The 57671-nt window shown below is 35.5% G+C and carries 47 protein-coding genes (1 of these 47 only partly in view); 27 read left to right on the forward strand and 20 right to left on the reverse strand.

Annotation, left to right across the window (positions count from 1 at the left end; all coding sequences use genetic code 11):
• The 3 genes in view from lipA to ACICPZ_RS05330 are tightly spaced (at most 53 nt apart) and all read left to right on the forward strand, a layout consistent with a single transcriptional unit that may run on beyond the window.
• Positions 1 to 362: the final stretch of a lipoyl synthase gene (gene lipA, locus ACICPZ_RS05320; protein WP_010082514.1), read on the forward strand. It extends 502 nt beyond the left edge of the window; 362 of the gene's 864 nt are visible here — the last part of the coding sequence; its start codon lies off the left edge, out of view; it ends in the stop codon at positions 360 to 362.
• A 53-nt stretch (positions 363 to 415) separates the two neighbouring features.
• Positions 416 to 1132 carry a bifunctional demethylmenaquinone methyltransferase/2-methoxy-6-polyprenyl-1,4-benzoquinol methylase UbiE gene (gene ubiE / locus ACICPZ_RS05325; RefSeq protein ID WP_264373795.1) on the forward strand — a complete coding sequence of 239 codons (717 nt, stop codon included), beginning with the start codon at positions 416 to 418 and terminating at the stop codon, positions 1130 to 1132.
• Positions 1129 to 2244 (forward strand): FtsW/RodA/SpoVE family cell cycle protein, encoded by a 1116-nt coding sequence (locus ACICPZ_RS05330; RefSeq protein WP_264373796.1) that lies wholly within the window; start codon positions 1129 to 1131, stop codon positions 2242 to 2244. The genes ubiE and ACICPZ_RS05330 overlap by 4 nt, the downstream gene beginning before the upstream one ends.
• Before the next feature lie 370 nt (positions 2245 to 2614).
• Here the strand turns inward: ACICPZ_RS05330 and ACICPZ_RS05340 are convergent, their stop codons facing one another.
• Complete coding sequence (locus ACICPZ_RS05340; RefSeq protein WP_264373797.1) at positions 2615 to 3478, reverse strand: Rpn family recombination-promoting nuclease/putative transposase; 864 nt, start codon at positions 3476 to 3478, stop codon at positions 2615 to 2617.
• Positions 3479 to 4478: 1000 nt separating this feature from the next.
• Between ACICPZ_RS05340 and ACICPZ_RS05345 the strand changes: the two genes are divergently transcribed.
• From ACICPZ_RS05345 to ACICPZ_RS05365, 5 genes are all read left to right on the forward strand, one after another.
• On the forward strand, positions 4479 to 6185 hold the full coding sequence (locus tag ACICPZ_RS05345; protein WP_264373798.1) for an ABC transporter ATP-binding protein: 1707 nt from the start codon (positions 4479 to 4481) through the stop codon (positions 6183 to 6185).
• Between the two features lie 195 nt (positions 6186 to 6380).
• Positions 6381 to 6599: a hypothetical protein gene (locus ACICPZ_RS05350; protein WP_010962563.1), complete on the forward strand. Its 219-nt coding sequence runs from the start codon at positions 6381 to 6383 to the stop codon at positions 6597 to 6599.
• A gap of 93 nt (positions 6600 to 6692) precedes the next feature.
• On the forward strand, positions 6693 to 8399 hold the full coding sequence (gene argS / locus ACICPZ_RS05355; protein WP_010962564.1) for an arginine--tRNA ligase: 1707 nt from the start codon (positions 6693 to 6695) through the stop codon (positions 8397 to 8399).
• A gap of 94 nt (positions 8400 to 8493) precedes the next feature.
• Complete coding sequence (locus ACICPZ_RS05360; RefSeq protein WP_010962565.1) at positions 8494 to 8718, forward strand: hypothetical protein; 225 nt, start codon at positions 8494 to 8496, stop codon at positions 8716 to 8718.
• Positions 8699 to 8998, forward strand: coding sequence for a type II toxin-antitoxin system RelE family toxin (locus ACICPZ_RS05365; protein ID WP_010962566.1), 300 nt, complete (start codon positions 8699 to 8701; stop codon positions 8996 to 8998). The genes ACICPZ_RS05360 and ACICPZ_RS05365 overlap by 20 nt, the downstream gene beginning before the upstream one ends.
• 62 nt (positions 8999 to 9060) lie before the next feature.
• On the opposite strand, the gene ACICPZ_RS05370 is transcribed toward ACICPZ_RS05365, so the two are convergent.
• Positions 9061 to 9824 (reverse strand): IS5 family transposase gene (locus tag ACICPZ_RS05370; protein ID WP_156518237.1). Its coding sequence is split into 2 segments (ribosomal slippage): positions 9061 to 9470 and positions 9470 to 9824, totalling 765 coding nucleotides; the frame shifts between segments, so codons are not numbered across the junction.
• Between the two features lie 351 nt (positions 9825 to 10175).
• Between ACICPZ_RS05370 and ACICPZ_RS05375 the strand changes: the two genes are divergently transcribed.
• The gene (locus tag ACICPZ_RS05375; RefSeq protein ID WP_167513690.1) at positions 10176 to 10331 is read left to right on the forward strand and encodes a hypothetical protein; all 156 of its coding nucleotides are present in this window, start codon (positions 10176 to 10178) and stop codon (positions 10329 to 10331) included.
• A gap of 519 nt (positions 10332 to 10850) precedes the next feature.
• On the opposite strand, the gene ACICPZ_RS05380 is transcribed toward ACICPZ_RS05375, so the two are convergent.
• The gene (locus tag ACICPZ_RS05380) at positions 10851 to 12146 is read right to left on the reverse strand and encodes a Na+/H+ antiporter NhaC family protein (protein ID WP_006280467.1); all 1296 of its coding nucleotides are present in this window, start codon (positions 12144 to 12146) and stop codon (positions 10851 to 10853) included.
• A 203-nt stretch (positions 12147 to 12349) separates the two neighbouring features.
• Here ACICPZ_RS05380 and ACICPZ_RS05385 point away from each other — a divergent pair, with 203 nt between their 5' ends.
• Positions 12350 to 12517, forward strand: a complete 168-nt coding sequence (locus tag ACICPZ_RS05385; protein ID WP_155975180.1) for a hypothetical protein — start codon at positions 12350 to 12352, stop codon at positions 12515 to 12517.
• A 751-nt stretch (positions 12518 to 13268) separates the two neighbouring features.
• Here ACICPZ_RS05385 and ccmA read toward each other — a convergent pair.
• Together ccmA and ACICPZ_RS05395 are read right to left on the reverse strand one after the other, a co-directional pair.
• A complete protein-coding gene (gene ccmA, locus ACICPZ_RS05390) occupies positions 13269 to 13892 on the reverse strand; it encodes a heme ABC exporter ATP-binding protein CcmA (protein WP_007548816.1) in 624 nt (207 codons plus the stop codon).
• A gap of 3 nt (positions 13893 to 13895) precedes the next feature.
• Entirely contained in the window at positions 13896 to 14327 is a 432-nt protein-coding gene (locus ACICPZ_RS05395; RefSeq protein ID WP_174515653.1) for a hypothetical protein, read from the reverse strand.
• Positions 14328 to 14523: 196 nt separating this feature from the next.
• On the opposite strand from ACICPZ_RS05395, the gene aspS reads away from it, so the two are divergent.
• Positions 14524 to 16326: an aspartate--tRNA ligase gene (aspS, locus tag ACICPZ_RS05400; protein ID WP_007548818.1), complete on the forward strand. Its 1803-nt coding sequence runs from the start codon at positions 14524 to 14526 to the stop codon at positions 16324 to 16326.
• 61 nt (positions 16327 to 16387) lie between these two features.
• Positions 16388 to 17650 (forward strand): MFS transporter, encoded by a 1263-nt coding sequence (locus tag ACICPZ_RS05405; protein ID WP_006280528.1) that lies wholly within the window; start codon positions 16388 to 16390, stop codon positions 17648 to 17650.
• A 7-nt stretch (positions 17651 to 17657) separates the two neighbouring features.
• Here the strand turns inward: ACICPZ_RS05405 and ACICPZ_RS05410 are convergent, their stop codons facing one another.
• Together ACICPZ_RS05410 and pdhA are read right to left on the reverse strand one after the other, a co-directional pair.
• Positions 17658 to 18581, reverse strand: coding sequence for an RluA family pseudouridine synthase (locus tag ACICPZ_RS05410; protein ID WP_006279888.1), 924 nt, complete (start codon positions 18579 to 18581; stop codon positions 17658 to 17660).
• 408 nt (positions 18582 to 18989) lie between these two features.
• Complete coding sequence (gene pdhA / locus ACICPZ_RS05415) at positions 18990 to 19970, reverse strand: pyruvate dehydrogenase (acetyl-transferring) E1 component subunit alpha (protein WP_006279887.1); 981 nt, start codon at positions 19968 to 19970, stop codon at positions 18990 to 18992.
• A 55-nt stretch (positions 19971 to 20025) separates the two neighbouring features.
• On the opposite strand from pdhA, the gene hemJ reads away from it, so the two are divergent.
• The 3 genes from hemJ (at position 20026) to miaB (ending at position 22719) form a co-directional block, all read left to right on the forward strand.
• A complete protein-coding gene (gene hemJ, locus ACICPZ_RS05420; protein WP_010082641.1) occupies positions 20026 to 20454 on the forward strand; it encodes a protoporphyrinogen oxidase HemJ in 429 nt (142 codons plus the stop codon).
• A gap of 53 nt (positions 20455 to 20507) precedes the next feature.
• Positions 20508 to 20786: a hypothetical protein gene (locus ACICPZ_RS05425; RefSeq protein ID WP_138265071.1), complete on the forward strand. Its 279-nt coding sequence runs from the start codon at positions 20508 to 20510 to the stop codon at positions 20784 to 20786.
• A 613-nt stretch (positions 20787 to 21399) separates the two neighbouring features.
• Positions 21400 to 22719: a tRNA (N6-isopentenyl adenosine(37)-C2)-methylthiotransferase MiaB gene (gene miaB / locus ACICPZ_RS05435; protein WP_010962578.1), complete on the forward strand. Its 1320-nt coding sequence runs from the start codon at positions 21400 to 21402 to the stop codon at positions 22717 to 22719.
• 139 nt (positions 22720 to 22858) lie between these two features.
• Here the strand turns inward: miaB and ACICPZ_RS05440 are convergent, their stop codons facing one another.
• Entirely contained in the window at positions 22859 to 24325 is a 1467-nt protein-coding gene (locus tag ACICPZ_RS05440) for a peptide MFS transporter (RefSeq protein ID WP_007548626.1), read from the reverse strand.
• 176 nt (positions 24326 to 24501) lie between these two features.
• On the opposite strand from ACICPZ_RS05440, the gene ACICPZ_RS05445 reads away from it, so the two are divergent.
• Entirely contained in the window at positions 24502 to 27882 is a 3381-nt protein-coding gene (locus ACICPZ_RS05445) for a class I tRNA ligase family protein (RefSeq protein WP_209472907.1), read from the forward strand.
• A gap of 58 nt (positions 27883 to 27940) precedes the next feature.
• On the forward strand, positions 27941 to 30688 hold the full coding sequence (locus tag ACICPZ_RS05450; protein WP_264373802.1) for a hypothetical protein: 2748 nt from the start codon (positions 27941 to 27943) through the stop codon (positions 30686 to 30688).
• Here the strand turns inward: ACICPZ_RS05450 and pheT are convergent.
• Together pheT and ACICPZ_RS05460 are read right to left on the reverse strand one after the other, a co-directional pair.
• Positions 30679 to 33018: a phenylalanine--tRNA ligase subunit beta gene (gene pheT, locus ACICPZ_RS05455; RefSeq protein WP_209472911.1), complete on the reverse strand. Its 2340-nt coding sequence runs from the start codon at positions 33016 to 33018 to the stop codon at positions 30679 to 30681. The two genes, ACICPZ_RS05450 and pheT, sit on opposite strands and share 10 nt — an antisense overlap.
• Positions 33019 to 33130: 112 nt before the next feature.
• A complete protein-coding gene (locus tag ACICPZ_RS05460; RefSeq protein WP_010962582.1) occupies positions 33131 to 33394 on the reverse strand; it encodes a hypothetical protein in 264 nt (87 codons plus the stop codon).
• A gap of 229 nt (positions 33395 to 33623) precedes the next feature.
• Between ACICPZ_RS05460 and ACICPZ_RS05465 the strand changes: the two genes are divergently transcribed.
• The 6 genes from ACICPZ_RS05465 to ACICPZ_RS05490 are packed head-to-tail and all read left to right on the forward strand — an operon-like array spanning position 33624 to position 38449.
• On the forward strand, positions 33624 to 34349 hold the full coding sequence (locus ACICPZ_RS05465) for a F0F1 ATP synthase subunit A (RefSeq protein ID WP_155968396.1): 726 nt from the start codon (positions 33624 to 33626) through the stop codon (positions 34347 to 34349).
• A gap of 59 nt (positions 34350 to 34408) precedes the next feature.
• The gene (locus tag ACICPZ_RS05470) at positions 34409 to 34636 is read left to right on the forward strand and encodes a F0F1 ATP synthase subunit C (RefSeq protein ID WP_006014985.1); all 228 of its coding nucleotides are present in this window, start codon (positions 34409 to 34411) and stop codon (positions 34634 to 34636) included.
• A gap of 3 nt (positions 34637 to 34639) precedes the next feature.
• The gene (locus ACICPZ_RS05475) at positions 34640 to 35119 is read left to right on the forward strand and encodes an ATP synthase F0 subunit B (protein ID WP_010962584.1); all 480 of its coding nucleotides are present in this window, start codon (positions 34640 to 34642) and stop codon (positions 35117 to 35119) included.
• Positions 35120 to 35127: 8 nt separating this feature from the next.
• Positions 35128 to 35604: a hypothetical protein gene (locus ACICPZ_RS05480; RefSeq protein ID WP_065094793.1), complete on the forward strand. Its 477-nt coding sequence runs from the start codon at positions 35128 to 35130 to the stop codon at positions 35602 to 35604.
• A 14-nt stretch (positions 35605 to 35618) separates the two neighbouring features.
• Entirely contained in the window at positions 35619 to 37217 is a 1599-nt protein-coding gene (locus ACICPZ_RS05485; protein WP_319606398.1) for a glycosyltransferase family 2 protein, read from the forward strand.
• Positions 37175 to 38449: a COX15/CtaA family protein gene (locus tag ACICPZ_RS05490; protein ID WP_264373804.1), complete on the forward strand. Its 1275-nt coding sequence runs from the start codon at positions 37175 to 37177 to the stop codon at positions 38447 to 38449. Before ACICPZ_RS05485 ends, ACICPZ_RS05490 begins: the two co-directional genes overlap by 43 nt.
• Here the strand turns inward: ACICPZ_RS05490 and ACICPZ_RS05495 are convergent.
• Complete coding sequence (locus ACICPZ_RS05495) at positions 38398 to 40473, reverse strand: acetyl-CoA carboxylase biotin carboxylase subunit (RefSeq protein ID WP_264373805.1); 2076 nt, start codon at positions 40471 to 40473, stop codon at positions 38398 to 38400. The two genes, ACICPZ_RS05490 and ACICPZ_RS05495, sit on opposite strands and share 52 nt — an antisense overlap.
• A 70-nt stretch (positions 40474 to 40543) precedes the next feature.
• Positions 40544 to 41263, reverse strand: coding sequence for a hypothetical protein (locus ACICPZ_RS05500; RefSeq protein WP_264373806.1), 720 nt, complete (start codon positions 41261 to 41263; stop codon positions 40544 to 40546).
• A gap of 150 nt (positions 41264 to 41413) precedes the next feature.
• On the opposite strand from ACICPZ_RS05500, the gene gltX reads away from it, so the two are divergent.
• Entirely contained in the window at positions 41414 to 42844 is a 1431-nt protein-coding gene (gene gltX, locus ACICPZ_RS05505; protein WP_264373807.1) for a glutamate--tRNA ligase, read from the forward strand.
• Between the two features lie 763 nt (positions 42845 to 43607).
• Positions 43608 to 45413: a succinate dehydrogenase flavoprotein subunit gene (gene sdhA, locus ACICPZ_RS05510; RefSeq protein ID WP_213862922.1), complete on the forward strand. Its 1806-nt coding sequence runs from the start codon at positions 43608 to 43610 to the stop codon at positions 45411 to 45413.
• Here sdhA and ACICPZ_RS05515 read toward each other — a convergent pair whose 3' ends face one another.
• The 6 genes from ACICPZ_RS05515 to ychF form a co-directional block, all read right to left on the reverse strand.
• A complete protein-coding gene (locus tag ACICPZ_RS05515; protein ID WP_395462157.1) occupies positions 45414 to 47675 on the reverse strand; it encodes an ankyrin repeat domain-containing protein in 2262 nt (753 codons plus the stop codon).
• Between the two features lie 294 nt (positions 47676 to 47969).
• On the reverse strand, positions 47970 to 48575 hold the full coding sequence (gene gmk, locus ACICPZ_RS05520; protein ID WP_015588988.1) for a guanylate kinase: 606 nt from the start codon (positions 48573 to 48575) through the stop codon (positions 47970 to 47972).
• On the reverse strand, positions 48559 to 50364 hold the full coding sequence (locus ACICPZ_RS05525) for a pentapeptide repeat-containing protein (protein ID WP_070356815.1): 1806 nt from the start codon (positions 50362 to 50364) through the stop codon (positions 48559 to 48561). The genes gmk and ACICPZ_RS05525 overlap by 17 nt, the downstream gene beginning before the upstream one ends.
• Entirely contained in the window at positions 50357 to 51550 is a 1194-nt protein-coding gene (locus ACICPZ_RS05530) for an ankyrin repeat domain-containing protein (RefSeq protein WP_070356816.1), read from the reverse strand. The genes ACICPZ_RS05525 and ACICPZ_RS05530 overlap by 8 nt, the downstream gene beginning before the upstream one ends.
• Positions 51551 to 51696: 146 nt before the next feature.
• Positions 51697 to 51825, reverse strand: coding sequence for a hypothetical protein (locus ACICPZ_RS06545; RefSeq protein ID WP_410529689.1), 129 nt, complete (start codon positions 51823 to 51825; stop codon positions 51697 to 51699).
• On the reverse strand, positions 51818 to 52912 hold the full coding sequence (gene ychF / locus ACICPZ_RS05535; RefSeq protein WP_264373810.1) for a redox-regulated ATPase YchF: 1095 nt from the start codon (positions 52910 to 52912) through the stop codon (positions 51818 to 51820). The genes ACICPZ_RS06545 and ychF overlap by 8 nt, the downstream gene beginning before the upstream one ends.
• A gap of 117 nt (positions 52913 to 53029) precedes the next feature.
• Here ychF and ACICPZ_RS05540 point away from each other — a divergent pair, with 117 nt between their 5' ends.
• Positions 53030 to 53965: a hypothetical protein gene (locus tag ACICPZ_RS05540; protein WP_264373811.1), complete on the forward strand. Its 936-nt coding sequence runs from the start codon at positions 53030 to 53032 to the stop codon at positions 53963 to 53965.
• Between the two features lie 87 nt (positions 53966 to 54052).
• The gene (locus ACICPZ_RS05545; RefSeq protein WP_264329701.1) at positions 54053 to 55228 is read left to right on the forward strand and encodes a CCA tRNA nucleotidyltransferase; all 1176 of its coding nucleotides are present in this window, start codon (positions 54053 to 54055) and stop codon (positions 55226 to 55228) included.
• On the opposite strand, the gene ACICPZ_RS05550 is transcribed toward ACICPZ_RS05545, so the two are convergent.
• The gene (locus tag ACICPZ_RS05550; protein ID WP_264373812.1) at positions 55212 to 56987 is read right to left on the reverse strand and encodes a hypothetical protein; all 1776 of its coding nucleotides are present in this window, start codon (positions 56985 to 56987) and stop codon (positions 55212 to 55214) included. The two genes, ACICPZ_RS05545 and ACICPZ_RS05550, sit on opposite strands and share 17 nt — an antisense overlap.
• Before the next feature lie 135 nt (positions 56988 to 57122).
• Complete coding sequence (locus ACICPZ_RS05555) at positions 57123 to 57656, reverse strand: HK97 family phage prohead protease (protein WP_264329698.1); 534 nt, start codon at positions 57654 to 57656, stop codon at positions 57123 to 57125.
• Positions 57657 to 57671 lie beyond the last annotated feature (15 nt).

Here is a 57671-nt window from a genome sequence, read left to right on the forward strand (position 1 = left end):
CAAAAATAAGACCACGAGCTCGCTATTTTCATTCACTATATTTACTGAAGATGGTAAAGCAGATTAATCCTAAAGTTTTCACAAAGTCAGGGCTTATGGTTGGTCTTGGAGAAACAAAAGAGGAAATACTGCAGGTTATGGACGATTTGCGCAGTGCTGAGGTTGATTTTATTACAATTGGTCAATATCTACAACCAACTCCAAAACATGCAAAACTTGATAGGTATGTTACCCCAGAAGAGTTTGAGCATTATAAATACATTGCTTACTCCAAAGGTTTCTTAGTGGTTGCATCAAGCCCACTAACTCGGTCATCATACCACGCTGAAGAAGATTTTAACAGGCTCAAGGCCTGTCGTTGACATTTGTGTTAATTCAAATTAATTTTTACTAATTATAAAGGAGTTTTTACGTAATGTCTACTATAAAAATCGAGAAGAAATCACAATTAGTTAAAGAGGTATTCGATTCCGTGGCAAGTCGCTACGACACCATGAATGATATAATGAGCCTCGGAATGCACAGATTATGGAAAGATAAGATGGTAAATAGTGTGCATTTTACAAAAAACTCTAAGGTTTTAGATGTTGCTGGAGGAACTGGAGATATAGCAATAAGAATAGTAAGAAAAGAGCCAAGTGCTAAGGTTACAGTATGCGATATAAATCAAAATATGCTAAGCAGAGGACGTGATAAAGCTATAAATTCAAACCAAATTAATTTTGATTGGGTATGTGCAAGTGCAGAAAGTTTACCATTTGAAGACTCCGAATTTGATTATTGCACAATAGCTTTTGGCATTCGAAATGTTTCTGACCGCAAGAAGGCTTTAAATGAGGCGCACAGGGTATTAAAACCACATGGAAAATTTATCTGCTTAGAATTTGCCCCTATGCACTATCAAAATGAGATATTTACCAAACTTTATGACTTATATTCATTTAAAGTAATTCCTAAAATTGGCAGCATAGTTGCTAAAGACAAGAGTTCTTATGAATATTTAGTGAAGAGCATCAGAGAATTTCCAACTCAGGCTGATTTTAAAATGGAAATTGAAGAGGTAGGCTTTAAGAATGTTGAGTTTCATAATATGAGCTATGGAATAGTGGCATTACACATTGGAACAAAATGAATATTAAACTCTGGTATAGAACGCTGGATTATTATCTCATCCTTCCAGTGTTTTTTTTGCTCACTATAAGCTTCATTCTTGTTTATTCAGCAAGCCCTGTAATTGCGCAGCGTCTTTCTTTACCACAAGATTATTTTATACGGCGTCACACAATTTATATAGTCCTGTCACTAATTACCTTGGTGACATTTTCTTTTCTCAACACAAGAACTATACTTAACCTCTCATTCGCAGGTTTCGCTTTATTTACTATTCTAGTAGCAACTGCGATAATACTTGGTATAGAGGTAAAAGGTGCGAAACGATGGTTACATATTGTCAAAATTTCAGTTCAACCATCTGAGTTCGTAAGGCCATTTTTTTCTGTTGTTATAGCTAGTATCTTGGCCAGCGAAATGAAGTTTAAAATACACATATCAATCATAATATTTCTGTTAGTTTTTGTGTTGTTACTTTTGCAACCTGATTTCAGTATGTCTATGCTTTTAACATATTCTTTTATTGGTCAAATGTTTATTGCATGTATACCACTTTTATACTTTCTATGCATAATAGGAATGGCCACAACTGGAACTACAATAGCTTACTTATGCCTCCCACATATAAAGCAAAGGATTTACAATTTTGTCTTTTTTACGCAACGCGATAACTTTCAAGTCACAAAATCATTAGAAGCATTCAAAAGAGGTCAATTAACTGGAGTTGGACCTGGTGAAGGTAGCGTAAAAGCCTCTCTTCCTGATTGTCATACAGATTTTGTGTTTTCTGTTTTAGCAGAAGAATTTGGTTTGATTACGTGCTTAGCCACATTGATGTTATTTGGTATCATTTCCGCCCGCTTGCTTTACGTTGCATATAGGGAAAATGAATTATTTAATCTGTTAGTGATTCTCGGTATCTCAATGCAATTCATCACACAATTCATAATAAACATAGGGGTAACATTGAGTGTTTTTCCAACCACCGGCATAACCTTGCCGTTACTTAGCTATGGTGGTTCTTCTCTTTTATCTTCGAGCATCGCACTTGGCATAATGCTGTCTTTCAGTAGAAACCAAGCTATCGCATTAAAGTTTCGTGAGCGTGTTATGCTTGGAAGGTATATGGACTAAACTTGTACCGCTCACAACTATTATTGGTATCCCTCCAAAATGGGTATCTGTTCAGATGAGTGGCAAAATAAGGTAGACGAGAAAAGCAACTATAGGAACAAATGGGTGTCATGCAAGTAGCTGACACTGGTATCCAGTCCTTTTGCACAGTTCCATCAAAAACGTTGTAAAGCGCTTTCGTGTTTACCAACTTAGTGCCCAATCTGGATCCCAGACTGGGATGACAAAAAAAGGAGCACTGGAATTTTTGTTTCAGCATTAGCCATGCATCTGAACAGATACCAGAAAATATTCCACTGACATGCTGAACAACAAATACATCACTATGTCGTTTATCGCAAAAACTTATATTTTTCGTAACCATTCACACTTAATTCTGCAATTCTTTGATCTCACTCATGGAAAGGCCAGTACACTTGACAATAGTGTTGACATCAACATTATTAGCCAGCATTTCTTTTGCAACTTCAATTTCCCTTTCTTTTCTACCTTCCTCTTTAGCAAGATCAAGTCTGTATTCAAGAATGGCTTCTTCTTTGCGCAGATCCATTATTCTTTCTTCATAAGCTATTAGATCTTTTTCATTCCAGTGAAACTTATCTAATTCATCATATGCTAGCTTTATTATTGGTGATTTTTCCGCAATTTTTCTGAGATCTTCGTCCGTTGTTTCATCTGCATATTTGAAAAAAAATAGCCAACGGTCTACTACACTTTCTAGTTGTTCTTCTCTACTCTTAGGAAATTTTGGCAGCTCTATGAAGATAAATTGAAAATCTTTTAAGTCATGCTCATTGGTTTTTTCATCTCTTATGGTATGGCTAGATATATAGTCAAGCTTATCAGGGAATAAGGTACAATTTGAAATCGCGATAAAGAAAATCTTCTTTAAATCAACGTATTTACCAGATTTATCAGCTTGTCTTGAGTAAGCCTTAGCAGCATAAAGTTGTGCGCGTTTTTCAAAGCCTTTATCACGAGCGAGCTGCATCTCAATTATATACCTGTTCCCACTAGAATCTCTGCAAAGAACATCAACAATGCTTTGTTTATCAGAAGCAATTTCAGGGTCCATAATGGTGCTTAAGAATTCTACTTCTTGTATAGTGTTGACTTCAGTACATCCTAAAATATCGTTTAAAAAATGGATAAGAATATTCTTATTTTTTTCAGTGCCAAAGATTTTCTTAAATGTTAAATCTAACTTTGGATCGAGAAATTTAGAAAGAGCCATAGTAAAAATACTGAGAAAAGATTAATAATTATACACTATTATTAACAACTATTCAACCATATTTTTAAGTATAGCTATACCGCCGCGGCGCTAACACGTAGCGGGATGACGAGGTTATCGTCATTCCACCACGAACCGTCATACCGCCGCGGCGCTAACAAGAGATCCCGCTAACACGTAGCGGGATGACGAGCTTATCGTCACGCCGCCACGAACCGTCACACCGCCGTGGTATCTTTAGATCCCGCTAACACGTAGTGGGATGACGAGCTTATCGTCACGCCGCCACGAACCGTCATACCGCCGCGGTATCTCTTAACATAGATCCCTTACTTAACCGTCATACCTTAACATAGATCCCGCTAACACGTAGCGGGATGACGGTTGTCGTTTAGCCATAAATATTAAGAAATTTACCAAACGAAAAAAAAGGCAAAAGAAGCCCTGGGGTTATTATCTGCTTTAAAATATTGGCGTTTTTTATGTTTTAAACGCTTGACAAGCAAGATTTAGCTGCTTTTAATTGCAACTAACCTACGCTGCAAATGTTTAAGAAATTTACTAAGCAGAAAAAAAGACAAAGAATCCCCGAGTTAGCTAGTCTTTTACTATCTCTGTCGAGTATTGGCATTTTTTGATGTCTTGTAACGCTTTATAAGCGCGTTCAGCTTATTTAGATAAAAATCTAGATGTAGATGAAGTTTTGTAAAGACATACAGTATCTATATACTGCAAAAAATTGAACATAAGACGCCGATACATTAAGTAATCCTTACCTTTTAATCTGCAGATTGGCGAAAGCAAATACAATAGCTTCAGTTTCATGATAAGGGGGCTGGCGGAGTTTGTCAAGCAAGTTTTTCGTTTCTGCGGGCTACTACCCTTTCTTGGTGGACTAAAATCACAACAGCTGCAGAACCTAAATTGCTTCATACTACACCTTTCCCCTTTCCCCTGAAACTAAAATCTATATACTTAACTTTAGAAACTTTAAAATAAGATGCGATCTAATATTAGGCAGTTATTTTACTATATAAAGCCTAATCTATCCTATTTTGTCATAGCTTTTATTGCAGTTTTATTTTCAGCCTTAACGATCCTCCTCTTTGGCAGAGGCTTAAGCAATATAATTGATTCTGGCACAGAGCACGATTTTACTACCAAACTATTAGTTGCAATACTTATAGTTTTAGCCATTTCTCTCACTGCATTTACTCGGTTATATTTCATTGGCATTGGCAGCGAGAAAGTTATCGCAAGGATCAGATATGACTTATATAGCAGTATCACTAACTTGCAACCAAGTTTCTTTGAGAACACAGGCGTACAAGATGTTATCTCAGCGTTAATTACTGATACCTCTGTGCTGCAATCAATAATAAACAGCAGCTTACTAACCATATTACGAAATTTTGTGATTCTGATTGGCAGTGTTGCTATGTTATTATATACAAATATACAACTAACTGCGTATGCAGCCGCAATAATACCTATACTACTCATTATCATGACCTCACTTGGAAAAAAAGTGCGTAGCTATGCACGCTTTGCTCAGGATAAATTAAGTGAGCTTGCGTCATTTAGTGAGGAAAATTTTAGATCTATAGTGACTATCAAATCGTTTGTACTCGAGGAAAACGAAAAAATCCGTTTTAAGGAACATTTAAACTCAGTATCAAAATCATACGTAAAATTAGTACTCTTGCGTGCTATTTTAGTAACTCTAGTTATCACGTGTGTGATAGGTTCACTAGTTGTTTTGCTCTTTTTTGGTATTAAAGAAGTCTTAAGCAATAATATAACTATTGGAAAACTCTCCTCATTTGTGTTTTATTCAGCGCTCGCAGCAGGAGCTATAAATAATTTGAGCGATAATATCAGTGATTTACAACGAGGTCTTGGAATAGTAGAGCGTTTATTTGAATTTAAAAATATGAAAAGCTCTATAGCAGATCCCGATGATCCTATAAAAATTTGTAGTGTTCAAAAGGGAATTTCGTTTAATGGTGTAACATTTTTTTATGCTGATAAGCCAGCATTAGATAACGTATCATTTTCTATAGAGGCAGGTCAAGCAGTATCAATTGTTGGACCATCTGGCAGTGGTAAAAGCACCATTTTAAAGCTTCTGCTCCGTTTTCATGATCCAAACAAAGGTAGCATTACTATCGATGGGCACAATATTAAGTCAATTGCGCTAAATGACCTCAGATCGTTGTTTGGCTTAGTGCCACAAGATCACATGATATTTTCTTGCTCAATAATGGAAAATATACTATATGGCAAACCAGGTGCCGAATATGAGGAAGTGAAGCAAGCAGCCATCAGCGCTTATGCGATGGAATTTATTGATAAGCTGCCTGATAATTTTGATACATTTGTAGGAAAAAGAGGATTAAAACTTTCTGAAGGACAAAAACAACGTATTGTAATAGCAAGGGCCATACTCAACAATCCTCAGGTTTTAATACTGGATGAAGCAACCTCTGCCCTTGATTACAAAAGTGAGAACCTCGTGCAAAAAGCATTGAGCAAGTTAATGCAAAACAGAACAACAATCGTAATTACACACAGGCTATCAACCGCACTCAAGACTGACAAGATTATAGTAATTAATCATGGAAAAGTAGAAGAAGTAGGCACTCATGACTCTCTAATAAGTAAAGACGGGCTATATGCAAAACTGGCGAAGATACAGTGGAATTGAAAGAAAATTTAAATCATACCGTTAGTTGATATGCTAGATTTATAATTAAAATTATTAAATTTTTAATTTTATTATTTTATAATGGTTCCATAGTTATCCGGAAATTTCGTGATCTGTAGTTTCTTTCATTCACGTTATATTCATAGCTTGTTCTATCTTAATGTAATTCCAATTTTGACTGTATAGGAGGTCTCTATGTTAAAACATAACTATAGTGATAAAATCAATAATCGCTATTCATATACTAACAAATTTTCTTATAGTGATGAGGGTGTAGACGAGACGATCAAGGATAAAATCACAACTGAAGATCAGGTAGTAACTGATGATGTTGAAGAGCCTGATGCTGGTAATGATGGTTACAGCGAAGGTATGGCTTTCTCTTACCATGGTTACGGCAACGACTTAATATAAACTCTGATCCAGGAAGATAAAATAGTTAAGATAAACCTTCAACTAGTCCCACTTATTCACTATACTGCTATAGATTTTATAGCAATATAGTGAATGAACATTTTTAAGCAGATTTCTTCTCTAATCTTTAGTAAATTGAATGAGTTGAAACAAAGGGGTGTTATAAGCACAAGTGCAGCAAACTTTATCATAGAGCCTCCAAGCAATAGAGTCCATGGAGACATTTACACAAATGTTGCTATGGTGCTTGCAAAGCATGAAAAGAAGAATCCCATTGAAATTGCAGAGGTTTTAGCCAAAGAATTTGAACTTTTTGATGAAGTTGCAAAAGTGGAAATAGCAGGCTCTGGTTTCATCAACATGCACTTAAAAATAGAAGTGTGGCATGGAATTTTAAAACAAATAAATGAGCTAAAAACAGAGTTTGGCACCCTAGATATAGGGAACAATCAGGCCATTAATGTTGAATTTGTATCTGCAAATCCAACTGGTCCACTGCATATTGGTCATGCAAGAGGGGCAGTATTTGGTGACGTTCTGGCAAATTTATTGAAAAAAGTTGGTTATAAAGTTACTAAGGAATACTATATTAATGATGCTGGAGCGCAGATAGATACGCTAATTCGGTCAGTATATTTGCGGTATAAGGAAGCTCTGGGAGAAAAAATCAGCATCGAAAAAGGTTTATACCCAGGTGAATATTTAAAACCAATAGGGACTGGGCTGGCCAAAAAATATGGCGCAGAGCTTCTAGAAAAGCAAGATAATCAAGTGATTAGAGACTATACTTTAAGTTCTATCTTAGAAATCATAAAGGAAGACATGAACTTACTTGGAGTAAATCATGATGTTTTTACTTCAGAGTATGAGCTACAAAAAAGTGGCAAAATTGAAGAGAGTATAAAGATATTGTCTGACAAGGGTCTAGTGTATGAAGGGTACCTGGAGAAACCAAAAGGCAAAGAAAGCGAAAATTGGACTTCCAGAAAAGAGATGCTATTTCGCTCTACAAAATTTGGTGATGACGTTGACCGTGCATTGAAGAAAGAGGACGGCAGTTGGACTTATTTTGCCTCGGATATCGCTTACCATTTTGATAAGATATCGCGTGGTTTTAACAATATGATCGTAGAGCTTGGTAGTGACCACGGCGGTTATGTCAAAAGACTCAAAGCAGTCGTCTCTGCGCTCAGTGATGATCAAGCAAAAATAGAGGTAAAACTGCATAATATTGTGAATTTTTTCGAGAACGGCAAACCTGTTAAGATGTCCAAAAGATCAGGAAACTTCCTAACAGCAAGAGATGTAGTGGAAGAAGTTGGCAGGGACATAACTCGTTTTATAATGCTAACACGCAAGAATGATATGGTCTTGGACTTTGATTTTGCTAAAGTTAAAGAACAGTCAAAAGACAACCCTATTTTTTACGTGCAATATGCGCATGCTCGTGCTCATTCGTTAATGCGTAATGCTCCAAAAGAGCTCCCAACAGCAGATCCTTCACTTTTAAGGACAGGTGGAGAGCTCTTCCTCATAAAAACCTTAGCAAAGTGGCCAGATGTGGTAGAAATTGCAGCAAGGCTTTGTGAGCCACACAGAATTACTTTCTACTTACTTGAAGTTGCAGAAGCGTTTCACGTTTTATGGGGGTATGGCAAGAGTGATTTAAACATGCGTTTCATACTGGAAGACAACTTAAACCTCACCGCTGCAAGAATGTTTCTCGTGCAGGCCTTAGCACACGTCATCGCTTCTGGACTTTCTATCTTCAATATAGAGCCTTTGGAAGAGATGAGTTGATTTTTTTATGCAAGATTGTTTTTTCAACGAATAGAGAAGTTGACAAAATTAAGTAAAAATGTTATAGTTTATAGTAGTATTTTCTGGTTAATATATGGCTCACAGTCAAAAAAAGCTCAATGTTAATGTAAGTTTTGACAGTAAATTGGCTCAGTATCTTACAGAAATGGCAGAGACTCAAAATAAAACTATTCCTGAAGTTTTAGTAGATTTAGTGGAAGAAGAGTTCGAAGAAGATGTAGAGCTATCCAAAATAGCTGACGATCGCCTCTCTGAAGGTGAAGAAGAAGTAGAGGATGATGAAAACATCTGGAAATAAAACTTACACTATAAAATTCTTAAAAAATGTTATTGAAAAAGAAATTCCAGCTCTTCCGGCAAAGATTAAATTAATGGTTCAGGAGGCCATAAAGAAACGCCTTACAGTTGATCCTTTTAATCTAGGAAAGCCTTTATGTCATAGCTTTAGAGGGCAATATAGGATAAGGGTTAGCAACTACCGTATAATTTACATCATAAATCATTCAGAACGTAAAGTACTTATTACTGCAGTGGGGTATAGAAAAAACATTTACAAACACAGAAGATTACACAATTAAAAATATAAGAAAGATCTCACCGCTGCAACTTGTCCAAGCCTTAGAACCTGTCTTGAAAGGAGTTAAGCAGCTAATTTAGTAAGCATAGAAGTAATCATATTAAATAAGATATTGTTTTTTGAAGTAAGAGGAGAATGCTCGTAATCCTTGCTCATGCGTCTAAAATTGGAAAGCCAAGCAAAGGTTCGTTCTACAATCCAACGTTTAGGAATAACCTGAAATCCTGTATCAACCAATTTCTTGGTAATCGTTAGCAAACATCCAGTTTCCAACAAACATCGATTTTGTAATTTACCTTTGTATCCTTGATCAGCAAAAAACTTACGTAATGTTGGAGCTTTGCATTTAGCTTGAATAAAAAGATTGGTAGCACCATCACGATCCTGAATGCTTGCGCTGTGTACCTCTGCAGTAATTACAAGACCTAGTGTATCTACAATAATATGGCGTTTTCTACCCTTTATTTTTTTACCGGCATCATATCCTCTTGATCCCCTTTTTGAGTCGTTTTCACTGATTGACTGTCAATTATACCTACTGAAGGTGTTTCATTTTTACCAACCATTTTTCTTACCTCTTTTACTAGCATGTCATGTATTTTTTTCAATTTTCCATTATTACGCCACCTGATAAAATAGTCATACACCGTTTTCCATGGGGGAAAATCCTTTGGTAGCATTCTCCACTGGCAACCACCCCTCATTATATACCTTATTGCATTAATAATTGTTCTGATGTTATGTTTTCTTGGTCGTCCTATCGCTCCTTGTGCAACATAGGGCTCTAAAATTTCCCATTCCTTGTCACTTATATCACTTGGATACAATTTACCCTCCTATTTTTTGCTTACCTCATCATACTCTTTTCTTTATTCCCTTTCAAGACAGGTTCTTAGCACACGTCATTGCTTCTGGACTTTCTATCTTTAATATAGAGCCGTTAGAAGAAATGAGTTGATTTTTTTTTGTTACAATATGTAATGATCAAAATATTATTCAAAGTAGGGTAAAGTTATGACGATCAGTTTTAGGGAGTATTCAACTGTATTCACTGAAGTTGCGGAACAGACAGATTTAAATGGAAATAACATAATTGAAAGAATAAAAGGGCATTAGCATAGATCCCGCTAACAAGCAGCGGGATGACGGTTGTCAGGGTGTCAGGCTAGTACCTTCTCTTGTCATCCCAGTGCCCAGACACTGGGATCCAGAAAAGTTTGCTTGTGAACAAGCAAACTAGCATGGAAAGTGGTTACAACATTTTCGATGAGATTATATGGAAAACTGTATTCCAGTGTCAAGCACTGGAATACATCACAGGGGCACTGGAATGACACCCTTTACGGGCTCTTAAATTGCAACTATAAATGTTTAAGAAATTTACCAAATGAAAAAAAAGGCAAAAGAAGCCCCATGGTGGTTGGCTATTTACTATGTACTAAAATATCGGCGTTTTTTTTATTCTAAAACGCTTGATTAAGAGCGATTTAGCTGCTTTTAACTTGCAACTAACCTACACCGCAAGTGTTTAAGAAATTTACTAAGCAGGAAAAAAGGCAAAGAAACCCCGTAGTAGCTAGCATTCAAATTCTCCCTTGTCAATTTGACGTTTTTTGCTGTCTTAAACGCTTTGTAAGCGCGTTTCGGCTTATATAGGTAAAAACCCAGAAATTTTTAAAGACATGCGATGCACGTAGTGCGAAAAATTAAACATGAGACGCCAAATACCCTAAGTTTTTTGTCATTAACCTGCACAGATTGCGAAGATAAATAAATAGCTTCAGTTTCATGATAAGGGGGTTGGCGAAGGGTGTCAAGTAATTCCGTTCCTTATGGGTAAAAAAAGAGAAACTCTAAGTTGCAGCCGCACAATGTTTCTCTTTTCTGCTGTTGATGATTATTTCGCCTATTGTAACTGCCGCTAGAATAAAGCAATAATATACCTGTGTTAATAAAGAAATAGGTGATACAGAGGCGATGCTACCTGCTAGCAATAGTTGGGAACCATAAGGTAAGATACCTTTTGTAGCACAAGCAAAAACATCTAATAAGTATGCGCTGCGATGTGGCGCAATACTGTGTTTTTGTGCAAGCCTTTTTGCAATGCCACCACTTAGTAAAATAGCAATGGTATTATTGGCAACTAAGGTAGTAAACATAGACGCAATTCCTGCTATCACAAATTCAGCTTTAGTTTTTGTGATATTGCTTTCATCGATGAGTTTATGCAACGCTTTTTGACCTTGCTTGTACATTATATGGCTCAATCCACCGATAAATAGAGCAAATATCACTATTTCGTTTACTTTTTTGAAACCGTCATACACGTCATGAGGAAATTGAATGATAGCATAGTCAAAAAAAGTTATTCCTAGCACACCAGCAATAATTATGTTTATAGTTATTGTTACTAAAGTGGCGACTTCAAGCAGCCCCATGATTATTAAAGAAATGTAAGGAATAATTTTTATTATAGAATAATAATCTAAATTTGATATAGAAATAATTTTTGTACTATTTGAGGCAACTGCTAGGTAGATGAGTGTTATAATGCTGGCAATAAGTGCAACTTTAGAGTTCATTTTAAGTTTATCTTTTGCTGAAGCTTCCTGTGAAGAAACAGATGCAATGGTGGTATCAGATATCATCGAAAGGTTATCGCCAAACACGGCACCACCTACTACAGTTGCAGTTCCTATTTCGAGACCAAAAGCTCCACTTTTTGCCAGATTAACAGCTATAGGTACCATCAGCGCAACAACTCCCATAGATGTGCCAATTGCAGTTGAAATAAAAGCAGAAGCCAAAAATACTCCAGGCAGCAGTAATCTTGCTGGAAGGAAATTAAGAATTAAATTAGCAACAGTGTCTGCGCTACCGATTGATTGAGTCACCGCAGAAAATGCTCCAGAAAATAAAAAAATTAAACACATAGTAAGGGTGTTTTTGTCACCCATGCCCTTGATAACAGTATCGATGTTATGCTGAATTTTATTTGTACCACGTGAGACAGCAAAAAATAGTGCTGGTAATAAGCAGATTACTGGTGAAACCTGATGAAGTGGATTATCAGTTCCGATAAAAGAAAAATAAGCACCACTTCCAAGATACAAGATTAAAAAAATAATCAAGGGGACAAAAGCTGTCATTTTACTGTACCTAAACTTATAACTATAACTAATTAAGTGGTTTTAAGCAAGTTTGGTTTTCACTAGTTCTACAGGAAGTCAATAGCAGAGTTTTAAACTTCATATTTAATCTACTAAATAAATAGCACATGTAGCTTATTGCTTGACAATAGGATCTAATTGTTGTCTAGATTCCAGCATCACGCGCACAACTGTACGAACATTTGTTTGCGAAGAAATGTTATAGCTGGTTTTGCCTCAAACACAAAGATGTCATCCGAGTAGCTGACTACTTGGATCCAGAAAATTTTGCTGCGAGTAAGCAAATTTGTTTGGTGAGCATAGAAAGTGGAATGTGTAAGCGCAGCCTCAACAGGTTGTCATCCAAGTAGCTGACTACTTGGATCCAGATTGGATACTGAGTTGGTGAGTATAAAAGTATAGCTAACGCGAGCTCTACGTCATACCGCCGCAGAATAATTAACCGTCATACCGCGATTCATTCGCAGTATCCCTTCGCGGTATCCCTTAGCCGCTAACAAGCAGCGGGATGACGAGCTTATCGTCATGCCACCGCGAACCGTCATACCGCGATTCATTCGCGGTATCTCTAGATCCCGCTAACAAGCAGCGGGATGACGGTTGTCGTTTAGCCATAAACATTAAGGAATTTACCAAATGAAAAAAAAGGCAAAAGAAGCCCCGTGGTGGTTGGCTATTTACTATGTACTAAAATATCGGCGTTTTTTTTATTCTAAAACGCTTGATTAAGAGCGATTTAGCTGCTTTTAACTTGCAACTAACCTACACCGCAAGTGTTTAAGAAATTTACTAAGCAGGAAAAAAGGCAAAGAAACCCCGTAGTAGCTAGCATTCAAATTCTCCCTTGTCAATTTGACGTTTTTTGCTGTCTTAAACGCTTTGTAAGCGCGTTTCGGCTTATATAGGTAAAAACCTAAAAATTTTTAAAGACATGCGATGCACGTAGTGCGAAAAATTAAACATGAGACGCCAAATACCCTAAGTTTTTTGTCATTAACCTGCACAGATTGCGAAGATAAATAAATAGCTTCAGTTTTATGATAAGGGAGCTGGCGAAACTTGTCAAGGAAGTTTTTCGTTTCTAACGGTTGTTGCCAAAAACTATACAAGAAGTCTATTGAAATTACGTATATCAATCGTTGTAAAATCACACAATTGCTCTGTAGAGCTATGCCCTGTAATAATTACTATACCATTTTGCTCAGAGCGTATTGAGATTAGGTTCAGCACTAATTCACACGTTGCACTATCAAGATTACAAAATGGTTCATCTATCAGCCAAACGTTTGCATTAGAAATCAAGAGGCGAGCAAGCGCAACTCTCCTTTTCCAGCCTGCAGAAAGTTCGCCATATCTAATATTAAGTACAGGTTGCAACTGCAAGCAACAAATAGCTGCCACAATCAATTCTCTAGTATTTCGTATTCCTGCCCAGAATTCTACGTTTTGAGCAACAGTTAAGCTATCTTTACAGGCATTCTTATGGCCTATATAGACCATAGAAGATATATAGGATTTTGGATCATCATATATATCTTTTCCGCAGTGCCTTATATTGCCTGATACCGGCGGTAAAAGTCCAGATAAACTTCTAATTAAGCTGGTTTTACCACTACCATTTGGACCAGTGATTAGAATCTTTGATTTTAGCTCAGCTTTAAAACTGAGATTCTTAAATAGTACCTTATTATTACGAGTGCAGGATAAATTTTCACATTCAAGCATGGATTATCTGCCCTTTCCCTTATGTTTACCTTGAGTTGAAGCCTGAGCTTTTACAAACAGCTCCCAAAATCCTTTCTGTCCGCCTTCTCTATGTATCAATTGTGCAAAACGCTGCATTAAACCATTACCCATCATAACCATCTTTGTCCATTTACCTACCGGTTTTGCTATGTCAACTATTTCTGGATCTTCTTTATAAACTTGCACATCTTTTTGTTTCTCGCGTAGCGTTTCTTGTTGTTTCATCAACTCTTTTTGCTTATTTTTTTGATATAATTCATTGAATTTTCTGTCTTCTTCCCACTCTTCTTTAAAAACTTTTCTAGGAAATATGATTTTTCTAATGCGATTTTTGTATATTTTTCTCAAAAAGAGAAATACTGCAGCTACAGCAAGTAATGTTACGCTATATAATATGATCTGTGTAAGTGGCATTTCCTGTATCTAATTCATTAAAAATACCCTTACTATTATACCATAATTATAGAAATTGTGCAATTTTTTTGCGGGTAAAGACAATATAAAAGCAGTACTGCTCTATTTCGAAAATTGCGCAAATATCTGACGAACGGGCTTGTATGTAATAAGGTTTATTTCTATACTTCTTAAAGAATTTAGAAGTAAAACAAATATGAACTGCTATAAAACTCATACGTGCAATGAACTGAGGAAGAACGACGTAGAAAAGGAAGTTACCCTTTCTGGATGGTTATATCGTAAGCGCGACCATGGTAACCTAATTTTTGTTGATTTAAGAGACTTCTACGGAATCACTCAGCTAGTATTTAATAATGACAAAGACTTTTTTGATGAGATATCAAATTTAAAATTGGAGAGTGTAATTACTGTTACAGGAATAGTTGAAGCTAGAACTGAAGATACGGTAAACAGCTCTATTTCTACCGGAGAAATCGAGGTGATAGTCAACAATTTGCGCGTTGAGTCGGAAGTTGAGTTCCACTTTGATGAAGAAATAGCAAAAGAAGAAAGAAGTATATTGGCAAGCATTACCGGCGAGCAAGAATACCCAGAAAACATGAGATTTAAATATCGATTTCTTGACTTAAGACGTGAAAAAGTCCGCAACAATATTATTTTGCGCTCACAAATTATTGCAGAGCTCCGCAAGCTCATGATAGAGCGAGGATTTTTAGAGATTCAAACTCCAATACTCACTGCTTCCTCTCCTGAAGGAGCACGCGACTACCTAGTGCCAAGCAGGCTAAATCCTGGCAAGTTCTATGCATTGCCACAAGCTCCGCAGATTTTCAAACAGTTGCTCATGGTTTCAGGGTTTGATAAATATTTCCAAATTGCACCGTGTTTTCGTGATGAAGACGCAAGGGCTGACCGTTCTCCGGGAGAGTTTTATCAGCTAGATCTTGAAATGTCTTTTGTAACTCAAGAAGACATCTTTCAGATTATTGAGTCTACCTTATATAGAGTGTTTGCTAAATTTTCTCGTAAGTCTGTTGATAAAGATTTTCCACGTATTACATATAAAGAAGCAATGCTTAAATATGGTTCTGATAAGCCAGATCTGCGCAATCCACTATTAATCAGCGATGTTACAGAAATTTTTCGTGATTCAGGGTTCAATATTTTCAAAAGCAATATTGAGCGTGGTATGGTAGTGAGAGCCATCCCTGCACCTAAAACAGCAGAGGAACCACGCAGCTTCTTTGATAAAAAGATAGAACATGCGCAAAAAGAATTCGGTGCTAAGGGTCTCGGATATATAACGTTTGATAAAGATGGAACTGCGAAAGGCCCAATTGCTAAATTTCTTGATGAAAATAGGCTAAACCACATAAGAGAAGCAACAAACATAGAGCCAGGAGATAGTGTATTTTTTGCTTCTGACAAAGAGAATGAGGCGGCAAACATTGCAGGAAAAGTACGCACTCTTTTAGGGTCAGAACTCAGTCTTATAGATGATAATATCTTCAAGTTTTGTTGGATCATTGATTTTCCATATTTTGTATATGATGATAAAAGTAAAAAAATCGATTTCTTTCATAACCCATTCTCCATGCCACACGGTGGTCTGAAAGATTTAGAGGACAAAAATCCACTGGATATCCTTGCTTACCAATATGATCTTGTTTGCAATGGAATAGAACTGTCAAGTGGGGCGATTCGTAATAACAAACTGGATATCATGTATAAAGCTTTTGCCATTGCAGGTTATAGCCGGGGAGAAGTTGATACAAGATTCGGTGCACTTGTACGTGCATTCAGATTTGGTGTTCCTCCTCATGGTGGAATAGCACCAGGAGTTGATAGAATAGTTATGCTGCTTGCTGATGAGCCAAATATTCGTGAAGTAATCTGTTTTCCTATGAACCAGCAAGGTGAAGATGTTCTAATGGGTGCTCCTTCCAAGGTGGAGGATAAGCATTTACGTGAATTATCCTTGAAGGTTATTGAATGAAAAATTTTATAGCAAGGAGCACCGGTTAATGATATATTAGGTTATGTTAAATTGAAAGACCATGAATAATATCCAAAAAGCAATACTATCGGGCATGATCTGTAACATGATTGTGTGGTATGAACTCACTCTTTTTGGAGTATTAACAGATACAATCATCAACGTTTTTTTCCCATCAGAAGATCATTATTTGAGTACACTCAAATTCCTTGGTGTTTTTGCAATTGGTTTTGCGTTTAGACCAATTGGTGCAGTAATTTTTGGTTATATGGGAGATAAGTATGGCAGAAGAAAGACTTTACTTACTTCAGTAATATTAATTTCAATATCATCCACAATTATGGGAATTATACCTGGGTATAAAGAAATAGGGTTGCTTTCACCTGTATTGCTTGTGTTTTGTAGAATAGTGCAAGGAATAACTGCAGGAGGTGAAACAAGCATTAATACAGCATTTACGATAGAGCATTCAAAAGATAAAAAAAATCTAGGTTTCTTAGGAAGTATGAAGCCCTTTAGCGGAGCCCTTGGAACGCTCTTATGCATAACAATGATATTTATCTGCAAAAGAGTTACAGGTGAGAACTATGAAATATGGGGATGGAAGTTGCTTTTTTATTTTTGCTTTTTTTTGGGGACAATAGGTTTTTTAACTAGGTACATATTAAAAGAAAGCTTAGCATATAAAACTAATAAGTACGCTAATAATTTAGCACATTCACCATTGTTAGAACTAGTAAGAAACTATAAAAGACCGCTTATTATTTCAATCAATCTGGGAATTGCTCAGAATGCAATTGTCTACGCAGCAATAATGTTTTATAATATATCAATAAAAGAGCTAGTTATTTTATCTATTAGTGTTAAAGATTTAATGAGGATAGTAATACAGGTTGTATTTGCAGCATCTGCGGTACTTTTTGCAATTTTATCTGATAAAGTTGGAAGAAAACGCGTAATGATTCCTGTACTGATTATGCTATCTCTGATTGGTACATGTGTATTACCATTATTATCTTCCGTTAACCACTATGTCGTAATAATAACTTACTTATTGATTACTATACCAGTAGGTGCATCTTTTGGAATATATGGTTCTGTTATTTGTGAACTGTTTCCAACAAAAGTAAGATGCACTGGCGTAAGCTTAGCAAATAATATATCTGCAGGAATTTTTGGTGGCCTTTCTCCATACATATGCATGTGGCTTATAGAAAAAACCGAAACAAAACTTGCAGCAGGCATTTATCTTACTGCCTGCGCATTAATTAGCCTAATATCTGTGCTTCAAATTAAAGCCAAAGACAGAAAAGTTGATTGGTGAAATCGTTTCAGTCGAAAAATAGCGCTTCAATGGATTTTTCGATGTGTTTAGTGATAGGAGCGGTGATAGTGATTTCTTTATTGTTTGGCAGTTTTAAAGATAAAGAATGCGAATGAAGGTGAATTTTATTTGCTATCCCATCAATAAAAGCTTTTTTACCACCATATTTACCGTCACCAAGAATAGGGCAATTTATATGAGCTAAATGTGCACGTAACTGATGGGTTCTGCCGGTAATTGGTTGTAATTTTAAATAAGCAACATTGTGTTTGGATTTTGCTATAATTGAAAAATGCGTAGTGGCATTCTGAGGTGAATTTTCATCAACGACCACTTTTTCTTGACCTGAAACATATTTTTTCACCAATGGATAGTCTATTGTTCCACTATCCTTGCTCGGTATGCCAGAAGTTAATGCTAAATAAGTTTTTTTTACTCTTCGTCCTTTAAATTCTTCCATAAGGTATCTGGCAACATTAGCGTTGCGTGCGAATATTATCACTCCACTCGTATCTCTATCTAGCCTATGGACAATTTTAAATGTTTCTCCCTCTCTTATTTGGTCAAGCAAATCACTCATGCTAATCTTTACTTTTACGCCACCTTGAACGATGACCCCTGCGGGTTTGTTTATAGCTAGTATATATTCGTCTTCATATAATATGTTCTCTCTTAGTAGATTCACTAACTTTTCATTATATTTGCGATCAGAATTAGCGTTTTCAATATAATTCAAGTGCTTCAGCGTTATAGTTTGCCCAGAATTTACTCTATCACTGGACTTTGCTTTGCAATCATCAACTTTGATTAATCCTTTCCTTAAAGATTTTTCAATTACAGATTGCTTTAGATCAGGAAAGATTCTTCTGATGTACCTATCCAGCCTAACGTTATCGTCTTCTATTAATATGGTTTTTATACTTTGTAGCATTCCATTATTTATAATGAATATCTAGTGAAATGTCAATTATTGGTGTCATTCCAGTGTCAAGCACTGGAATGACACCGAAGGGGCTACTGCCGTCATAAAGGAACCAGTGTCAGCTACTCGGATGACAGGAGAAGGAGACTACTGAGATGACAGCTAGCCTGACAACCGTCATCCCGCTGCTTGTTAGCGGGATCTAGAGATACCGCGAATGAATCGCGGTATGACGGTTCGCGGCGGCATGACGTAGAGCTTGCGTTAGCTATACTTTTATACTCACCAACTCAGCTGGATCCAAGTAGTCAGAGCACTGGGATGACAAAAAAAGGAGGGCACTTGGATGACGGGAGAAGGAGCTATTTGGATGACATCGTTTACTATACAATGTTTGTACAGTTCTGGATAAAAAAATTAGCTAACAAATTTATAAACATCAGTATACAGCTCATCAACGCTTGGTTCTTTACTATTTTTGGCAAAATCTTCCGACTTTTTTACTAAATCACGTATTTCCTTATCAATTACTTTGCACTCTTCTTCTGAAGCCATTTTATTATCTGTCATGTATTTCTTTAAAGTGCTTATAGGGTCATGATTTTGCTTCATATCTTCAACTTCTTCTTTTAAGCGATAAGTAGCAGGATCTGACATTGAGTGACCGCGATATCGATATGTCTTCATTTCAAGCAGGATAGGCCCTTTTCCGCTGCGTGTGTGTTCCGCTGCTTCGCTTGTAGCCTCATAAACAGAGAAAAAATCCATTCCATCAACTTGTTTTCCAGGAATACCAAAACTTTCTCCTCTTTTATATAACTCTGTTACTAAAGTTGACCTTTGCACGGAGGTTCCCATTGCGTATTCATTATTTTCTATGATGTAAACCACAGGCAACTCCCACAAAGATGCCATATTAAACGATTCATATACTTGTCCTTGATTTGCAGCACCGTCGCCAAAATATGTAAATACCACATTATCTTTTTTCTTATATTTATTAGCAAATGCTATTCCTGTGCCAATTGGAACTTGTGCTCCCACTATTCCATGCCCGCCGAAGAATTTTTTTTCAACGTCAAATACGTGCATCGAACCACCTTTACCTTTCGAGCATCCTGTTTCTTTGCCGGTAAGCTCTGCCATTACAACATTTGGATCAGAATCACATGCGAGCATTAAGCCATGGTCTCTATAACTTGTGATAAAAGCGTCACCTAATTTTGATGCAGCTTGAGTTCCAACTGCAACTGCTTCTTGTCCTATTGATAGGTGACAGAACCCGCCTATTAATCCCATCCCATATAATTGTCCTGCTTTTTCCTCAAATCTGCGTATGAGTAGCATTTTCCTGTAGAATCCAATTATCTGTTCTTTAGTGAAATTTTCTGCTTTCATATCGATTTCTTTTTCATTAAACTAACACAATACCAGGAATTTTAAATTTTTGCTAATGAACTATTACCACTGGCTTGAGGCTTTTCACGTTATCTCTGTTATCATGTGGATGGCAGGTATGCTTTATTTACCCAGGCTTTATGTCTACCATGCAACTGTAAAACCGGGATCGGAAAATGATAGCTTGCTTCAAACAATGGAAAAGAGGCTACTTAGATATATCATAAACCCTGCAATGCTTTTCTCACTTGGTCTTGGAATTACACTAATGGTTATTAGGGAAGCATATCGTGAAGGATGGTTTCATGTAAAAGCATTTGCAATACTTTTGATGTTAATTATTCATATGCTACTTGCAAAATATAGGAAAAATTTTGCAATGGGTTCGAATAAGAAGTCACATATTTATTTTCGCGTTTTAAATGAAGCAGTTACAGTATTGATAATAGTTATAGTTATTATGGTTGTTGTAAAACCTTTTTGACTGACCTTACCCAAAAAAAGCAGAAAGCTCGTATCTGTTCAGATGCATGGCTAATGTACAATACTGAAATAAAAATTCCAGTGCTCCCTTTCTTGTCATCCCAGTGCTTGACACTGGGATCCAGCTTTCTTTACAAATTCACCAAAAGTGCTTCATTCTATAACGCAAAACCCATACTCACCAAACTCAATGCATTACTTGCAATTAAGTCTCCTGGATGCCAGTGTCAAGCTACTCGGATGACACCATTCTTTTTCCTGGATCCCAGTGTTAGCTACTTGCATGACACCATTCTTTTTCCTGGATCCCAGTGGGCTTTGTTGCATCGCTAGCTATGATGGATAAAGATAAAAAAGGTAGAGAATATCAGTAGCTTATTATTCTGGTATTTATAACAAGAACGGTCAGTGAATACCTAAATTTGAGTAAAAGAAATTTCACTACCACTCACTAATCCGGCTAAAATTCAAGAATTTCAATGCTTTAGCTATTTTCAATAGAATTAAATTTATTAATATAAATAATAAATTACTATTCTTAAATTTGATCAGATTGATTGCAAAAAAACAAGATTTTCAATAGGTTGCTTATAATCCTAACTATAGTTAGCCTTTCATAAGTAGCGATGCAACAAAGCCATCCCAGTGTCAAGCACTGGGATGACAAGAAGAGGGCACTGCCCTCTTGGATGGAAGCCAGTGTTAGCTACTTTCATGACACCCTGACAACCGTCATCCCGCTACTTGTTAGCGGGATCTAGAGATACCGTGATGGTATGACGTAGGGGTTGCCGAGAACTTGTCATCCCAGTGCTTGACACTGGGATCCAGTTTTTCGTATAATTTTGTCAAAATCTATTGTGCTAGCAAGTTCACTAGCGTCACGCGCTGGTCTGTTAGACATTTACGTGTAGGGTGAAGAAATTTTGAAAAAGACATACCAAATATGAAAGGCCTATATATTAAAACTTACGGCTGTCAGATGAACGTTTATGACTCCGTTTTAATGGAAAATGTAATTAAACCTTTGGGGTTCAACGTTGTTAGTGATGCAGGGAAAGCCGATTTAGTGATACTGAATACTTGTCACATTAGAGAGAAGGCAGCAGAAAAACTTTACTCAGAGCTTGGGAAGATTCATTCGTTACGAAAAGAAATGACTATAGTGGTGGCTGGGTGTGTAGCGCAAGCAGAGGGAGAAGAAGTGTTCAGAAGGGCTCCTTTTGTTGATATTGTTGTTGGTCCGCAGAGTATCGCTACCTTACCGGAGCTGATAGTCAAAGCAAGCAGAAGTAAAGGTCATGTAATAAACACTGATTTTCCTGAAGTTGCAAAGTTTGATAAATTGCCAGATGAATGCTATGGCAATAGCCAGGGGTCTTCTGCGTTTCTTGCCATACAAGAGGGTTGTGATAAATTTTGTACGTTTTGTGTAGTGCCCTATACTCGTGGAGCTGAGTATTCACGGCCAGTGAATGAAATATTTCGTGAAGCATTGAAATTAGTTGCAAATGGGGCAAATGAGATCAATTTGCTTGGTCAGAACGTCAATGCTTACCATGGGGAGTGCGAAGGGGAAGTGTGGGATTTAGGAAAATTAATTAGTCATATTGCTAAAATTGAAAAGCTAGAGAGGATTCGTTATACAACTTCTCATCCAAGAGATATGCATGAATCTCTCTACTTGGCACATGCGGAAGAGCCAAAGCTCATGCCGTTTGTTCACCTGCCTGTGCAGTCTGGTTCGAATAAAATATTGCACGCGATGAACAGGAAACACACTGCAGAGGAGTATTTGGAAATAATAGACAGATTTCGCAAATTGAAACCTGAAATCGAATTTTCTTCTGATTTTATTGTTGGTTTTCCTGGAGAAACCGAAAAAGATTTTGAAGAAACTATGAAATTAGTAGAAAAAGTTAGATATGCTCAGGCTTATAGTTTTAAATACAGCCCAAGACCAGGCACACCGGGAGCGGAAAGAAAAGATCAAGTACCAGAAGAGGTTAAAACAGAGCGCCTTCTTCGTTTACAGAAATTAATTAGTAAGCAACAACTTGAGTTTAACCAGAGTATGGTAGGTAAAACTATACCTGTTCTATTTAGCGATAAAAAAGGTAAACACCAAAACCAAATTATTGGTAAAAGCCCATATATGCAATCAGTGTGCATTGATGATTCTGAAGATAAATACAGGGACAAAATAGTAAATGTGAAAGTGTTGGAAGCTCGGCAGAGTAGTTTGCTGGGGTGTGCATTTCACTGATTTTAAGCAGCGTTAAATATAAATCTTAAGCAAAGAGTATTGAAAAAATGCAATCATAATCTTTTTCAAAAGTTACAAAGTTTAATTGCTACCTCTGCTGAACGGGTACCTTAAACCTACAAATTTGAGCTTACCTATATCAATTTTTTGTACAAGATGAGTTAGTAACAACTTTATGTATAAAATTGAAGAAGAATAAAAATACAATAACGAGCATTAAATTAAATATTCCCACCTTTAAAAAACCCTCTTTATATATTTCTAAAGATTCTAAATAATTTATTTTACCATTTACTGAAGGAACTGACATAAATTTTGATATTGCAACTCCGGCTAGGTTAGAAAACGCTAATGACAGCATTACTATACCCATCACTACTCCTCTAAGGTTTTTGGGGGCTAGTGTAGTTGCTTGTTCTTGGACTAATGGAGCAATACATAATTCTCCCAGTCCCATAAAGGAGATAGCAATTATTAAATATAAGTATTCTACTTTACCTTCAATGTTAGAGTTTAAACATCCTATGTACAGTGTGAAAAAACACATAGCCATTGTCAGAAGGCCAAGGGTAAACATGGAAGTTGCATATTTTTGCTTAAACTTCATGTATGTTCCAAAAAGAAAGCCAAATATTATAATTGACAAAGGATTTATGGCTTGAGAAACTGAAGCTGGGATTGTTATACCTAATACATTGTTAATAACGTTTCTTTCGGTGAATAAGTTAACCAAAGAGCCAAGCTGCATTTCTAAAGCAAAAAAACACAAGAAAAATACCACAAGAATAGATAATGCCACTAATTTTCGTCTTTGTTCTGCTGATAATTTAGATATTATATAAATAAATATGCCCAGAGCTGTTATTCCAATAAATATGAGCATATTAGTAAAAAATTCACTATGTATAAGCATTTTAGCAATTATTGATGATGACAGAAAGCTTCCTATCAATACTATACCAAAAATTTTAATCCCTAATATGCGCTTATTCATAAGCTCTGGATAAGGAGAAAGGCCGCTATCTCCTAAAAGATTCTGAAATTTGAGAAAAAAGATTAGCCCTATAGACATCCCAATACCAGCTAAACCAAAGCCGTAGTGCCAGCCAAACAAGTGGGCTACATAACCACATGAAATAGAAGCCAATATTGCTCCAATATTCACACCTACGTAAAATAAAGTAAAGCCTCTGCTACGTTCAGGATCGTCTTTGCCATAGCATGAACTAAGTAAGTTAGTTACGTTCCCTTTAAACATACCAGTACCTATGGCTATTAGAGATAAACCTAAATATAATAAACCTGGTTCAAACTTAACCAATGACATGCAAGCATGACCTGCTATCATCACTATCCCTCCAAGCAACACCATGTTGCGGAATCCCATCAACTTATCAGCTAAAAAACCTCCAAGTATTGGTATAGCATAACCTGTTGCAGCAAATAATGAGTAAATAGTAAAGGCCCTCTCATCAGTGAAACCTAAGTGAGAAGTCAAAAATAGGACCAAAAGTGCCCTCATTCCATAGTAAGAGAAACGTTCCCACATTTCAACAAAGCACAACATTTTTAAAAATTGTGGAAACTTATCTGTCTTCTGATCCATAAAATACCCCTAAAGCTTGGGTTAATGTTAAGTAAAACAATAAAAACTGCAAGTAAAACTTAAAAAAAGGTATTGGAAGCTCGGCAGAATAGTTTGTTGGGGTGTGAGCTACGGAAATATTTTTGAATTTGTAATTTTTCAGAAAGCCCTATATTCTTTAGTTTTACATAGCGAACATGAAGTCAAAGCATTATCCTGATACAGTAAGTAGTCCTGATTTTTTATCGTTAGAAAAGGAAATCATAAAATTTTGGCAGGAAAACAAAGTTTTTGAGCGGTCAGTTGAAGAACGTTCCAAGGATAATTGTTTTGTCTTTTACGATGGGCCTCCGTTTGCAAATGGACTTCCGCATTATGGACATTTACTCACTGGTTTCATCAAAGACGCATTTGCAAGATATCAAACTATGCTTCAAAAAAGGGTTGAACGTAGATTTGGCTGGGATTGCCATGGATTGCCGGCTGAGATGGGTGCAGAAAAAGAACTTGGAATATCTGGTAGAACTGAGATAGAGAAGTTTGGTATAGATAAATTTAACGATCATTGCCGTACTTCTGTGATGAAATTTTCATCAGAGTGGGAGAAGTATGTAAATAGGCAAGCAAGGTGGGTAGACTTTCACAATGACTATAAGACTATGGATAAATCATTCATGGAGTCGGTCATGTGGGCATTCAAGCAGCTTTATGATAAGGGTCTGGTGTATGAATCAGTGCGCGTTGTACCATATAGCTGGGCATGCGAAACTCCATTATCTAATTTCGAAACAAGGCTTGATAACGCGTATAGAGAAAAAGTTAGCAAAGCTGTAACTGTTGCATTTGAGCTTTTAGAAAACCCACAGCAATTTAAAAGTGTTAAACGAAAGTGTAAATTACTTGCTTGGACTACAACTCCTTGGACGTTGCCGAGCAACTTGGCTTTAGCAATAGGAAAAGATATTAAGTATTGTGCAGTGTCAGTCCACCCTTTGATGTCATTCCAGCGCGTGACGCTGGAATCTATTTCTGGATCCCAGTGTCTGGGCACTGGGATGACAGGGAGTAGTGAAGGAAGTTCAATGAATGGTGAAATATACATTTTTGCTGAAAGCTACTTAGAGAAATTTATCAGCCACTCTGAACAAAACAATATTCCATATGAAAACTGCAATATAAAACTTAAAGCGAATGATCTTGCAGGTCTTTCTTACAAACCACTGTTTGACTATTTTAAAGACACAAAAAATGCATTTCGCGTTTTTATTGCTGATTATGTGACGGAAGAAGACGGTACTGGCGTTGTGCATACTGCTCCTGGATTTGGTGAGGAAGATTTTTACCTTTGCCAAAGCCATGATATTCCAGTTATTTGTCCAATTGATAACAGTGGAAAATTTACTGCTGAAGTTTCAGATTTGGCAGGGGTTCATGTTTTTGATGCCAATGATACAGTAATAAAAAAATTGAAAGGGCAGGGAAGTTGGTTTAAGACTGAGCAATATATTCACAATTATCCACACTGCTGGAGAACTGACACTCCTTTGATCTATCGAACTATGCCTTCTTGGTATGTTGCTGTTACAAAATTCAAAAGCAGAATGGTAGAGCTAAATAAGAGAGTTAATTGGATACCAAACCACATTAGAGATGGTCAATTTGGAAAATGGCTTGAAGGGGCACACGACTGGTCAATTTCACGCAATCGATTCTGGGGTACGCCAATCCCTGTATGGAAATCAGATGATGCGAGATATCCAAGAGTAGATGTATATGGTTCAATAGAAGAACTGGAGAGAGATTTTAATGTTAAAATAGACGACTTGCACAGACCATTTATCGATACTTTAACAAGACTAAATCCTGATGATCCAACAGGAAAATCAGTTATGCGCCGTGTACCTGACGTGTTTGACTGCTGGTTTGAATCTGGCTCGATGCCATTTGCGCAAATCCACTATCCGTTTGAAAATAAGGAGTGGTTTGAATCTGCGGATTTTATCACTGAATACATAGCGCAAACCAGGGGGTGGTTTTATACGCTCTTTGTATTGTCCACTGCTTTGTTTAATAGGGAACCATTTAAGAACTGCATATGCCACGGTGTTGTTTTGGATGTAAAAGGGCAAAAATTGTCCAAACGTTTGAATAACTATGCAGATCCAATGGAGGTTTTTGATAGATACGGTTCTGATGCACTGCGTTTTCTTATGCTTTCTGGATCTATTGTTTGTGGTGGTAATTTGCTACTCGATAAAGAAGGAAACTCAATACGAGATGTTCTGAAAAACGTAATAAAACCTATTTGGAACAGTTATCACTTTTTTACTATGTATGCAAATGCAGATGGAATTAAAGCTGAAGTTTGTAAGGATTATCAAAGCACTATTGATCGTTACATGATTTCCAAGTGTTTTGAAGCTGTAGAAGGTATCCAAGCTTCTATGAACAACTATAACTCCCAAGAGGCTTGCAAAATTTTAATGAACTTTTTTGAAGTGCTAAATAATTGGTATATTCGTCGCAGTCGCGAGCGTTTTTGGAAAAGTGATTTGGATCAGGATAAAACTGATGCTTATAATGTTCTATATACGGTTTTTTATTACATACTAAGAGCTGCAGCTCCTTTGTTGCCACTTATAACAGAGAATATATGGCAAGGGCTTAAGTATGAAGAAACATCTGTTCATTTGGCTAATTTTCCACAATTAGAGAAGTTTGATAGTCAGCTCATTGCCAAGATGGATTTGGTGAGAGAGATATGCAACTCTGCACTCTCTATTAGAAACACTTTTAACATACGTATCAGACAGCCACTTGGCAGTATGATCATTTATCATCAGTCTTCCTGTAGTTTTCTTGAAGGTGAGCCGTTTTCTGTCATCCCAGAGCTCTCTCCCGTCATCCCAGAGTTCTCTCCTGTCATCCGAGTAGCTGACACTGGGATCCAGAAAGAAAAAAGTGCTGGAATGACACCAAGCATGAATGAATATCAAGAGATGATAAAAGATGAGGTAAATGTAAAAAAACTGGAGTTAGTAAACAGACTTGAAGATATTGCATCACTAGAGTTAAAGCTAAGTTTTCCCCTGCTTGGAAAGAGAATACCAGATAAAATTAAGAAACTAGTTCAATATGTCAAAGAGGGAAAATGGAAGCAAGTTGAAAATGAGCAAGTTTTTTTAGGTAATGAGTCAGAAAATTGCATCATAGAAAAAGGCGAATATGAACTATTGTTAAAAGCAAACAGTGAATATTCCTCTGTATTTGATAACAATAAAGGGATTGTCATTCTAAATACTGAACTAAATGATGAATTAATTCTAGAAGGGCTTGCAAGAGATGTCGTGAGGCTCATTCAGGAAACCAGGAAACAAGCTGATTTTCATATGTCCGATAGAATCAGAGTAATAATCAAAACAGAAGATGAGAAAATTAAGGAAGCAATAAATACGTGGATTGAATATATAAAAGAGCAGACCCTTACCTTATCTTTGGACATTAATACAGAAATTGGAACTAACTTTTATTTTAAGGAGTACCAAAATTTGATAGTTGGTATTAGGTTAAATTATTAGTAGTTGAAAGTTGTCATTGTTTATGCTATACTTAGGTTACTTGAGGTAAGGTTATGGTATGCATGCTGTTGTAGATTGTAAGAAAGTTGTTGACTTAAATAACAATAGTGATGATTTAGGTAAAGTAGAATCTATTTCCAATGTTACTTTGGAAGAGGAAGAGTCTTTTGATGCTATGGAAGCTGTTTCTAATGTAGAAGAAGGGAATGATTTAGGTCTTGCTACTTCAGAAGAGGAAGAAGAATTTTTTGATGCTGTGGAAGAACAAGAGCCGTTAGCTAATTTTAACGTTCCACTCAGTATATTTCATTATAAAGATTATAACTCTGATTTTTTTACTTCTTGGTATAATATATCAAGTAGAATATTTAAAGAGGTAAATCGAGCTTGCCCGGAGAAGAAAGTATTAAATTTAGCTCTATCAGTTTTAATGTTTCCTTATATAGTTTTCACTGCGTTAGGATTAGCCGTATATAATAAATTAAAAACAAATGATAAGACACAAATCAGTTCAGAGGAGAATAAAACAAAAAAAAGTGAAGTAAGTGAAAGTACAGCAAAAAGATTGGCATATGGTGTTCTTGCTGCAATAGTGATTCTTGTTAATATCGCTGTGCTTGCAGCATTACTTATTCCTGCAACACTCGCTTTGGCTACTTTTTATCTTTTAAATAAAAAATTATCTCATTTTTTGATTGCTGCTATTAAAATAAGTAATGGGTTATGTCAAAATGAACACCAAAATATTGAGGTGTCTTTTCATGAGATAGAGGCTATTGAAGCAGACATTAAGTGGAATATGGAAGTTAAGTTTCCACCGCAATTTAAACAACTACTTAGAGATTTATACGAAGATAAAGATGGTAGTTGGTTTAATGTTGCACGTGATTCAGAACATAATACCATACTGAAATTATCAGCTAATATCCACTTAAAAAATGGTCCTAAGCCTTTACGTAATGAGATCAAGAATGTGCTTGCAACTTCTATTCAAGAATTTGCGAAGACTATGGAAGAACTGATAAAGCTAGAAAAGAAAGAGATTACATATGATAAATTGAAGGAATTGTTGGACGAATTCAGGTTAAAAGTGGTAAGTAGCATAGATTTTAAGTTGACAACTCACTTAATATACAACGCCTATCAAGTTGCCTTTATACAAGCAGTTAGGTTTCAGCTGGATAGACGGAAAGAAGGTTTTTCACTGGAAGATGAGATAAAAAATTCTTTAGTGAGACAGGAATTAGAGAGTCAAGGTAAGGAATTACCAGGTGAGAAAGAAGTGATAATAAGAGATCTGAAAAAAGCAGGAGCAAAAGTACCGGATGTTTTAGATGATAGTGAGCTTCCTATATTTAAAGCAGAATGGAAGCGGCTTAAAGAAGAAGGGAAGATAGCTAAGAGAACAATTATTGATGTTTATAAATATATACATAGTAGAGAAACAGAGACAGCTCTAGGTAATGCTAAAGAAGAGATTAATCTTTTAAAAAAAGAAGGACAAAAAAGATATATTAGGATACATGAAAAATTGAAAGAAATATATGGAGATGTAAAAAAGAATAATTTAGCAGGTGATGTTTTAAGAAGAAGGTTAGAAGGTCTTTTTAAGTTCGAGTATGATGATCAAGAAGTTGAGCAAAGGCTAGTAAAATCAGTAATGAAAAAAGCCAAGGGTGAGTTAGGCCTATTAGGCATGCTCAGCTTAATAGACCAGTTTCGGGATTTAGAAAAGGAGATAAAAGGTTCTTTGAGTGAGAATTTAAAAGAAGCTTCAGATAAAGTAAATGCTTTTGTAGCAAAGATATATTTAGAAATAACGAAATGCAAAATACAAAATGTACTCAAAGGCCAAGCAAAGGGTATAGAGGATTCATGTAAACTGTTAGAGGAAAAGGAGCCGGATTTAGTACAGAGGATTAATGCGCACCGAGCGGAAATTGCAGAATGCTTAGAGCAACCTATATCGTTAAGGAAAGTAATAGAAGAAAATGAGGATTTAAACAAATATTTAGAAGGTGAGCGAAATAGGAAAGGAGAACAGCATCCAAGTACAAAATTAATAGAGAAGCATTTGAAAAATAACCAAGAAATTCTCAAAGCATTAAAACAGTTAGAATTAGAAGAAAAAGGATTGTTGATAAATGAAGAAACAAAAAATGATTATATAGAAGAACTAGAATCTCGCGAAAAAATAAAGTTTGCAATAATAGAGGATGATTTACTGAAGGAGTTCGAGCGTGAAACTTTTAACGAAGAAGCAGTTAAGAAGTTGTTAGAGGAAGCGGAACTTGAATACTATTTGGCAGAAAAATGCATAAAAAGTCCTGTGATAAAAACAAAAAATAATATCAAGCACTTTTATCAAGGTTTATTGTCTCCTTTGATAGATAATTTGACAAAAGATATAATAAATAATATACCAGGAAATAGTGAAGGTTGTATACAGAAAGTTAAGAACTGGAGTAAAGTTATGTTTGGTGCAATAAAGATTGGAGCATCAAATGCTTATAAAGAGACTACAGAGAGAAAAGCGTTAAATGTGGCACATAATACTTATAAAGAAGGAGAGACATTTCTTCAATGTTTTCAGTCAAATTATGAAGGTGTTGGAGCCTTTTTAGGTAATTTATTTTCTGATGATGGGGTAACATTTAAAAATGATGTGTGGCCTAAAATAGAAGAGCATTTGCATGGAATGTGGGATAGATTTTTCAAGGATATTGAATTCAATATTGGAAATAAATTGGATGAAGTAAGTGTGACACAGCAACGGCAGGAAACTATGATTGTGACTCAACGATAAGTTCTCAAAGTTCCTCCGGTATTTTCACATACTAAATTAACTATAGCACTTGATTCTTTTTGGATCTCTTTTTCAGTTAAAGTGTGAGTTGGAGAGCAGAAAGTAACTGACAATGCTATAGACATCTTATTCGATTCTATATTATTTCCATGGTATACGTCAAATACTAAAACTTCTGTGATGAGCTCTGAGCTTTTTTTTACCACATTGATTATGTTACCTACTTTCACATCCTTATTTACAATAAATGCAAAATCACGTTTTACACTTTGGTATTTATAATCGATAAATTTCTTTCTACTTACAGGTAAATTTTCAATATTTTCTAATATCACCTCAAAACCTACAACTTTTTGCTTGATGTCAAAAAGATCTAATATATTAGGATGCAACTCTCCAAAATAACCTGCTACTTTATTCTTAAAAGAGAGAGTGCCTGACTTTCCTGGGTGGTAATGTTCTTTTTCTGCTCTCTCTATCGTTAAATTATCGCAATTGACGTTAAAAAACTCCAAAGCTGCTATGCAATCAGCCTTTGCGTCAAAAACATCTACTTTCCTATTAGTATTATAATGGTTTCGCGGTAAATTATTTCCTGTTCTTATTCCACTTAAAACATGTTTAGACTGAGCTTCACCATCGTAAATCGGCCCGATTTCGAAGATTGCAAGATCAGATATTCCATGGGCAATATTATCAGCAGTAACTTGCAATAAATTTGGCATAATACTTGGTCTCATTATATTAAAGTTATTGTTAAACGGATTATCGATGATAAATAACTTATTCGAGTAACCAAATTTTTCAGCTGTTGATTCACTCATAAACGACCAGGTTAGCACTTCATGAAACCCTCTGTTTGTCATCAAAATACGCAAATTGTCGTATGTACTATCTACTTCTTCAACATTATTTGGTAGTGGTTCTTCTTTTATTTTGTCATAGCCGTATATCCTTGTTACTTCTTCAATTAGGTCAACCGGTATTGTCACGTCCGGTCTCCAGCTTGGTACTTGTACATTCCAATTGCCTTCGGTTTTTTTATCAATATTAAACCCTAGTTTCGTCAAGATATCGAACACTTCATCAGGCAATACAGATACACTTCCAAACTTGTTTACATCTTGGTAATCAAAGCTCACCTTGGTGTCAGCCCTATCTAAGCTGCCAGCAGACACTACGCTTGAGGCTTCTCCACCACATAAATCCAGAATCATTTTAGCTGCAAGGTTGAGTCCATCAAAAGTAAATTCGGGATCAACAGAACGTGCAAATCTGTAACTAGCGTCTGTGGAGATGTTTATTTGCCTTGCAGATTTAGCGATAGATATAGGGTCAAACCAAGCAGACTCTAAAAAGATATCAGTAGTTTCAAGTGTACATCCACTGCACTTTCCACCTATAATTCCAGCAACTCCATGAATATTTTTATCACCTGCAATAACGCTCATGTCTTTGTTTAATAAGTATTCTTTACCGTTTAAACCAGCAAATTTTTCTCCGTCGTTTGCTTTGCGTACTGTGAGCTCTCCTTCTATTTTTTTTGCATCATACGCGTGCATTGGGCGGCTGAAAGATATCATAATATAGTTCGTGATATCAACTATTGTAGAAATGGAGCGCATTCCTATCGATTCCAATTTATCTTTTAGCCACTTTGGGCTTTCTTGATTTTTTACATTGGCAATGTATATTCCACTAATAAAACTTTCTCCGTCAGTAACTTCAACATCGATTGGTGAATTTATGGAGCTGGTAAGTTGTGGAATGCTTAAAGTCTTTAATGTTCCAATTCCAGTTGCAGCAAGGTCGCGAGCTATTCCATAAATGCCTAAGCAATCTCCACGGTTTGGAGTAACATTTATATCAATTACAGGGTCACAATTGAAAAATTTATCCCCTACTTTATAATCATCGGAAAGCTCGATTATTCCTTCACTTTCCTCTTGAACCAACGCAAGTTCAGAAGCAGAGCAGAGCATCCCTTCACTTAGCACTCCTCGTATTTTTGTAGGCTTGATTGTGAAATCACTTTCTGGCAATGTGCTACCAAGAGATGCAAGCACAGTTTTCATACCTTCTCTAACATTGTTTGCTCCGCAAACTATTTGTAGAATTTTACTTCCGTCATCTACTTTACATAATTTTAATTTATCAGCATTTGGATGCTGTATCACCTCTAATACTTCTGCAACAATAAAACCAGCTAATTTGGTATTGTCGATCACATCTTCTACTTCTAACCCTATGTGAGTTAATTTATCGGTAATTTCTTCTAAACTAGCATTGGTTTCTAAATACTCCAGTAACCAAGATAACGTGAATTTCATCGATCTAACAAGAAACAAAAAAGTTATTGTAATATAAAATGTAGTGCTTTTAAAGCTTGTTGTAGTGGAATACTTCTACATCATTGTTTATGATGTAGAAGCTTTTGTAACTTTATATCTTCTTGCGAAGAGAAAGAATTTTTTCTATATCACCTTTTAAATCTATCTCCAGAAAGAATTTAAGACTTTCATAATCCCAGGCATCCTCATCAATGTTACCATCAAAAAAGAAGTGTATTATTGCATTGTTGAGTCCTATGTAATAATCGCGAGTATCTTCGTCAAGGAAACAATCTACTGATTCGATGTATCCGTTACCAAATTCCTGCTCCAAATTTAAAGGATGATTAGTGTTAATAAAATCTATTTCGTTCATTATATACCTCACTAAAAATTAAATTATAATCAAAATAAGATATTAAGTCAAGATATTGAATAATTTAACAAGATTAGTAAATTTTAAAATACAGAGCTGACTGTAATTAACATTCTAATTACATATTTTGTTAATATGTTAATGTTATAATAATACAGAGCCTTATCTTAATTCTTGACTTTGTCCTATAAAATTCATACTTTATTTACTGTTTATAATTCAGATTAAAATGGCATTAAATCCGCTGGAACAGTTTAAAGTATATACGGTAATAGAGTTACCTAGGTTATTTGGGTATGACGTAAGCTTTACCAATTCATCTCTTTTCACGATGATTTCGGTGATATTGGTGATACTCTTTTTGCTTTTTGGAATAAAGAAGGGGGCAGTAATACCAGGATATTTGCAAGCTGCAGTTGAGTATGTATATGATTTTGTTATTTCAATAATAGAAAATAACACTGGAAGCAAAGGCTTGCAGCACATTCCATTGATATTTACAGTGTTTATTTTCATTTTATCGTGTAATTTAGTTGGTGTTCTTCCTTATAGTTTCACGGTCACAAGTCATGTGATAGTCACCTTCGCTTTATCGATGGTGGTTTTTATTTATATAACGATTGTTGGATTTAAAGAAAGGGGAGTAGAATTTTTACGCATATTGCTACCAAAAGGAACTCCTTCGTGGCTTGCACCTATAATAATTATTATTAAGTTGTTTGCTTATTTAGTAAGGCCGGTTAGCCTATCAATAAGGCTTGCAGCAAATATGATTGCTGGTCATACAATCATCAAAGTGATAGCAGGGTTTATTGTAAATATGAACATATTTTTCACTCCTGCGCCGTTTTTGTTCATAATTGCATTGATAGGATTTGAAGTATTTGTTGCAATTTTACAAGCTTATATATTTACTATATTAACATGTGTATATTTGTCAGATGCAGTAAAGTAATTGACTTCCTTGTAGAATATTTTACAATTATATTATAAAGAAATAATTAAAGGTAATATATGGATTTAGTAGCTTTAAAATTTATAGCAATTGGTTTAGCTGTGTTTGGAATGCTCGGCGCTGGTTTAGGTATAGCTAATATCTTCTCTGCTATGTTAAATGGGATTGCGAGAAACCCTGAATCAGAAGGTAAAATGAAAAGTTATGTTTATATTGGTGCTGCCATGGTTGAAATCATGGGATTGCTTGCGTTTGTACTTGCAATGTTATTAATATTTGCTGCTTAACAGATGCCACAGCTTGATGTTTCAACCTTCTTTTCTCAAGTTTTTTGGTTTTTAATTTTTTTCTCTTCACTTTTTTTCGTAGTAAGTTGTTTATTTTTGCCAAAGTTAGATGAAATAATAAGCACTAGAAGTAAAGAAGTATTGGGTTCTTTTAATAGTTCTGTTCATCTTTTAAGACTTACGGAAGATCAGATTACCAAGTATAACGCAGCTTTAACCCAAGCTAGAATACAGGCAAAAAAAATCATAGATGATGCACTTGCTCAGGTAGAAGAAATGAGAGCTAATGTTAAGAATATATTAGAAGAGGAAGATAAAAAAAAGAGCAAGCTTATTGAAAAAAAAGTGGCAGAATTTAAATCTGAATATACTGATCAGTTAAAACAAATGGCTACTAGTATTGCTTTAATTTATTATACTAAATTGACTAATTCTGAAATTGAAGAGGAATTTATTGCTGACTTGGTGTCCAAAGAATTTTAGGGGTTTTTATGTCTACATCACTGATTATCGGTCTTGCCTTCTTGGTAAGTTTTGTCCTTTCGTATAAATTGCTAAAGAAAGTGATAAAAAATGCGCTTAACAATAAGCGTAACAAAAGCAAATTTTCAAGTGAAGAAACTGAAAAATTCAGGAAAGATATGTTGGAGTATTACAAAAAATCTTCTAAAAAATACAAAGAATTAGATGCAGAAGTTAATAAAATGATGAATGAAGCACTTGATAAAGCTAATAGTATCATTAAGCACAATAGACAGCAGCTAGATCAGACATTAGATGACAATGCCCATTCTAACTTGAAGAAAGTCACTGACCAAGTTGAAAAAGCTCTTGGAGATTTACAGGCTAACACAGCGAATATAGCTGCTGATGCTGTAAAAAAAATAATGCATGAACGTAAAGATGATAAGCGTAGTAGCGAGGTCATATCTTCATTTTCACGTGACTTAAATAAAAAATTGCATTAGGTTCAATGCAACAATTGCCTATACTTCAAGCTGATAATGTAGAAAAAATTAAGTTTGATTCTAGTTTGTGCAAAGAGCCAGAGAAACTTTTTTACTATAAATTTAATATAATTCCTTGGCAAAAATTAAATAATACTACTTTTTTTATGGTTGAAGACACAAGCCGAGATATCAACCGTTGGGTCGAAGCTCATTACGGTATTGACTATGTATTAATAAAAGTGGATAGCGAACAGATTTTAAATCTTCTTAACTCGCACTTTGGTATTTCAGAATTTGCAAGCAACTACTTATATTACAAGAATCCTAATTTTTCAGCCAAAAGCATTAAACTAAGCTCAATATTTTTTGCTTCTTTCTTTATTGTAACTTCAATTTTAACACTAACAGAGAAATATACATATTTTGCTTTGATGTTGATATTTATAATCGGATGTTCTAGCTATTTATTCAAGTTTATAGCTACAATTTTTAACTTATGTGAAACCTCCAACCAAAAAGTGGATTATAGTAAGCTGAGTGAAGAAGATTTTCCTATATATACTATTTTATTGCCTGCTTTTAAAGAAAGTGCAGTGATAGAGCAATTGGTTGAAAGCATTGAAAGTTTGGATTATCCAAAATCAAAATTAGATGTGAAGCTTCAGGTAGAAAGTGATGACCAAGAAACGCTAGCAGCTATAGAAAAGTACACTTTACCGCAGTATTTTGAAGTAATAAAAGTGCCTCATTCTTTGCCTAGAACAAAAGCCAAGTCATGCAATTATGCTATGAGCTTTGCTAGAGGAAAGTATGCAGTAATATATGATGCGGACGATAAACCAGACCCATTGCAGTTAAAAAAAGCACTGATTGAATTTAATAAGGACGACGATAAGCTTGCCTGTGTACAGGCGAAATTAAATTACTACAATTGTGATTATAATTTTCTCACAAAATTCTTTTCTCTGGAGTATATGAACTGGTTTCAATACTTATTGCCTGGATTCCAAAAAATGAACATGCCGATGCCTTTGGGTGGTAGCAGTAATCATTTTTCAGTAAAAATTCTAAAAAAAGTGTTTTTCTGGGATGCTTATAGTGTTACCGAAGATGCTGACCTTGGTTTGAGACTTGCACAAATGGGATATAAAACCAGGATGATTGACTCAGAAACATTGGAAGAGTCACCAATTGCTGTATTTGCTTGGATTAAGCAAAGAGCGCGCTGGATCAAAGGCTATATGCAAACTTATATTGTTCATTTAAAAAATATAAAGTCACTTTATAAACACACTGGATTTAAGGGAATTTTGCTATTGAATCTTTTTGTTGGCTCTGCAGCTTTTATATTTTTTACTACTCCATTTTTACTGCTTTCATTGATATTAACTAAAGTTTTAAATGAATTATTTTTGTACTACTTTGTAGTGGTATACGTTACTAACCTGATTCTTTTGGTAATAGCTGTCAAACAGCAAAAGATGCCTTTTTATTTTTATATAGTATCGATATTTTTTCCGGTCTATAGTCTGCTACATAGTGTTGCAGCTTTTCTTGCCTTATGGGAATTTATTCTTTACCCTGAGCGATGGAACAAAACTCAGCATGGTTTATGGAAGCAAAACCTGTAGCTATTTGGCTTTTTCTCTGCTCGGTCATGGTAATTCTCATGGTAGGGATTGGTGGATTTACCAGACTTTCAAAAGCAGGATTGTCAATCACGGAGTGGAAACCAATTACTGGAACATTACCACCACTGAGTGAACAAGACTGGCTACAAGAAAAATTAAAATACGAAGCTACACCTGAATATAAAGCACTTAACTATGGTATTAGTATGGAGGAGTTTCGCGCTATATACTTAATAGAATATGTACACAGATTGGTTGCAAGACTAACAGGTTTAGTTTTTGTCCTGCCATTTATATATTTCATATTAAGAAGAAAAATATCTAAAAAGGTAGTAATAAAGCTATGTTTGGCATTATTATTTGGAGCTTTACAAGCTTTTGCTGGTTGGTATATGGTTAAAAGTGGTTTAGTAACTGAACCTCATGTTAGCCACTATAGGCTTGCACTTCACTTATTATTAGCATTAATTATCTTTGCATTATTGTCATATCAATTTTTTGATTACCAAATATGGATCCCAGTGTTACGTACACAACTATACGAACATTGCAGTATAAGAGTAATTTTCACCAAGAAAGATGTCATCCCAGTGCCCAGACACTGGGATCCAGAAAACTTAACTTTAAATAAGTGGCTGCATAGTAAAAGCTGGATTCCAGTGTCAGCTACTTTCATGACACCATTTGCTGTGCAATTTATTTTCAAAAGTAAGCGTTCGTACAGTTGTGTGTCAGCTACTCGGATGACAGGATTTCAATCTACTAACAGTAGTATATATTACACAATACTTATTCTGATTCTAATTGTAATACAAATAATTTTCGGCGCATTTGTTGCGGGATTAAATGCTGGTTTGATTTACAATACCTTTCCACTAATGGACGGACAAATCGTTCCAGAAGATTTATTTTTCTTACAGCCTATATGGCTGAATATCTTTGAGAACAGAGCGACAGTGCAATTTATACATCGAGCACTGGCATTGCTAATACTAACTTTGGTAGTAATACTCACAGTAAAAAATGCTAGCATAAAACCGGTATATATTATGCTGCTCTCCGTCGTCATTCAGATCATTTTAGGTGTAATTACTCTATTATTGCACATACCAATAGCCATTGCCATAGCTCATCAAGTGTTTTCATTTATCTTGTTTGGGTCAAGTTTGTACTTCTTATGTTATTTAAGAAAGCAGACTACATCACCAATCTGCACATTTTTTCCTTCTTGAACGGGAATATTTTTTATCACCATTGCTGCTTCAGCACATATGATATTTTCCATTTTCATTGCCTCCACCACAAATAAAGGTTGTCCTATTTCCACCTGATCTCCTACATTTACGTGCAATTTAACTAATAAACCAGATATTGGGGATTTTACAGCATCTGCTGAAATCCCTTCTGTTTCATTATTTAGCATTAACCTACTTAATTCAGCTACATGAGGCTTAAATATACAACACTCAGCTTTCATGCCTGCATGCCTTATGAAGTACTTGCTGCCTTGTCTTTCTATTTTAAGTGCTATATTGGTATCGTCATTAATTGTGATATATAGCAATCTATAACTTGATTTCCACTTGCCTATAACGGAGTATTTATTGTGATTATATACCGTTATTAATATATTATCTTGGTATTTTGCATTTACGGAGTACTCATTGTCATTTATATTCACTATGAATAAATCTCTTGCACGGTCACCTGCCATCCGAGTAGCTGATACTGGTGCCCCTTCTTTTTTACTAGATTCCAGTGTCACGCACTGGAATGACACCTGAGATGTTTCATTCACTGCTTTATGATGGTACCTTTCTTCATTTTCCAAATGAACATATAACGCAGTGAAAATAAATATTTTAATATACTCCTCTGTAACAAAATCGCCGTGAAACCCACTAGGGTAATGATCTGGAATGAATCTCGTATGGAGCTTTGCTGCGATAAAATTTGGGTGATGGAAGATGGATTCTAGAAATTCTATATTATTTGTTACTCCTTCTATATAGCATTCAGACAATGCTTTTTGCATTCTGCTGATCGCTTCTACTCTATCTTTTCCATATGTTATCACTTTGGCAATCATCGAATCATAGAACATGCTAATTTCTGAACCTGCAGCAACTCCATCATCTATTCTTACATAATCATTTTCACCCGGTTTATCGTAATATTTTATTCTTCCGCTGGAAGGGAAAAATTTCTTCGATGGGTCTTCAGCGCAAATTCTACTTTCTATTGCAGAACCAGTAAGTTTAATATCATCCTGATTGAATCTCAATTTCTCTCCACAGGAAGTTCTAATCATTTCTTCTACTATGTCTATTCCAGTTATAAATTCTGTTACTGGATGCTCAACTTGCAATCTCGTATTTACCTCAAGAAAATAGAAGTTTTGGTCTTTATCTACAACAAACTCAACAGTGCCTGCTGAAAAGTAACCAACCTGCTTTGCTAGAGAAACACATTGGACATACATTTTTTGTCTTACTTCTTCACTAATGAATGGACTTGGCGTTTCTTCTATTATTTTCTGGTTATTCCTTTGTATCGAGCATTCTCTTTCTCCAAGACACACTATATTGCCATATTTATCTGCTATGATTTGTATTTCAATATGTCTTGGTAGTTCTATATATTTCTCTATAAAGATACTGCCATCCTTAAAACTTTTCTCTGCTTCATTTGTTGCTGATGTGAACGCTAGTTCAATTTCTTTTTTGGAATTTACAATTCGCATTCCTTTGCCACCACCGCCTGATGCAGCTTTAAGCATAACCGGAAAGCCAATTTCTTCAGCAACTTGAGCTGCGTGGGCAGCGTCGCTAATCTTACCCATATATCCTGGCACTACATTCACTCCAGCTTTTTTTGCCGCTTCTTTTGCTGTTATTTTGTTGGCTGTAACTTCTATTGTTTCTGCACTGGGGCCGATGAAGTCTATATTATGTTTTTGAAGAGCACGTGGAAAATCTGGATTTTCTGCTAAAAAACCATAGCCAGGATGAACCGCCTCAGCACCTGTTTCAACTGCTACTTCACATATTTTTTCAATGTTTAAGTAACTGAGGCAAGATGGCGAAGGGCCGATATATCTTGACTCATCTGCTTGTCTTACATGCACAGAATTTACATCTGCATCCGAATATATGCATACACAAGATATACCCATCCTACGAGCAGTTCTGATAATCCTGCAGGCAATCTCTCCTCTGTTTGCTATTAAAATCTTACTGTACTTCTTTTCCGTCATCGTATGAGTATACTTTCTTAAGTTGAGAAAGTAAATTTCTATATCATTGCCTGCAACTTTTTGTTATATATCAGACAGCCACCCTTGCAAGATCTGTACTACTAAAAGTTTCCACTGGAGTGCTCATGTCATGCAAGTCATGTATCTCACTACACACTTTGCCTGACAGATACGCAGCCCCGCCAGAAATTATCCCAGCCATCGTAGTCAGTGCCATAGATTGAGAAACTAAAAATAAAAAGTATAAAGACAAACATAAAGCAGCAATACACGCTATAGCTCCTATTATGTATAAGCACAGGTGAAACTTCTGGTTACATATGAAGCTGTCTTTTATGCCTGCGATTTCTTTTATTTCTTTTTTGACTGTCTTACTAACCCAGTCAAGAGGAGTCTTTTTAGATTGATCTAGCGCACATCTATTGCACAATGCCTCTTTAACATAATTCTTGACATTTTCTAATTTTTTCGGATCACAATTTGGGTTAGTTTTTTCAGACTCCAAATGCTTGAATATTCCTTTTACTACACTTGGTAATATCCCCACTTCTGCTGCTATATGAAATGGATTTTCATGATCTTTATTGTACTCTAACAAATGAACATTACTTTCAACACTTTTCTTGAAAATAGATAAAAACTTATCAACCTTTCCTGTTTTTGCAGCTAAATGCAGGAGATTATCTCCCCTAATTCTTTGTTTTGTTTTATCAAAAGGGCCGGTGTAACGCCAATTGATATTAGCTTCATTATCTGAAAGCAATTTTGCTATATCTACAAGTCCATCCATAACTCACCTCGCTATATTCAACCAATACTAAATTATACAACACAATTTATGAAAAATAAATAAAATTTTATCTCTCAGAACAAATAAATTCTAAATTGTTACAAACATAAATTTTAGCTATCATCATTTACATTACTGTAACAGACAAATATGCCAGGTATAGTCACGAGATTTGCTCCATCACCAACAGGATTTTTGCACATTGGAGGAGCTCGTACTGCTTTATTCAATTGGCTCTATGCAAAGCATCATGGTGGCAGGTTTTTGCTAAGAATTGAGGACACCGACAGAAAACGTTCAACGAAAGAAGCAATTGATGCAATTATAGAAGGGCTAAGATGGCTCGGTGTGAGCTATGATGGGGAAATAGTATATCAGTCAAAAAGAATAGAGCGGCATAAAGAAGTAGCAAACCTTTTAGTTGAGAAGGGTAGGGCGTATCACTGTTATTGCCCTGAGGATGAAGTTGCAGAAAAGAAAATAAAAGCAAGAGAAGAGGGCAAGATATACAAGCATAAATGTACTACAAAACCTCCTTCTTGTCATCCAAGTAGCCGACACTGGGATCCAGAAGAAAATATGTGGTCACGCGCTGGAATGACATCCGGTGTGAGGTCAGTTATCCGTTTCAAAGTGCCAGACTCACAAGAGATCGTCATTGATGATAAAATATACGGCCAAATCAAAGTAAATAGCAACCAGCTTGATGATATAGTGATCTTACGCTCTGACAACACTCCAACATATATTTTTGCTGTCGTAATTGACGATCATGATGCTGGAATAACTGATATAATACGCGGTTCTGACCATCTCACTAATACCTTTAAACATCTGCTAATATACCAGGCTCTTGATTTTGACATTCCACGCTTTGCACATGTGCCGCTTATCCATGGGGAAGATGGGAATAAGCTATCCAAAAGGCATGGTGCCACAAGCGTTTGCGATTATGAAAAGATGGGAATATTGCCAAAAGCGATGCGTAATTACTTGCTGAGACTTGGCTGGAGTCACGGCAACGATGAGATTATTAGCGATGAGCAAGCAATAGAGTGGTTTAATTTAGAAAGTATTGGTCGTTCACCTGCACGGCTCGATTTCAAAAAACTGGAGCATTTGAATAACCACTATATTAGTAATATGAGCAATGAAGATATTCTGACTCTAATGCTTAGAGAAAATACTCTAACTGACAAAAAAAAGGGCTATTTACTGCAGGGACTGACAGAGCTAAAAAAAAGAGCAAACTACCTGACCGAATTATCGGATTTAGCAAAATTTTATATTCAAGATCCGCCACTTGATTTAAGTGAAGAGGCTGAGCAAATTGTCAAATCTAACCTCAATATAATTAAGTTACTCGCATCATTTCTGTCAAAGATCGGTGATGAAAATTGGAATAAGGGTTTTTTATCTTCTCAGATCAAGGAATGTGCAAAATTGCACGATATGAAAATAAGCGATGTATACCACTCATTACGCGCCCCTATAACTGGAGTAATGGATGCACCTGGAATCATTGATATCATGGTGATTCTTGGTAAAGATGAGTGTATAAGAAGGTTACAAGCAATTTAAATGAAATAAGAAAATTTCTTGACAAGCTTTGCCAGCCCCTTTATCATGACAGTGAAGCTATTGTATTTGCTTTCGCCAATCTGCAGATTAAAAGGTAAGGATTACTTAATGTATCGGCGTCTTATGTTTAATTTTTTGCAGTATATAGATACTGTATGTCTTTACAAAACTTCATCTACATCTAGATTTTTATCTAAATAAGCTGAACGCGCTTACAAAGCGTTACAAGACATCAAAAAATGCCAATACTCGACAAAGATAGTAAAAGACTAGCTAACTCGGGGATTCTTTGTCTTTTTTTCTGCTTGGTAAATTTCTTAAACATTTGCAGCGTAAGTTAGTTGCAATTAAAAGCAGCTGAATTTCGCTTGTCAAGCGTTTAAAACATAAAAAACGCCAATATTTTAAAGCGGATAATAACCACGGGGCTTCTTTTGCCTTTTTTTTCGTTTGGTAAATTTCTTAATGTTTATAGCTAAACGACAATCGTCATCCCGCTGCTTGTTAGCGGGATCTAGAGATACCGCGAATGAATCGCGGTATGACGGTTCGTGGCGGTATGACGGTTCGCGGCGGCATGACAATAAGCTCGTCATCCCGCTACGTGTTAGTGGCTGAGATACTGCGGCGGTATGACGTAGGATTGCTGTCATCCCGCTACTTGTTAGCGCCGCGGCGGCATGACGTCTTAACTATAGAAAACTTGTATAGATTTTTTCTACTTCTGTGATATCATAAGCCTGTAATGATAAAATAAGTAAATATGGATAAGTCAGCGTATGAGATCATAGAACATGAGTATGACGTGGTAGTAGTAGGTGCAGGTGGAGCAGGGCTCAGAGCAACGCTTGGGATGGCTGCAACTAATTTTTCAGTTGCCTGCATTTCTAAAATTTTCCCTACACGAAGTCATACAGTTGCAGCACAAGGCGGAATTAGTGCAGCTTTAGGTAATATCGGTGAAGACGATTGGCGCTGGCATGCATATGACACAATAAAAGGTTCAGACTGGCTTGGTGATCAAGATGCAATAGAATATATGTGTAAAAACGCTGCTAAAGCTGTTATTGAACTTGAAAATTTTGGCGTACCTTTTTCTCGTACAGAAGATGGCAAAATATACCAGCGTTCCTTTGGTGGAATGACAACTCACTTTGGTAAAGGAAAATCAGCGCAGCGCACTTGTGCGGCAGCAGATAAGACTGGGCACGCAATCCTTCACACTCTATATCAGCAGTGTCTTAAATTCAACGCTGAATTTTTTGTTGAATACTTTGTGATTGATTTAATTATGGATAGCGAAACCGGAGCATGCTGCGGAGTTCTTGCTTGGTCGCTATGCGACGGCACATTACATAGATTTCGTGCGCATAGAGTGGTGTTAGCAACAGGTGGATATGGACGTGTTTATTTCTCTGCAACAAGTGCGCATACCTGCACAGGTGATGGTAATGGCATGGTAGTAAGGGCTGGATTACCACTTGAAGATATGGAATTTGTACAATTTCATCCAACAGGAATATATGGCTCAGGGTGCCTGATGACAGAAGGATGCCGTGGTGAAGGGGGGTACCTCGTTAATTCTCAGGGCGAGAAGTTTATGGAACGTTACGCACCAAAAGCAAGAGATTTAGCTTCCCGTGATGTGGTAAGTCGCGCAATAACAATTGAAATTAGAGAGGGAAGGGGGGTCGGACCAAAAAAAGATCATATGTATTTAACTATAGCGCATCTTGATCCGGAAGTAATAAAACTCAGATTGCCGGGCATCAGCGAAACCGCAAGAACTTTTGCTGGAGTTGATGTCACTAAAGATCCAATACCGGTCATTCCGACTGTTCACTATAACATGGGTGGCATTCCAACCAATTATTATGGAGAAGTGATCACGCTGAAGCAAGGTAAGGAAGAAGTGGTAGATGGACTATTTGCAATTGGAGAAGCTGCATGTGTTTCTGTGCACGGTGCAAATCGACTTGGTTCTAACTCGCTTCTTGATCTTGTGGTTTTTGGTAGAGCTGCAGCGCTCAGAGCAAGAGAGAAACTAAAATCCGGTACACCACATAAAAAATTGCATTCAGACTGCACAGACTGGATAGTAGATAGATTTAATAAAATGCGATTTGCCTCCGGTGGGCTAAAAGTAGCAAAAATACGCAGCGAAATGCAGAACACTATGCAAAAGTACGCATCAGTGTTCCGTGTTGCTGAAGTTTTAGAAGAAGGCAAAAAAGCTATAAAAAAGGTAGCAAAAATGATGCCTGATATTTCACTTGAGGATCGCAGTATGATGTGGAATAGTGATTTAGTTGAAGCACTGGAGCTTGCTAACATGATCCCACAAGCGGTTATTACCATGGAATGCGCAGCTAATCGCGAGGAAAGCAGAGGTGCCCATGCTCGTGAAGACTTTCCTGAACGTGATGACAAAAACTGGATGAAGCACACTATAGCGTGGCTTGAAGAAAAGAAAGGGCAAATTAACGTAAAAATTGATTATAAAAAAGTGGCTGAAAAAACTCTGAGCGGTGAGATTGATTTCATAGCGCCAGAGAAGAGGGTTTATTAGTTACACTATCCCTACACAATTTTTCAACGAGTTTATTGATATGGCACTCATTTTAGTGTCTGGAGGACTCTCAGTATGCTCTGATTGATTTGATGATTTTTGCACCTCTTGCTCTTCTAAATCGTTGGACTTATTTTCTATATCTTTAACAGAGTTATTGCATTGTGTATCATTTTTTGGTGCGTTATCTTGAAGTGTAAGTTGCTTTTCTTCAGTAAACTTTCCTTTAATTTTTCCAAATCCTTCATAAATATTTTCTAAATTCAAGTAAATAAGATAACAAACTCCAATAACTGCTATAATAGATGAGGCAGTTGCAATTGTAATAATTCCTTGAGAAGCACTGAATATTGCTGCACAGGCTAAAGCAGCAAATACAAGCGTTGTCACTGCTTTACAAGCAACATTATTGACGTACTTCACAATATCGCGTGCTTTTAACTTCCTGCCAAAGTTGCACTTCAGTTCAGTTCTCATATCATCTGGAATAAGCGCTCTACCCATTGATTTCTCTATTCCTTTTATAGTTTTATAATACTCTTTGCTCCATAATCTTTCGGGTAGTATTAACTGCTTTGGGTCAACACCATTTTGCAATAATTTTACACAGAACTTGATCGTGTTATCACGGCTCTTAGGATTGACCAAATTATGTTTATCTTTTGTCGTCTTAGTAATTAGCGCTACTTGTAGTGGTGTGCGTTCTTTTTCGTTAGCGGCGTTTGCAGCTTTACTAAATTTCTCTTTTTCCACCGAATTTAAAATCAACTCTAAACATGTAACTTTTTGTTCTCCTTTGAATGAAGCAATATAGTGCAGAGCATTTTTTCCATCTTTATCTTGCACAGTAATATCTGCACCATTTTGTAGAAATAACTCTAAGGTTTTATACCTGCCAGTATCCTTAAATTCTTTTTTTACTACATTTTTTATTTTATCTTTCAATGAAGGCTCTTTACTCTTTTCTTGTATGCGCTGGAGTAGTTGATAGAGCGGTGTTTGCCCTTCTTTGTTTTTATCATTTACAGCTTTTATAAATTGCTCTTTTTGACCTGCTTTTAGCAATATATTGAGAAGTTCAAGTTTTTGTTTTGTTTCAGGTTTAACAATCAAGTGTAAAGCATTGTTACCATCTGTGTCTTTAAGGCTAATATCCGCCCCTTTTTCCAATAGTTCTTTAAAAAGTTTTTTATCACTATTTTTAATTACTGGATGTAATAGATAATTATCATTACTATCTGGAGTATTTATGGTATGTGGTATAATTTCTTTAATTTTTGCTTCTGTATTGATTTTTATTTCTGGCTTTAATTTAGATTTCTTTCCTTGCTCTGCTAATTTTTCTAAGAAATTACGGTAGTATGTCTTTTGCTCCTCTTTTAAGTTTTGTAATTCTTCTGTAGATAATTCTAAATTATCAGAGCTGGCTCCATGCTCTAACAATTTTGTAAGAAACTTAAGTGTGTTATCGTTACTTCGAATTGTATTAGACTCATGTTTTTCTTTTGTTACCTTGTTAATTAGTGCTACCTGAAAAGGGGTTTTTCCGTCCTGATTTTCACTATTAATGAGTTGTGCTAGATCTTCCTTGGTGACCGTTTTTATTAGGGTACCTAGAAACTTGCATTTCTGTTTCTTTTCCAATGACACGATAAGGTGTAAAATATTATTTCCTTTCTCATCTTTTATGCTGCTAATATCCGTACAATCTTTTAGATATTTTCTAAATTTCCTGTTATTTCCATTTTTGATCGCTTTTAGTAGTAGAGCATTGTTATTTGTTATTTCGTTGCTTATTTCTACTTCATGATCATCTTCAACATCACTGCCGTAGCCACTCTCTGTTTCGCTGTCCCTACGGTTGTGGGTAAAACAATATCTGCTATTATAAGTAATTTCTGAAATTGCTTGTCCTATTTCCTCTTTTTTTATAGGGTCTAGTTCTTTCGATATTTTTCTATTCAATACCGGAAGAAAGCATTGGACATAATACTTATAATATTTTTCTTGTTCTCTAAGTGATTCTTCTAATTTAGTTAGTACTTCAGAGCTAGCACCTTCCTCAAATAACCTTTTACACTTCTTGAGGGTTCCATCTTGACCTCTTGGTTTTTCACGCTTGTGTTCTTCTTTTTTTACCTTTCTCTCTATAATGCCATATAATTGTTCGTCTTTTCTATCCTGCTCTTGCTTTTTATTTTTATCTATGCATTCACCTAATTTATCTGCATTAGTAGTTAGTGCAGTTATATCTATACCCATACTAAAACCTCAATATTAAAAGCTATTTAAGTTGTCAGCACTAAACTAACAACCAAGAAGTTTGACTTTTAAATTGAGCTAAACGTTGTATATGTGATCAAAATATAGGTGGAAAGGCAGAAAATTAATTTCTGTGAGAAAATTTGCCGTCATAGTTAAACCTCACTTGAACAGTTGCTACTATTTTAACCATTTAATCTTAAAAAATAATAAATATAGCTAAACTGTGAAATGTGCTATTGGCTAAAATAGGATAAGAAACTATAGCTGCAAATATCCAAATTGATGTTTTTATCAGTCTTCCAGACTTGGTTTTTCTTTTAGTTTTTTAAGTCTTTCTTTATTTAGTATGGAGCTTATCTCTTCTACACTTTTATCAATATCATCATTGATTATTACATAATCATATTTATCACGTTTGCTTATCTCTTTTTGAGCTTCGGCTAATCTGCGCTCTATTTCGCTTGCATCATCACTATTACGCTTTTGCAAACGCAACCTAAGCTCTTCCATTGAAGGGGGAAGTATAAAAACACTCACAACTTTTTTTCTCATGAGCTTGAATAAGTGAAATGCTCCTTGCCAGTCTATGCTGAGTAAAACGCTTATTCCATTGCTTAAGTTTTGCTCTATAAAATTTCTTGGTATACCATAAAAATTCTCAAAAACTTTGGCATATTCAAGCATTTGGCCAGCTTTGCATAACTCGTGAAATTTTTCTTCGGTAACGAAAAAATAGTCTTTTCCATTTATTTCGCCGGGGCGAGGCTTGCGTGTAGTCATAGAAACAGACCTAACTAAATTAGTTGATTGCTCAAGTAATTTTGCTGATATAGTAGTTTTTCCAGCTCCAGAAGGGGAGGATAGAACCAATAATACGCCCTCACTTTTTACGGTCATTTTTCTTTGCATTTTTTAACATGGTGCTTTTTGGATCAGAGTTTAAAAAGCTAGAACCTTCTAAATTAGAATTTGATAAGTTGGTGCCAATGAGAGAAGAGTTATCAAAGACAGTATAGCGCAAATCGGTCTTTTCAAAATTTGCCTTATTCAAATTAACGTTTACAAACTTTGCTCTACTCAATGTTGAATTAGAAAAATCGGCATTTTCTAAATTCATATTCTTAAATTCAAAGTAAGAATAATTTACATTAAATTTTTCACCCTGTGATATTTTCTCTTGCAAATCTCCAATTGAAGTTATAGCATTTTCTAACCCTGCAAGTTTTTTCTGTCCTTGATTGTCAATCAAAATCGAATTATCAAACTTGCAATCTGTTAAATGAACATCAGCAACTGAACTTTTATATATGCTTGAAGAGTGAAAAGACATATCACTAATTGTTGAATTACTCAAATTGCTAAGAAAAAAACTAGTTTTCCTAAAGGCATTAGCGTGAAGCAAAGAAGATCTGAAATCGCTTTCAATAAAATTTGAATTAGTTACTTTTAAATTGGACCAACTCGAATTATCAGCTAATAAATTAAAGAATGTTGAATTTTCTATTTCACTGGAATCAATATTATGGCGAGAAAGTGTACTGTTATAAACTTGAGAGTCTTGGATTTTTATCTTATACATTGAAGTTGTAGAAAGGTCTGAATCTTCTATCTTCACATAGGTGAATAGTGAATGGTCAAAAAATGAGCCATTCATGTTAGAATTTGCAACTTTAGTATTATGAAACTTTCCGTGACGAATGTCAGCATTAGAGACATTAACTTGATGCAGTTCACTAAAACTAAAATCAATATTGGATAAATCAGCATCATGAAGATTTGCTTCAGAAACATATGCATGTTTTATCTTGGAACCATTTAGTATAGATTGAACAAAACTTGAATTATCGTCATTCACATAGGAAATTTGTGTGTTGCTTAAATCAGTTTCGTCGAAGTTACTGTTAATTATGATAGAAGAATTAAGGCAAGCATCGGAAAGATTGCTACCTGTAAAGTCTGATTCTTTTAACTCTGCACCATATATGTTAGCATTTTTTAATGAAGAAAATTGTATCTTTAATTTATATGCATCCACTCCAAAGAAACTTGCATTATCAAGGTTGTTTTTCTGCATAACAGTATCGTTTATTTCACTATCACTAAAATTTACGTGGCTAACATTCGAGTTTGATAAGTTGGAGAAATTCATTTTCACATTCGAGAAATTAGTATGCAAACCAATTACGTTGTGCATACTTACTTTTTTGAGATCGGAACTGATAAAATCAGCATAACTAACATTAGACTGATCAAATACGATATCTGTTAAGTTTGCAGAAACAAATTTTGTAAAACTCAAATTTGTACCTTTTATTTTAATGCCATGTAAATTAGCATTGGAAAAATTAGCACCACGTAAATCAACATCAATGAAAGACACATCGGATAAATCGGTGTTAGAAAAATCGGCACCAATCAGACTTACTCCATCAAAAACAGATTTACTTAGGTACAGTTGGTTAAAATTAGCTCCATTTAAGTTAGAACCAAAACCTTTCTTAAAATCTTCTGGCACGCCCTCTTTGTGGCACTGCACCAAAAATTCAGCAAAGTCTTTTTTACTGTAAGATACGTATTTTGCATCACGCAAAGCGTTTAAAAAATCACTAATCTGATTTTTTTCATCATTTGTTTCGTTTCCATAACATAAATGACCAACTAAAATTAATATCAAAAATCTAATCATCTTGCTTATCGCACTGTATTTCTTTCGTTTTCACAGCCCAATCGTACATTGCTGAGCTTTCTTTATTGTCTATTTTTCTATCCTCCAAAAGATGTGGCATCATTTCGGCAATCGCATTTATTATATTGATCTGCTTTTTTTCGATTGCTATATCAATTGGGGATTGAAAATTATTGTTAACTACTCTAAGATCAGCACCTTGTAATAAGAGAAAGCGCACTATGTCTACCTCACCTTGTTTAACTGAATAAATGAGAGGAGTATCACCCAATTTATTTCTAAACCTTAGTATCTCTTGAATTGTTAATCCAATTTTTTCTAGCTTACTTATTACTCCTCTTAAGCAAGTTAAGTTGTTCTTCTTAATGCAGTAAAAAAATTGCTTACTGTAATCATCAATAAACACAGTTGTAGGAAGATGCTCATTAAGGCTATCATATTGTCGTTTATATATTGACTTGCTTTGTATGTCTTTATGACCCCATTCTTTTATTGGTTCTCTGTTTAGCTTTGTCCATTTTTGTAAACTTTTCTTTTCACTTTGCTCTTCTTCATCTTTTTTAGTTATAGGTTTTACTCTATTGCGGTCCTTGGAATTACTGTTTGTTTCTTTCACTTTTTTTTCTTCAGACTGATTCTCTACTTTTTCTTTTTTTCCCTCTAATAATTGACTCGCATCACTTTTTGAAAGTTCATTATCTTTTATATCAATCTTCTGATCAGCTTGTAGATTTTTTTGCGGGTTAGCTGTATTCTCATTTAAATCAGCACTTAAAGGCAAAGGCTCTGGTTTCAAATCTTTATTCACTTCTTTATTGGCCACATTTGGTAAATTTTGAGCAAATTTGTCTGTGCTTCCTTCTAGCTGGTCATTTGGCAAATCTTTATCAATCCTTTCACCTTCACTTATAGTTTTTTCAACCACGAAAGCTTTGTTCTCGTTGTGTTGCAGTTTCTCTTTATCGGTAGTGCCGTCTAATCTTTTGCTCTCAGCCTCTTGTGTTTGTTTAGCATCGACGTTGCTTTTTAACTCATCTTTTTGATTTGTGCTATCTTGCTTCCTTACACCTACATTTTCGTTTTTATGAACTGATTCAATTTTCTTTTCTTCAAGCTGCTCTACGGCAAACAGGATGGGTGATCCGAATACGACAGCTAATAATATAAAATATAAAATATTCTTCATAAATATCCCAAGCATAAGCTTAATTAAAATGATACTATAATCAAATGATTAATCTACAGTAAAAAATGCCTTAGGATTTAATTTATAAAAAAACAATAGATTTTTTGTATCTGTTCAGGGGCATCGCAAATATTGAAGCAAAGTGGTCAGTGCTTACTGTACGAACATTGTGATTTGAGAGCAATCTCCGCTAGGGAGGATGTCATCCCAGTGCCCAGACACTGGGATCCAGAAAACTTAACTTTAAATAAGTGGCTGCATAATAAACTACACATTAAACCTAAAGTGCATTATATCGCCATCTTGCACGATATAATCTCTGCCTTCAAAGCGAATTTTTCCTGCGTCTTTGCAAGCTGATTCACTTCCATACTTTATGTAGTCTGCAAAGCTTATTGTCTCTGCTTTTATAAAGCCTTTCTCAAAATCAGTGTGGATTACACCTGCTGCTTTATCGGCTGTTGACCCTATTTTTACTGGCCATGCCCGTGCTTCTTTGGGGCCCACAGTAAAGAAAGTTATCATACTCAGCACTTCATACATAATACGCGCTACTCCATCAAGGCCTGATTCTTGTAAGCCAAATTCTGATAAAAAACTCTGTTTTTCCTCTTCACTATCAAGATTTGCAATATCTGCTTCGAGTTTTGCTGAAATGCAATAAAATTTGCTTTTATTTTCCTCCGCCATCCTCTCTACCTTTTTAGATAATTCATTGCCAGTTATAACATTTGTATCTTCAACATTGCAAACGTACATAACGGGCTTTGTTGTCAGCAATTGAAGCAACTTCATCTCATCTTCATTGATATTCTCCAAACTTCTTGCAGGTTTACCTGATTTTAAAGTAGCTAAAACCTCTTGCATTAATTCAAGTTGTCTCTTTAGCTCTTTATCACCTTGCTTTGCTTTCTTTTCCAATTGAGGAAGCCTTTTTTCTATGCTATCAATATCAGCTAGGATTAATTCCATTTCTACCACTTCAGCATCTGATATTGGATCTATTTTACTGTGTATATGGCTGATATCGTCATCCGTAAAGCACCTGAGCAGATGAACGATGGCATCAACTTCTCTGATATGGCTTAAAAATTTATTGCCAAGCCCTTCGCCTTTGCTCGCACCCTTTACCAGACCTGCAATATCTACAACTTCTAATTGGTTGTAGATTACCTTCTCTGAGCCTGCAATTGCTGCGATTTGTTTCAAACGTTGATCTTTTATCGAAATCTTGCCTATATTTGGCTCGATTGTGCAAAAAGGATAATTTGCAGCTTCGGCTGCACTTGACTCTGTAAGCGCATTAAATAAGGTTGATTTTCCTATGTTTGGTAACCCAACTATACCGCAGTTAAAACTCATATTTGCTATGTAAAATTATAACTATTGCATAATTTAAAAATTTCTGCTATACTTAATTAGTCGCTTATTGACAATTTTGTTGGTATAGTAATATATAGCTTAAATTAAGGTAAAACTATGACTACAGCTAAGAAACGGAAACTACCAAGTGACTTTCATGATGTTGAGGTTGGAATAAAAAGGCCCAGGATCTCAGGGCAAGAAATAACTCTTTTAAATAGTAACCCTTACCCTGACAATTTCTATGTAGGACAAGCAATTGGTAATGGAAGCTGTTTTTTTGACTCGTTCAGGCAAAGTCTAGAACAACAGAAAGGAGAGCAAGTTACTGTCGAAAAATTAAGAAATGATTGTAGGGAATTTGCACAAAAGGATCCACCAAAGTGGTTTACAAATGCAATTGTCAATAGTCATGATAACAATGGCCAGCACCGTAGTGAAACTGTAGATGATTATACAGCAAACATTATGCGTAACGATAGATGGGGTGATCCTGACGTTGAAGGCAGAATACTTTGTGAAAAGTATAAGGTAAAGCTACATGTTATAGAGAACCAGACTGTTGATAACCAAGATCTGTCTTTGCATGAATTAATAGACAATTCAGGTTCAAAAAGTGCAGGTGAATACAATAAAGTTGATTATGATGATAGTAGTATTGTGCATATAATAAACAAAGGCGGATTGCATTTCGAACCATTGCTTGATAGAAATAAAAGTTTAGCAAAACAACTGCAAGAGGAAACCAAACTTAAACAAGAGCAAGAACAAGAAGATTTCCTATTAGCAAAAAAACTGCAGCTAGACGAGATCTTAGAATATTGTAACCTTTCAAAGGATATCTCTGAGAGAGCAGAGGTTGAAAAGGGATTTGATAAGTTATTGGCAGAAAATGCTGATGGAAAAATTGGTGATGTTGTAGGGCAGTGCGTTAGTGATATAAAGCAGCGCATAGAGCAGCAAAACCCTTCAAGCCTACCAAGATGTAGTATGGAGGAATCAAGAACAGAAAAAACATTTCATCAACAACAAATATCACAATTGGAAGTGTAAAATAAATCTTCATAGCTCTGTATATTTTTATATAGGGCTTTTGCAAGCATTTCATATAATATGAACTTGCAGTACGTACTAACCTAAATGCAAGTTGACCATGAGACTAGTTTAATTATTGATGCCATAGAGGAATTTGGTGGTGAGGCTAGGCTTGTCGGCGGATGTGTGAGAGACTCAATTTTGCAGCGTGATGTTCACGACATCGATTTAGCTACTAATTTGCTTCCCAATCAAACGATTAAAGCGCTAAAACTCCGTAATATTAAAACTATTCCAACTGGCTTAAAACATGGAACTATCACTGCGGTTCTAAATCAAAGATCTTTTGAGATCACAACACTAAGGCATGATGTGAAATGTGATGGTAGGCATGCAAAAGTAGAATTTACCAATAATTGGCAAGCGGATGCTTCAAGGCGCGACTTTACATTTAATGCTCTGTATGCAGACAAGCATGGCCATATATATGATTACTTTGGTGGTATAGAGGACTTAAAAGCGCAAAGGTTAAACTTTATAGGCAACGCTGAAGATAGAATTAAAGAAGACTATCTACGTATTTTAAGAGCATTTCGTTTTCATGCAAAAATATGTGTCGGAGATTTGAGTGATGAAATACTCAGCGTATGCAAAAAGCATTCGCATATGATCCAAAACCTCTCTGGAGAGAGAATAAGAGATGAAATACTTAAATTGCTGGAGTGCAATGATCCTTTTCCAACACTTAAGAGCATGCAAGAATCTGATGTTTTGCAAAAGATTATCCCAAAAGAAGTAAAATGCGAAATTCTGTCTTCGCCACTTCTTTTGGGCACTGATGCACTAGTAAAATTAGCGTTACTCCTTAGGACTACTAAAAAAAATGACAGGCTAAGTCTTGGAGAATATGTAAGCAAATTTTTACGTCTTTCAAACAAGCAAAAGAAAAAGCTGCTATTTTTACTATCCAACGATATCAAAACAGAACTCTCAGAAAAAGAGCAAAAAAAATACATATCTTTATTTGGTAGAGAATTATATTGTGATTTAGTGAAAATTTGTGGTGTTGAGTCTGGAGAAAATGTTGATGAATACATTTCATTTGCTAACACATTCAATATTCCAAAATTTCCTTTATCTGGCGATGATTTAATAAGTATAGGTCACCAGCCAGGAAAAAGTTTAGGTAGAAACTTGGAATTGCTAAAACAACATTGGGAAGATAGCTCCTACACTTTAACAAAAGAGGAGCTGGTGCTTTATGCTAAGAGCCTATTCTAACTGCTTTCTGACTGTTCAATGAATGTATGCTTGCAATATTAGGGGAACTCATAGAGGAATTAGGTATATGTTCTTTTTTAGCTTTTTCTGTTAATTGATATTCGTTTACTCCTCCTTGAGTTTGATTACACATTCCCTGATCTGGAGATAAAAATTTATCTCTTATGCTTAATGCCAGTTGTAACTCTTGAATCTTATTTGAAAAACATTTCATTTTAGCCTCTGTTAATTTTCCTGTAACAATTTCTTTAAGCAATTCTCCTGAGTCGTTATTATTATTATTCTTGCTATTAAAGCTGTGCAAGATAGAGTCTACAATCTTATTTACCCCTTCTTGTTTGTTAAATTCTAATTTTTTTACGCATTTTCTAACAGAAGGTGACAACTTGGCTTTTAACGTGTCATCTCGTAGTTCTTTACCCATATTTTTTCCAATGTTACAATGTTCGTTGACAACTTCTTTAACCTTAGCTTCTATGATCTCCCTTGCGGATTGTTTCAAATTACTTTCTAATAATTCAAGCAGCTTACTGCTTTCAAATTTGCCATCATCTTGATTTGATAGAGACTTTATAGTTTCATTAAGCACGTTATGGCAAAAATGTTTCTCTTTAAATTCAGGAAAACCTTTTTTTAACTCCTCGTTTTTCCAAGATAAAAAGTTATTGAGACCCTTATCCCTAGAAAGCTTATTGGGCAAGTTTCGTAATTTTGAAAGAGTTGATTTTGCAGTAGATACTGTACTCACTGCACCTGCCTTTTTAGCCAATTGACCTTCTTTTGCTTCCTGTAGTTTCTTAGTGTCAGCTTTCAATTGACCTTCTAAATCAATCTCCAATTGTTGTTTAGATTCTTGAACACTTTGTAATTGCTTCCCCAAGTTCTCCATTTCACCCAATTGAGCAGTCAATGTATTCACACTTAATCGTAGAGCTTTGTTTTCATGACCTAAGTCACTGACTTTATTTTCTAATTCAGTATTTTTGTCTTTAGCCTGACACAATTTATCAGTCTGTGATTTAAGTAAAGCCACTAATTTGCTAGCTTGCCATTGTTGATTCAATTCAATTAATTTATCCTCCTTGTCCTTTAACCTACTCTTAAGTTCTATTATTTGTGCTTGCAGACTTTCATTATCTTTCCTAGTAGCTTCAATTTCTTCTCCTTGCTCTCTTATTATCATGTATTGATCAAATATAGTTTTCTGTTGTTCATCAACTTTATCCTGCATTGCTTTTTTATCTTGTTTGTATTTGGTTAGTTCCTCTTCTCGTTCGCCTGCATCTTCTGTAAGTCCCTTATAACTCTTTTCAAGTCCTTCAATTGCAGATCGTAATTCTCTATTTTCTTCTTTTAAGGAAGCATTTTGTAAACGTTCAAGTTCTAATTCCTGATTTATGCCCTCCAGCTGTTCTTCTAATGCTTCATCATCTTCCTCTGTTATCAATGCTACTCCATCAGTCTGAACCCCTCCATCTTTGTTTATCACTACACTTTGGCTCTCTTTCTCTACAACTTCAGGTTTTAAGTCAACTTGAACACTTCCATCTATTGTCTTAAAAGCATCAGTTTGAACTTCATTGTTTGCAGTAGTTTTATCGTAGTACAAAATATTTTCTGCCCATCTATTCCATCTCTTGGGCAATATTCGTCCAATCGTTTTTAGATATAACCAAGCAAATACAGTAGACCAGCTGTATTTTTTTTCCTTTCGCTTAATATTAATTTCATAATTAACCTTATTATTAATATTTAGCATAAAATTACCTTATTTTTTAACTTTAATTTACAGAAAATTTTAATAGTAATAAAGTTATATATATTAGTATAAATGTTAAACAAATACTAACACAGGTGTCAAATTATGGTAAAGTCTTTGCCCGCCTAATACACTTTAAGCAGAAATGTACATGTCTGCAAGTACAGCATTTGCTTTTTCTATCGCTCTTGCTAACACTTCCTGTTCATTGTTCTGATTTTTCACATTGATTACCTGAGCAGCCAAGTTTGCAGGAAAAGTGACCAAACTGACCTCCCATAATTCCACTTGTTTTAACACTCTAGCTCCACTTTTATGATCAACATCATACTCTATAGGTATATAGCCGATGGAAAGTCCGTTAATTGCCCCAGTTTTGAGCATCAAATACACTTCTTCTGCTTTCTGAATACCCAAAAGTAAATGTGCGGTTATATACAGGCCAACATCATTTTCATAAATATCTATGATACTACCTATAGGTTCGTCAGGATTATGCTGCCAAAGGAGTTTTATTTTATTTCTGTTTAAATTTTCCTTAAATGCTCCGGGCAATATCAGATCATTTTGTTTATCAACTATGTTAAAAACGCTCGCATAACCAGAAAATACACCGTTTTCTCCTATACTTTTTATTGACAATTGTGAATAGAGAAATTTCTTATTCATAAGGCCTCCTGTAGG

The sequence above is a fragment of the Wolbachia endosymbiont (group A) of Melitta haemorrhoidalis genome (assembly GCF_964273365.1).
GTDB lineage: Bacteria > Pseudomonadota > Alphaproteobacteria > Rickettsiales > Anaplasmataceae > Wolbachia > Wolbachia pipientis.

What these genes read in the sequence shown, in the direction of transcription:
- ubiE (WP_264373795.1), top strand. Translation starts at nt 416, where the DNA reads ATGTCTACTATAAAAATCGAGAAGAAATCACAATTAGTTAAAGAGGTA.
- ACICPZ_RS05330 (WP_264373796.1), top strand. Translation starts at nt 1,129, where the DNA reads ATGAATATTAAACTCTGGTATAGAACGCTGGATTATTATCTCATCCTT.
- ACICPZ_RS05340 (WP_264373797.1), bottom strand. Translation starts at nt 3,478, where the DNA reads ATGGCTCTTTCTAAATTTCTCGATCCAAAGTTAGATTTAACATTTAAG.
- ACICPZ_RS05345 (WP_264373798.1), top strand. Translation starts at nt 4,479, where the DNA reads ATGCGATCTAATATTAGGCAGTTATTTTACTATATAAAGCCTAATCTA.
- ACICPZ_RS05350 (WP_010962563.1), top strand. Translation starts at nt 6,381, where the DNA reads ATGTTAAAACATAACTATAGTGATAAAATCAATAATCGCTATTCATAT.
- argS (WP_010962564.1), top strand. Translation starts at nt 6,693, where the DNA reads ATGAACATTTTTAAGCAGATTTCTTCTCTAATCTTTAGTAAATTGAAT.
- ACICPZ_RS05360 (WP_010962565.1), top strand. Translation starts at nt 8,494, where the DNA reads ATGGCTCACAGTCAAAAAAAGCTCAATGTTAATGTAAGTTTTGACAGT.
- ACICPZ_RS05365 (WP_010962566.1), top strand. Translation starts at nt 8,699, where the DNA reads ATGAAAACATCTGGAAATAAAACTTACACTATAAAATTCTTAAAAAAT.
- ACICPZ_RS05380 (WP_006280467.1), bottom strand. Translation starts at nt 12,146, where the DNA reads ATGACAGCTTTTGTCCCCTTGATTATTTTTTTAATCTTGTATCTTGGA.
- ccmA (WP_007548816.1), bottom strand. Translation starts at nt 13,892, where the DNA reads ATGCTTGAATGTGAAAATTTATCCTGCACTCGTAATAATAAGGTACTA.
- ACICPZ_RS05395 (WP_174515653.1), bottom strand. Translation starts at nt 14,327, where the DNA reads ATGCCACTTACACAGATCATATTATATAGCGTAACATTACTTGCTGTA.
- aspS (WP_007548818.1), top strand. Translation starts at nt 14,524, where the DNA reads ATGAACTGCTATAAAACTCATACGTGCAATGAACTGAGGAAGAACGAC.
- ACICPZ_RS05405 (WP_006280528.1), top strand. Translation starts at nt 16,388, where the DNA reads ATGAATAATATCCAAAAAGCAATACTATCGGGCATGATCTGTAACATG.
- ACICPZ_RS05410 (WP_006279888.1), bottom strand. Translation starts at nt 18,581, where the DNA reads ATGCTACAAAGTATAAAAACCATATTAATAGAAGACGATAACGTTAGG.
- pdhA (WP_006279887.1), bottom strand. Translation starts at nt 19,970, where the DNA reads ATGAAAGCAGAAAATTTCACTAAAGAACAGATAATTGGATTCTACAGG.
- hemJ (WP_010082641.1), top strand. Translation starts at nt 20,026, where the DNA reads ATGAACTATTACCACTGGCTTGAGGCTTTTCACGTTATCTCTGTTATC.
- ACICPZ_RS05425 (WP_138265071.1), top strand. Translation starts at nt 20,508, where the DNA reads ATGTACAATACTGAAATAAAAATTCCAGTGCTCCCTTTCTTGTCATCC.
- miaB (WP_010962578.1), top strand. Translation starts at nt 21,400, where the DNA reads ATGAAAGGCCTATATATTAAAACTTACGGCTGTCAGATGAACGTTTAT.
- ACICPZ_RS05440 (WP_007548626.1), bottom strand. Translation starts at nt 24,325, where the DNA reads ATGGATCAGAAGACAGATAAGTTTCCACAATTTTTAAAAATGTTGTGC.
- ACICPZ_RS05445 (WP_209472907.1), top strand. Translation starts at nt 24,502, where the DNA reads ATGAAGTCAAAGCATTATCCTGATACAGTAAGTAGTCCTGATTTTTTA.
- ACICPZ_RS05450 (WP_264373802.1), top strand. Translation starts at nt 27,941, where the DNA reads ATGCATGCTGTTGTAGATTGTAAGAAAGTTGTTGACTTAAATAACAAT.
- pheT (WP_209472911.1), bottom strand. Translation starts at nt 33,018, where the DNA reads ATGAAATTCACGTTATCTTGGTTACTGGAGTATTTAGAAACCAATGCT.
- ACICPZ_RS05460 (WP_010962582.1), bottom strand. Translation starts at nt 33,394, where the DNA reads ATGAACGAAATAGATTTTATTAACACTAATCATCCTTTAAATTTGGAG.
- ACICPZ_RS05465 (WP_155968396.1), top strand. Translation starts at nt 33,624, where the DNA reads ATGGCATTAAATCCGCTGGAACAGTTTAAAGTATATACGGTAATAGAG.
- ACICPZ_RS05470 (WP_006014985.1), top strand. Translation starts at nt 34,409, where the DNA reads ATGGATTTAGTAGCTTTAAAATTTATAGCAATTGGTTTAGCTGTGTTT.
- ACICPZ_RS05475 (WP_010962584.1), top strand. Translation starts at nt 34,640, where the DNA reads ATGCCACAGCTTGATGTTTCAACCTTCTTTTCTCAAGTTTTTTGGTTT.
- ACICPZ_RS05480 (WP_065094793.1), top strand. Translation starts at nt 35,128, where the DNA reads ATGTCTACATCACTGATTATCGGTCTTGCCTTCTTGGTAAGTTTTGTC.
- ACICPZ_RS05490 (WP_264373804.1), top strand. Translation starts at nt 37,175, where the DNA reads ATGGAACAAAACTCAGCATGGTTTATGGAAGCAAAACCTGTAGCTATT.
- ACICPZ_RS05495 (WP_264373805.1), bottom strand. Translation starts at nt 40,473, where the DNA reads ATGACGGAAAAGAAGTACAGTAAGATTTTAATAGCAAACAGAGGAGAG.
- ACICPZ_RS05500 (WP_264373806.1), bottom strand. Translation starts at nt 41,263, where the DNA reads ATGGATGGACTTGTAGATATAGCAAAATTGCTTTCAGATAATGAAGCT.
- gltX (WP_264373807.1), top strand. Translation starts at nt 41,414, where the DNA reads ATGCCAGGTATAGTCACGAGATTTGCTCCATCACCAACAGGATTTTTG.
- sdhA (WP_213862922.1), top strand. Translation starts at nt 43,608, where the DNA reads ATGGATAAGTCAGCGTATGAGATCATAGAACATGAGTATGACGTGGTA.
- ACICPZ_RS05515 (WP_395462157.1), bottom strand. Translation starts at nt 47,675, where the DNA reads ATGGGTATAGATATAACTGCACTAACTACTAATGCAGATAAATTAGGT.
- gmk (WP_015588988.1), bottom strand. Translation starts at nt 48,575, where the DNA reads ATGACCGTAAAAAGTGAGGGCGTATTATTGGTTCTATCCTCCCCTTCT.
- ACICPZ_RS05525 (WP_070356815.1), bottom strand. Translation starts at nt 50,364, where the DNA reads ATGATTAGATTTTTGATATTAATTTTAGTTGGTCATTTATGTTATGGA.
- ACICPZ_RS05530 (WP_070356816.1), bottom strand. Translation starts at nt 51,550, where the DNA reads ATGAAGAATATTTTATATTTTATATTATTAGCTGTCGTATTCGGATCA.
- ACICPZ_RS06545 (WP_410529689.1), bottom strand. Translation starts at nt 51,825, where the DNA reads ATGTGTAGTTTATTATGCAGCCACTTATTTAAAGTTAAGTTTTCTGGA.
- ychF (WP_264373810.1), bottom strand. Translation starts at nt 52,912, where the DNA reads ATGAGTTTTAACTGCGGTATAGTTGGGTTACCAAACATAGGAAAATCA.
- ACICPZ_RS05540 (WP_264373811.1), top strand. Translation starts at nt 53,030, where the DNA reads ATGACTACAGCTAAGAAACGGAAACTACCAAGTGACTTTCATGATGTT.
- ACICPZ_RS05545 (WP_264329701.1), top strand. Translation starts at nt 54,053, where the DNA reads ATGCAAGTTGACCATGAGACTAGTTTAATTATTGATGCCATAGAGGAA.
- ACICPZ_RS05550 (WP_264373812.1), bottom strand. Translation starts at nt 56,987, where the DNA reads ATGCTAAATATTAATAATAAGGTTAATTATGAAATTAATATTAAGCGA.
- ACICPZ_RS05555 (WP_264329698.1), bottom strand. Translation starts at nt 57,656, where the DNA reads ATGAATAAGAAATTTCTCTATTCACAATTGTCAATAAAAAGTATAGGA.